Below are 54,841 nucleotides of genomic sequence, written 5' to 3'. Positions count from 1 at the left end.
CGACTTTTTCCAGCAAGGTGGCGTAGCCGGGCGCGGCCTGGGCGCTGATGAGCGTCTCGAAGCTGTGGCGCACATCCTCGGCCAGCACCGGCTTGCCGTTGTGAAAGCGCGCCTGGGCGCGGATGCGGAAGGTGGCCGAGAGGCGATCGGCCGCCACATCCACGCTCTCGGCCAGCAGGCCGTAGCCGGTGGAGGTTTCATCCAGCGCGCCAGTCAGCAAGCTCTCGAACAGCATGGCCTGCAAATAGGCCGGAGCCGAGCCGCGCAGGGTGAAGGGGTTGTATTTGTCGAAGGTGGAAGTGCGCAGATTGCTCACCAGGCGCAGCTCGCCGCCCTTGGGCGCGGCCGGATTGGCGTAGTCGAAATGGGCAAAGCCCGCCGGGTATTGGGGCTGGCCCCACAGCGCGTAGGCGTGGGAAGGCTCAGCCTGGGCGATGCCCGCGCCCAGGGCGCAAGCCAAAACTGCGGCCAGAGCGCCGCCACGCGCCAGCGCGCGCCATGCACGGTGGCGCACGGTCGGGGCATCCCTTTGGTCACGGGGGAAAGCGCGTTTGAAAAAGGCCGGCAGCCCCGCTGCCGCCAGCAGTGACTCGCCAGCGCCGCCGGGCCAGAAAAGCAGTCGATCGTCCATGTGGGCATTCTGCCCGACCGGAGGTCGGGGCGCTGCGCTGCCCCAATTCACAAATCGGCCAGCAGCTTTACCGTTTCGGGGTGGCGCTCTACCAGCTTGATCAGCACGGCCGCCTGGGCGTTGGGGCGGGCGCGGCCTTGCTCCCAGTTTTCCAGCGTGCGGGGGTTGGTGCGCAGGTAGTGGGCCAGCATCGGGCGCGACAGGCCCAGCCGCTGGCGCAGTTGCACGACGTCCTGGGCAGATACGTTCACTGCCGGCTTGGCTTGCATAGTGTGCGTGCGCAAGGTGGTCTTGCCGGCCCGTTGCTGGGCCAAAGCCTCGAAGCCTTCGCTCAATTCGGAAAATAGATTGCGTTTGTTCATCTTCTGGCCTCCAACTCGGCTTTGAGCATGTGTTTGAGCGCTTGCCGCTCTTGGGCAGAGAGATCGTCCATTTCGTCCTTGTCGAACAAGGTGAACAGCCAGAACTGGCGCTGACCATCCCACCAGTAATAAATCACTCGCAGACCGCCGCTCTTGCCTTTGCCACGGCGCGTATCGGCTTGGCGCAGTTTGCGCAGGCCGCCAGTGCCTACGATCACATCGCCCGCCTCCGGATGCTTCATCAATGCGTTCTGCAAGGCGCGAAAGCCCTCGTCATCCAGGTACTGGGCGCGATGACGACTGAATGCAGGCAATTCGATGAAGACGGCTTTCATGCCCCCGGATCATACGCAGATTGCGTAGGCAATGGCGCTCTCGCTGGCGCACCGCAGAGCATGCCGCCAAGCATGGGGATGGCCCGTGCGAGAATCGCTCCCCACAAGCAGGGCCGCCCCCGCGCGCCGTGGTGCAGCGGCAAAAAGGGGTGATCCGGCCCATCCCCGCATTGCAACGACAAGGAGTGTTTCCATGGGTTTTCTCAGCGGCAAGAAATTGCTGATTACCGGCGTGCTGTCCAACCGTTCCATCGCCTACGGCATTGCCAAGGCCTGCCACGCCCAGGGCGCCGAGCTGGCTTTCAGCTACGTGGGCGAACGCTTCAAAGACCGCATCAGCGAATTTGCCGCCGAGTTCGACTCCAAGCTCGTGTTCGATTGCGACGTCAGCGATGACGCGCAGATCGAGCAGCTTTTTGCCGATCTGGCCGCGCAATGGGGCCAATTCGATGGCTTTGTGCACAGCATCGGCTTTGCGCCGCGCGAGGCCATTGCGGGCAATTTTCTGGATGGCCTGACGCGCGAGAACTTCCGCGTCGCGCACGACATCAGCGCCTACAGCTTTCCGGCCATGGCCAAGGCCGCGCTGCCGCACCTGAACACGGGCGCTTCGCTGCTGACGCTGTCTTACCTGGGCGCCGAGCGCGCCGTGCCCAACTACAACACCATGGGCCTGGCCAAGGCCAGCCTGGAGGCGAGCGTGCGCTACCTGGCCGAAGCCGTCGGCCCGCAAGGCATTCGCACCAACGGCATCAGCGCCGGGCCGATCAAGACCTTGGCCGCCAGCGGCATCAAGGATTTCGGCAAGCTGCTGGCCAACTTCGCCGCCACCTCGCCGCTGCGCCGCAACGTCACGATCGAGGACGTAGGCAATGCCGCAGCTTTTTTGCTGTCTGACCTGGCCGCGGGCATCACCAGCGAAATCCTCTACGTCGATGGCGGCTTCAGCCACACCATTGGCATGCCTTCGCCCTCTGACGACTGAGCACCGAAGAGCCTGTTGGCCTGCCCACGGCAGGCCTGCGGCAACACTGCAAGCGCCTGGCCCAGGCGCTTTTTTTGATGGTGGATGGCGCTCGGGCTCAGGGCATGCATCATTGCGCTGGGTCACGCAACTCCCAGCGGATGGCGTCGATGGCCTGCAACACCTCGGGCGTCAGCCGCTGTTGCCAAGCCGCCAGGTTCTGCTCCAGCTGCGCCAGGCTGGTCACGCCGATGATGGTGCTGCACACCTGCCAGCGGTGGTAGACGAAGGCCAGCGCCAGTTCGGTGGGCGTGAGGCCGTGCGCGCGAGCCAGCGCGTTGTAGCGCTGCGCCGCCGCCAGCGCCTCAGGCCGCGCCCAGCGCTGCTTTTGCACCGATTCGTACAGGCTCAAACGCCCGCGCGGCGCCTGTGCATCAAGAATGCCGCTGTCGTCGTACTTGCCCGTCAGCGCGCCAAAGGCCAGCGGCGAGTACGCCAGCAGGCTCACGCCTAGGCGGTGGCAGGTCTCGTCCAGCGCGTTCTCGTAGCTGCGGTTAGTTAGCGCATAGGGGTTTTGCACGCTGACCACGCGCGCCAGGCCATGCTGCTCGGCCAGGCGCACGAACTCGTGCACGCCATAGGGGGTTTCGTTGGACAGACCGATGTAGCGCACTTTGCCGGCGCGCACCAAGCCGTCGAGCGCCTGCAGCTGCTCCAGGATGCTGGTCTGCGTGCGCTCCTGCTGCGGATCGAAGTACAGGGCGCCAAACATCGGCACGTGCCGCTCGGGCCAGTGGATCTGGTAGAGATCGATGACCTCGGTCTGCAGGCGACGCAGGCTGCTCTCGCAAGAGGCCACGATGTCTGCCGCCGTCATGCCCTGGCCGGCGCGGATCCAGGGCATGCCGCGGCTGGGCCCAGCCACCTTGCTGGCCAGCACGATGCGCTGGCGCTGGCTGCGGTTGCGCGCCAGCCAGTTGCCCAGGATGGTTTCGGTGGCGCCATAGGTGTGCTGCCGCGCGGGCACGGCATACATCTCGGCCGTGTCCCAAAAATCCACCCCGGCATCCAACGCCCGGTCGAGGATGGCATGGGCCTGGGCCTCATCGACCTGCTCGCCAAACGTCATCGTGCCCAGGCAAATCGGGGAAACGGCCAGCTCGCTCTGGCCCAGTAAGCGTTTTTCCATGATGGTGTCCTGTCTCGTTCGGGCCTATTCACACTGGCCCTGGTTGCTCTGATGTGGCATCGTCGCTTGCCATGTTAAGCGCCTGCCATTCAGCCAGATGCGGCCCGCACAAAATCTGTTCGCCCTCCTCCCTCCTTTGCACGGACAGCCAAAAGCCTTTTTTCTCTGGGGTGAAAGACAAAGATTGCTAATGCGAAAAATTCGTATTTATAATCTTCGTTCGCTTCCTCTTTTCATCCACCAGCCAGCCAAAAGGCCAAGCCATGATCGTGTGTGTCTGCCGACGAGTGTCCGACCGTGAGATTGCACGCCACGCCCACGCCGGCATGGATTTTGACGACATTCAGTTCGAGCTGGGCGTAGCCACCCAATGCGGCAATTGCGAATGCATGGCCCGCAGCCTGGTGCAACAGTGCCACGCCAGCCGCCCCATCGCAGCCATCGATCATGCGACCTGTGCCCAACAGCCCGCGTCCCATTCTGGAGGGTCTTTGGTATGGAGCTCATCGCCTCGCTCGCAGGCAGCCTGATGCTTGTTCTGGGTTCTATCTGGTGGGTACTGCACAAGTAAGCAGCCCGCCCATGGCCGCAGTGGCGGCACCACCACGTCTGTTCTTGTTTTTCTTTGTCCCGCCTGTTGCCAGGCACTGCGCCCCTGGCATTGGCCTGGCGCTGCCTGTGGCCCGCAAGTGCCCGCGCCATGACTTCGCCCCTTCTGACCCCCGCCCCTTCAACAAGCCGTTATGCCTGGGTGGCTGGCGGCGTGCTGTTGCTGCACGTGGCCGCCCTGTGGGGCGTGCAACGGGCCATGCACAACCCGCCCAAGAAGGACGATATCAAGCCCGCGGTCATGATCTCGCAGCTCATCGTGGCAGCGCCGCCAGCGCCTGAGCCCGTACCACAACCCCCGACGCCGCCCGCGCCAGTGCCGCCGCCACCGGCGCCTGAGCCGCCGCCCCCTCCTCCACCACCGCCAGCGCCCAAGCCGCCGCCGCCCAAGCCGCCGCCCCCAAAGCCCAAGCCCAAGCCGGTGGCCAAACCCAAACCGGTGACCGAGCGCACCCCTGTGGTGCCATCGCCGCCGCCAGCGCCGCCGGCCCCGCCCGCGCCCGTGCTGCCACCGCCAGCGCCGCCGGCGCCCCCGGCTGCGCCTGCTGCGCCCGTGGCCCCCAGCGCGCCGGTGATCGAGCGCCACGAGGCCCGCAATGCCGCCGCTGTGCGCAATGCCGGCATCAGCTATCCGTCACAAAGCCAGCGCCTGAGGGAAGAAGGCGTGGTGCGCGTGCGCGTGCTGGTGGGCGCCAATGGCCGCATCAAGGAGGCCGTGCTGGCCAAGAGCAGTGGCTTTGACCGGCTTGATCGCGCCGCCATCGAGGGCCTGCTGCGCAATGGCCGCTTCACGCCCACCACGCGCAACGGCGTGCCCATTGACGACTGGTACATCCTGCCGGTGAGCTTCAAGCTCCAGCGCTGAGCGCCGGGATGCGCCGCACGCCACCACTCTTTCACCACTGGTTTTAGCTTTTTCCTTCAAGGAGTATTGATTCATGGGTTCCGAATTTGGATTGGTCAGCGCCTGGAACCAGGCCGATGCCGTCGGGCGCAGTGTCGCCGTGCTGCTGCTGCTGATGTCGGTGGCCACCTGGGTGGTCATCCTGGTCAAGGGCCTGGGCCTGATGCGCTACAAGCGCATGGTCAAGGCCAGCAAAGACTTCTGGCACAGCGAGAGCCTCGATGTTGGCATCCAGAAGCTGGGCAATCAGGCCGACAACCCCTTCCTGCTGCTCACGCTCGAAGGGCGCGACGCAGTCAACCACCATCGCAACACCCAGGCCCATCTGCACGACAGCCTGGACATCAGCGATTGGGTCACGCGCAATCTGCGCTACTGCATCGAAGGCTTTACCGCACGGCTGCAAGCGGGCCTGTCCATCCTGGCCACGGTGGGCTCCATCGCCCCCTTCGTCGGCCTGTTTGGCACCGTCTGGGGCATCATCCATGCGCTTTTGGCCATCGGCACCAGCGGCCAGGCCACCATGGACACCGTGGCCGGCCCCATCGGCGAGGCCTTGGTCATGACCGCTGCCGGTCTGGCCGTGGCCATCCCGGCGGTGATCGGCTACAACGCGCTGGTGCGCGGCAACAAATCGCTCCTGCTGCACGTCAACGGCTTTGCCCACGACCTGCACGCCTTCTATGTCACCGGCGCACGCGTGGCCCACGGCAACGAATCGGCCAAGGTGCTGCAGCTCAAGCGCAGGGGGTAAACAGCCATGGCCTTCTCCAACCCCGAGCAGGATTCGGGCGACGTGCTCAGCGAAATCAACATGGTGCCGCTGATCGACATCATGCTGGTGCTGCTCATCATCTTCATCATCACCGTGCCGGTCATCAAGCACGCGGTGAACATCGAACTGCCCCAGGCCAGCACCGAGCAGGAAAAAATCGAGCCCGACACCATCAGCCTGAGCATCGACCAGGATGGCCAGCTCTTTATCGACAACAAACCCATGACGGATGAGCAGCTGCTGGCCCACTTGCGCCAGGCCGCCACCAAGGAGCCGGAGCCAGCACTGCACATCCAGGGCGACAAGAATGCCCGCTACGACCACATCATGCGCGCCATGGCCATGGCGCACGAAGCCGGGCTGAGCAAGATCGGCTTCATCACCGAGCCGGAACAGGCCGCCGCGCCTTGAGAGCGCCTGCTCAAAAGGCGCAGCAATATGCCCTTGGATGAGCGCTTTTGCGCACAGCCAAGGGCATTCGTCCATCTGCCGGCTTGCCACGCAGGCAAGCGCTCAGCGCTCAGGCGGCGGCCATTGCAGCGAGCGTTGGCTGTGAAAGCAGCGCGGCTGGCCGCTGATGGGGTCGGTAAAACGCAGCGTGCGCGCCAGCAGTTGCAGCGGGCGGCTGAAGTCGCCCGGCGGCGGGTCGTCGATGCAGGGGTAGAAAGCATCGTTGCGGATCGGCACACCCAGCGCCGCCATGTGCACGCGCAGCTGATGCTTGCGCCCGCCCAGCGGGCGCAGCCGGTACAGCGCCCAATCGCCGGCGCGCGCCACGATGTGCAGCAGCGTCTGGCTGTTGGGCTCGCCTGGCACCTCCTGCATGGTGAAGAAGCGCGCCCCGCCCGGCTCCAGCCGGCTGCGGTGGCAATAGGGCTCAGCCGTGGCAAAGCGCGCATCCCAGCGCGCCACGGCTTCGTACTCCTTGTCCATGCCCTGATCGCGAAACAGCCCGTGGTAGGCATCGCGGCTGGCCGGGTTGACCGACAGCAGCAGCAACCCGGCCGTGTCCTTGTCCAGGCGGTGCAGGGGCGCCAGCGCAGCGGCCTGCGCCGGCGCCTGCTGCGCCAGTTGCTCGCGCAAGCGCTGCAGCACCGTCTGCTGCACATGGCGCCCGGCCGGCGCCACGGTCAGGAAGTGCGGCTTGTCCACCACCAGCAGATCGGCATCGCCATGCAGCACCGAGACCTCGAACGGCACCGGCAGCTCATCGTCCACGGCGCGCTGGTAATGAATATGCCCGTTGCCAGCCAGCGGCTGCGCGGGCTGCAGGGGCTGGCCCTGCACGTCGCGCACCTGGGCCTGAGCGAAGCGGCGCAGCCACTCCTGGCGCTCAATGTGCACAAAGCGCTGGCAGAGGAACTCCAGCGCCGACTGGCCGAGCGCTGCGGCGGGCACGCCCACGCAGCACCACTGCGCGCCAGCCGCCCATGCCGCCTGCACCCGCCGGCGGCGGCGCGTGCCCGGGGTGCCGCGCACGCTCATCGCGGCGAGGCTTCGGCATCGAAGGCGACATCGACGGGCACTTGCAGGCCCAGCGCCAGCTGGTTGGTTTTGCCCGCCAGCGCCACGATGCGCAGCAGCTCGGCATGCTGGGCCGGCGTCATGCCGCGCGCCTTGGCCGCGGCCGTGTGCGAGTGCACGCAGTAGCCGCAGCCGTTGGTGATCGAGACGGCCACGTACAGCATCTCCTTGACCATGGGATCGAGCTGCGAGGGCGTGGCCATGACCTCCTTGACCTCGCGCCAAGTCTGTTCGAGCAGATCGGGGTCAAACGCCAGGTAGCGCCACATGTTGTTGATGAAGTCGGTCTTGCGCGTGGCGCGGATATCATCGAACACGGCTCGGACGCGGGCATCTTGCTCCGGGTCGATACAGGCTTGGACGGTGGGCATGGGCAAACTCCCCAATCATGCAAAAGTCAAATGAAACCAACACTGCGTGCGGGCCATCCAGCACGCACGGCAGCGGCGCTGCAGGCAGCGCGGCGCCGCGCAAGCCTACCACCACTGACGCCATAGACAGGGTCGCGCCAGTGCTGCACATCCACCAATTGCTCTGGGCCTGGCCCAGCGCAGCCGGGCCGCTGCTGGCACTGCACGACTGGCGCCTGGGCCCGGGCCTGCACCTGCTGCGCGGCGCGCCCGGCAGCGGCACCTCCACCCTGCTGCGCCTGCTGGCCGGCCAGCTGCCACTCGATGGGCGCAGCCAGATCAGCGCCCCGGCCCATGCCGGCGGGCATTGGCAGGCCCTGGTCCACCACTGGGATCCAGACCAGCAGCAGCACGATGCCCTGCCGGCGCGCGCACTGCTGCCCTTGCCTACGAACGCCCCGCCCAGCCAGCAGCGCGCTTGCGCCGAGCTGATCGAAGGCTTTGCACTCGCGCCGCATCTGGACAAGCCGCTGCACATGCTCTCGACCGGCACGCGCCGCAAAGTGCTGCTCAGCGCCGCGTTGCTCAGCCCCCGGCCCGTGCTGCTGCTCGACGAGCCCTGCGCCGCGCTGGACTGGCGCTCCATCCGCGTGCTCTGGCACGCACTGGCCGTGCGCAGCCGACTGCCCGGCCAATTGGTGCTGCTGGGCACCCATCAACCCATCGAAGAGCTGCCGCCCTGGCGCTGGGCAGGCGTACACACTTTGCAGGCAGGCCGCATCAACAGCAGCGTGCCGCCCGAGCGCGGCGGCTGAGCAATCGCGCCCTATTGGCTCCTTATTGCGCCGCCGCCAGCGCTGCGGCCCATTGCTCGGGCACATAGCCCACGCTCAGCGCCGCAGCCCCACCGCTGGCCGACGCAATGTGCACCACAGGGCGCTTGATCAGGCTGGTGTGGGCCAGCATCAGCGCCTGCGCACCCGCCGCACCGTCGGCCTGGGCCTGTGCCTGCGGATCCAGACTGCGCCAGGTCGTGCCGCGGCGGTTGAGCAAAGCCTGCCAACCCAGCTGCGCACACCAGGCGGCCAGCGTGGCCTCATCCAGCCCCTGCTTCTTGAAATCGTGCCATTGCACATCCACGCCCTGGCTGGCAAACCATTGGCGGCTTTTCTTCACGGTATCGCACTGCGCAATGCCATAGAGCTGCACGCGCGCGGCCACAGCATTCATGAGACTCTCCTGAAAGGGTGATGACAATGGGTTTGGCAGGCCTGCTCGCAGCCCTGGCATGAGACCAACGCTCACACCACCACCGGCTCGGGCTCCAGGCGGATGCCGTAGCGCTCATAGACGCTGGTCTGGATGGCCTTGGCCAGCATCATCACTTCGCCGCCGGTGACGCTTTGCGCGGCATCGCCCAGGTTGACCAGCACCAGGGCCTGCTTCTCGTACACGCCGGCGTTGCCGATGCGTTTGCCCTTCCAGCCGCAGGCGTCGATCATGGCGCCAGCGGCGAGCTTGACGCTGCCATCAGGCATGGGGTAGTGCACGATGCGCGGCTCGCGCGCGATGATGTCGCGGCATTGCTCGGGCGTGACGGTGGGGTTTTTGAAGAAGCTGCCCACGTTGCCGATTTGCTGCGGGTCGGGCAGCTTGCTGCGGCGAATGTCCACCACCCAGTCGAACACCTGCTGCGCGCTGGGCGCGGCAATGCCGCTGGCGGCCATGCGCCGCTCCAGATCCTGGTATTGCAGCTGCGGCTGCCAGGCCTTGGGCAGCCACAACCGCACATGGGTGATGACGGCGCGTCCGGCCAGGCCCATGCCCGCTGGCGGCAACTGTCCGGGCGCTGGCGGCCAAGCGTCCACGGCCTTGCCCGGCGGGTGCTTGAAGATGGAGTCGCGATAGCCAAAAGCGCATTGCGCACCGTCGAGCGTGAGGCTGGCGCCGCTCCACAGGTCAATGGCGTCCAGGCTGTGGAAGCGGTCCTTGAGCTCCACGCCGTAAGCGCCAATGTTCTGCACCGGCGCGGCGCCAACGGTGCCGGGGATCAACGCCATGTTCTCCAGCCCGGGCATGCCCTGCTCCAGGCTCCAGCGCACCAGCTCGTGCCAGCGCTCGCCAGCGCCGGCCTCGATCAGCCAGCCCTGCGCGTCCTCGTGCACCACGCGCTTGCCCAGGATTTCCATCTTCAGCACTGGGCGGCGCACATCGCCGGTGAGCACAATGTTGCTGCCCCCGCCCAGCACCAGCGGCTCCCACTCGGGCGCGACGCGCTTGGCTGGCGCCAGCCCTGCGCGGCGCTGCTCCTGCCACAGGCGGGCGAAGGCGCGCAGCTCCTCGGCCTGACGGATGCGCACCAGGCCCAGGGCCTTGGCCGCAATGCCAAAGGTGTTGTAGGGTCTAAGAGGGACGTTTTTTTCGACTAACATCGCGCGGTATTGTCCCACCGCTGCGGACGCTCTTTTTTTGGATTTGCCTGCCCTATGCCTTCTTTTGACACCGTTCTCGAAGCCGATTTCGTCGAAGTGCGCAACGCCGTGGACAACGCCAGCAAGGAAATTGCCACGCGCTTCGATTTCAAGGGCACCAGCGCCAGCATCGAGCTCAAGGACAAGGAAATCACGCTGCTGGGCGATTCAGAATTTCAGCTGCAGCAAGTCGAGGACATTCTTCGCAACAAGCTGACCAAGCGCAACGTGGACGTGCGCTTTCTTGATCTGGACAAGCCGCAGAAGATCGGCGGCGACAAGCTCAAGCAACTGGTGCGCGTGCGCAATGGCATCGACAGCGCGCTGGCCAAGCAGATCCAGAAACACATCAAGGACAGCAAGCTCAAGCTGCAAGCCGCCATCCAGGGCGACAGCGTGCGCGTCTCCGGCGCCAAGCGCGACGACCTGCAGGCGGCCATGGCCCTGATCCGCAAGGAAGTGGCCGACGTGCCGCTGTCGTTCAACAACTTCCGCGACTGATCCCCACTCGCGCCAAGCCATGCCCTCCGCAGTGAGCAAGCGCCCCCGCCAACAAAGCCGCAGGCCACAGCCCGCAGCCCTGCTGGGCGGGCTGTGCGCGCTGCTGCTGGCAAGCGCGGCAGCCGCGCAGGACGTGCGGCTGGTGGGCACCATCGGCAGCCGCGCCATCGTCAGCGTCGATGGCAGCCAGCCGCGCACCTTGGCCAAAGGCCAGAGCCTGGGCGGGGTACAGCTGCTCGAGGTGCAGGGCAACAGCGCCACGTTCCAGATCGGCAGCAGCCGCCAGACCCTGCTCGTGGGCCAGGCGCCCACGCACGTCACGCCCGGCAAGACGGCCCTCACGCTCAGCCCCAGTCCGAACGGCCACTACATGAGCGAGGGCAAGATCAACGGCCATGCGGTGCAGTTCATCGTCGACACAGGCGCCTCCACCATCGCCCTGGACGCCAACACCGCCCGCCGCCTGGGCATCGACTACGAGCGCAGCGGCCAGCCCATCCAGATCGCCACGGCCAACGGCAAGGCGCAGGGCTGGTCCGTGCGCCTGCCCACGGTCAGCATCGGCACTCTCACCCAGCGCAACGTGCCGGCCACCGTGGTACAGCAGCCCATGCCCTTCGTGCTGCTGGGCAACTCCTTTCTCAACCACTACCAGATGACGCGCGACGCGCGCTCGCTGGTGCTCAAAAGCAAGTAAGCAAGTCAGCACTCACCCAAGAACAAAGCCCCGCCCGGGAGTCATTCCCAAGCGGGGCTTTTTGCCTTGCCGCGCTTCTCGTCAAAATCTCAGCGCTGGCTGTGGCGCGTGCGCTTGTGCTTTTTGCGCTCGGCCTTGCGGGCATTGCGCAGTGCGGCGGCGCTGGTCGCAGGCGCGCCGGGCTCGGCCGGTGCAGCCGTGGCCTGGGCGGCCTGCTTGCCCTGGCCAATGCGCGGCTCGGTGCCTTTCATCAGGCGGGAGATGTTGCCGCCGTGGCGGTACAGCAGCACCAAGGTCATGGCGATCAGCGCCAGCTGGGCGCTGGGCGCATAGGGCCAGAGCTGGCTGGCGCCCAGCACGTAAATCACCGGTGCGGCGATGGCGGCCACAATCGACGACAGCGACGAAATGCGCGAGCCCGCCAGCACCAGCAGCCAGACCAGCAGCACGGCCAGCCCCAGCCAGGGGCTCAGCCCCAGCAGCACGCCCAGGGCCGTGGCCACGCCCTTGCCACCGCGAAAGCGCAAAAACAGCGGCCAGACATGCCCGGCAAACGCCGCCAGGCCCACAAAGGCCTGCGCCCCTTCCCACAGCCCGTAGCGCGGCCCGTACCAGCCCACCAGGGCCACGGGCAGCCAGCCCTTGGCGGCGTCCAGCAGCAGCGTCAGGGCCGCCGCCAGCTTGCTGCCCGAGCGCAGCACATTGGTGGCCCCCGGGTTGCCGCTGCCAAAGGTGCGCGGGTCCTGCAGGCCCATGGCGCGGCTGACCAATACCGCAAAGGGCAACGAGCCCAGCAAATAAGCGCCCAACAGCGCCAGTGCAATCACCATCCAATCCATTGGTTCATTCCTGTCCGTGTTCACCCAAGCGCGCCGCCGGCGCGGTGTGCGCTGCGAGCGCAAGGCTTGTATCCAAGCGTTACGTCAGGCGCATTATCACTGCTGCGCCGGGCTGCCGGCGGCCAGGCTGGGGGCCGGCGCGGCAAGAGCCATCCATAATGCGCGCTGCTTTTTTTGCTGCCATCGTGCCATCGCCCCATGAACGCCACTGCCCCAGCCCTGTCCATCGTCGTCCTTGCCGCCGGCAAGGGCACGCGCATGAAAAGCCGCACGCCCAAGGTGTTGCAACCATTGGGCGGCCGGCCCATGCTGGCCCATGTTCTGCAAGCGGCCGGGCAACTGCAGCCGCAGCAGCTGGTGCTGGTCAGCGGCCACGGGGCCGAGCAGGTCGATGCCTTTGCCCGCGCCAGCGCCGGCCATTTGCTGGACGGCGCCGAGCTGCGCACAGCCCTGCAGCAGCCACAGAACGGCACCGGCCACGCCGTGCAGCAGGCCGCGCCAGCGCTGGCCGACGAGCACATGGTGCTGGTGCTGCTGGGCGATGTGCCGCTGGTCGAGCCAGGCGCGCTGCGCGCCGTGCTGCAGCTGTGCGCCAACGAGCACGTGGCGCTGCTGACCGTGGCCCTGGACGACCCCAGCGGCTATGGGCGCATCCTGCGCAGTCCGCAAGGCCATGTGCAGGGCATCGTCGAGCACAAGGACGCCAGCGCCGCGCAGCGCGCCATCTGCGAGGTCAACAGCGGCATCATGGCCTTCCCGGCGCGACGGCTCAAACAATGGCTGCAGAAGCTGACCTGCGACAACGCCCAGGGCGAGTACTACCTGACCGACGTGATCGCCATGGCCGTGGCCGATGGCGTGGCCGTGCATGCGCACTGCCTGCCACAGCAACAGGCCTGGCAGGTCGCCGGCGTGAACAGCCCGCAGCAGCTGGCGGCGCTGGAGCGCCAATACCAGCGCCTGCAGGCGCAGCAGCTGATGCAGGCCGGCGTGCGCCTGCTGGACCCGGAGCGCTTCGAGCTGCGCGCCGCGCCCGGCAGCGCCCTGCCCGGCCAGCTCGACTGCGCAGCGGATGTGGAGATCGACGTGGGCTGCATCTTCACCGGTCAGGTTGCCTTGGGCGAGGGCACTCGCATTGGCGCTTACTGCCACATTGGCCAGGCGCAGATCGGTGCGGGCTGCATCGTGCAGCCCTACAGCCACATTGACGGCGAAGCCGCCGGCGTGCAGATTGGCGATGCGGCGCGCATCGGCCCGTTTGCGCGCCTGCGCCCCGGCGCGCAGCTGGGCCAAGAGGTGCACATCGGCAATTTCGTCGAGGTCAAGAACAGCACCCTGGCCGATGGCGCCAAGGCCAACCACCTGGCCTACCTGGGCGATGCCAGCGTGGGCGCCAACGTCAACTATGGCGCTGGCGCCATCACCGCCAATTACGACGGCGCCAACAAGCACCGCACCGTGATCGAGGCGGGCGCGCACATCGGCAGCAACAGCGTACTGGTTGCGCCGGTGACCATCGGCGCGGGCAGCACCATCGGCGCGGGCAGCACCATCACGCGCGACACCCCTGCGCAAAGCCTGAGCGTCACGCGCGCCAAGACCAGTACCGTGTCCGGCTGGCAGCGCCCGGCCAAGCAACCCAAGGGCTGAGCCGGCCCAGGCGCGTGCGGCATCGCTGGGCCGCTGAATTCGCGCGGAACATCCCTCCAGGCACGGCCACAAGGGGCGCATAGAATGCGCCTTTTGTGTTTTCCCCAGAGCCACTGAAGGAGCCGAGCCATGAGCCAACCCGCGCCGCTTGCCGAACCGCACGTCATGAACACCTATGGGCGCGTGAACATCGCGCTGGCGCACGGCAAGGGCCTGCGCGTGTGGGACACGCAGGGCCGCGAATACTTCGACGCGCTCAGCGGCATCGCCGTGAACACGCTGGGCCATGCCCACCCCAAGCTGGTGCCTGCGCTGCAAGAGCAGGTCGCCCAGCTCATCCACTGCTCCAACTACTACTACGTGCCCGGCCAGGAGTTGGTGGCGCAAAAGCTGGTGCAGCACAGCGGGCTGAGCAATGTGTTCTTCTGCAACTCCGGGCTGGAGGCCAACGAGGCCGCGCTCAAGCTGGCGCGCAAGCTCGGCAACGATCGCGGCTACAAGCACCCCAAGGTCGTAGTCTGCGAGCACGCCTTCCACGGTCGCTCGCTGGCCACGCTCTCGGCCACGGGCAACCCCAAGATCCATGCCGGCTTCTTCCCGCTGGTGGAAGGCTTCATCCGCGCGCCCTTCAACGATATCGAAGGGTTGAAAAAGGCCGTGGAGGGCGAGCCTGAAGTCACCGCCGTGTTCTTTGAAGTCATCCAGGGCGAGGGCGGCATCCACCCCGCGCGCATCGAGTACCTGCAGCAAGTGCGCGCGCTGTGCGACGAGCGCGGCTGGCTGATGATGCTTGACGAAGTGCAGTGCGGCATGGGCCGCACCGGCAAATGGTTCGCACACCAATGGGCCGGCATCCAGCCCGATGTCATGGCCCTGGCCAAGGGCCTGGGCTCGGGCGTGCCCGTGGGCGCCGTGGTCGCCGGCCCCAAGGCCGCCGGGCTGTTCCAGCCAGGCAACCACGGCACCACCTTCGGCGGCAACCCGCTGGCCATGCGCGCCGCGCTGGAGACGCTGCGCATCGTCGAGCAAGACCAACTGCTGGCCAACGCCCAGCGCGTGGGCGAGCACCTGCTGCAGCGCCTGCGCGCCACCCTGGGCGCGCTCGAACAAGTCGTGGACGTACGCGGCCAGGGCCTGATGATCGGCGTGGAGCTTGACCGCCCCTGCGCGGCGCTGATCCAGCAGGCTGCTGACGCCGGTCTGCTCATCAGCGTCACGGCCGAGCGCGTCATCCGCCTGCTGCCGGCGCTCATCATCACCGAGGCCGAGGCCGACGAGCTCGTGCAGCGCCTGCTGCCAGTCGTGCAGAACTTCCTGGCCCAGCCGCGCTGAGCCCCTCTGCCCACGCGCTCTGCCGCACGGCCGCCAGCGCCCAAGCCGGGCATCTGGGCGGCCGCCCCACCGTTTCACCAGGCCTATCCCATGAGCACCATCAAGCACTACCTGCAATTCAGCGACCTCAGCGCCGACGAATACGCCTACCTGCTCGAGCGCGCGGCCACGCTCAAGCAGATGTTCAAACGCTATGAAAAACACCAGAGCCTGACCGACCGCACGTTGGCCATGATCTTCGAGAAGGCCAGCACGCGCACGCGCGTGAGCTTCGAGACCGGCATGTACCAGCTCGGCGGCTACGTCGTGCACCTGACCACCGGCGACAGCCAGCTGGGCCGCGCCGAGCCCATCGAAGACAGCGCCCGCGTCATCAGCCGCATGGTCGATCTGGTCATGATCCGCACCTTCGAGCAGGCCAAGCTCGAATGCTTTGCCCAGCACTCGCGCGTGCCCGTCATCAACGGCTTGACCAACGAATTCCACCCCTGCCAGATCCTGGCCGACATCTTCACCTACATCGAGCACCGCGGCCCCATCCAGGGCAAGACCGTGGCCTGGGTGGGCGATGGCAACAACATGGCCAACACCTGGCTGCAGGCCGCGCAGCTGCTGGACTTCAAGCTGCACGTCAGCGCCCCCTCGGGCTACGAGCTCGACGAGCGCCTAGCCCTGGGCACCCAGGCCGATCCGGCCCACCTGCAAACCTTTGACGACCCGCTGCAGGCCTGCCAGGGCGCGCACCTGGTGACCACCGACGTCTGGACCAGCATGGGCTACGAGGAAGAAAACGCCCAGCGCAAGCAAGCCTTTGCCAACTGGAAGGTGGACGCGCGCATGATGGCCGCCGCCCAGCCCGATGCGCTGTTCATGCACTGCCTGCCCGCGCACCGTGGCGAAGAAGTGGACGCCGAAGTCATCGACGGCCCGCAATCGGTCGTCTGGGACGAGGCGGAAAACCGCATGCACGTGCAAAAGGCTTTGATGGAATACCTGCTGCTGGGCCGGCAGTGAGCGACGCCCATCGGGGCTTGCGCAGCGGCGCGCAGACCCCGATCAGCCCCGGCATCGCGCTGCCCAAAATCCAGGCAGCCTAGCCCCGTCCATAGGGCGATCCCAAAACCGCCGACACCTTGTCCACAAACTTATCCCCGGCCAATGGGGATGACTTCAAGGCAACTTCTGCGCCCATCGCAGCGCCTGCGCATTTACCCGACGCTTTGCTAGCTGCCAGCAGCGCAGATCGCAGGCCGCGCGGTATCCCATCGCGCTACCGTGACCCCGGCAGTGCCACGCAGCCGGTATGCTGCGCGATCATGGATGCCTGAGCCCGCCGCCGTTTGCTGTGCATGCACGGCGGCTTTGCCCGGCGATGCCATCGCCCATCACCCCAGTGCTGCGCATGACGACCACTGCCTCGCTCTTCTCACTCGCGCCCCTCGATCCGCACGCTGCCGCGCGCCCGCCCAGCGCGCGCAGTTGGCGGGCGTTTCTCACGCGGCTGTGCCTGCTCAGCGGCGCGCTGCTGCTGGGCACGGGCCTGGTGTTCTTCTTTGCCTTCAACTGGCAGGCGCTGGGCCGCTTCGGCCAGTTTGCCCTGGCCGTATCGGCCCTGCTTCTGGCCGGTGGCGGCACGCTGGCCACGCGCCCGGGCGGCCTGGCCTGGCGCACGGGTTGCCTGCTGGTGTGCATTGCCATCGGCGCGCTGCTGGCCCTGATCGGGCAGAAGTACCAGACCGGCGCCGACATGTGGCAGCTGTTTGCCAGCTGGGCCGCGCTGATGCTGCCTGTGGTGCTGCTGGCGCGCTCGGGCGCCTGCTGGCTGCTGTGGCTGGCAGTGTTGGACCTGGCGCTGCTGCGCTGGCTGGACATCGAGCCCACAGCCGGGCCGCTGCGGCTGCTGTTCAATCACTGGAGCAGCCAACACGCCCACATCTACGCCCTGGCGCTGCTCAATGGCCTGGCGCTGCTGGCCGTCAGCCTGCGCCCGCGCTGGTTCACCGCGCAGCGCCGCCGCTGGTTCGAGCTGGCATTGGCCGCGGCCGCGCTGGCCCCGCTGACGGCCATCGGCCTGATCGTGCCCCTGCAGCAGCAGCACGTGCTGCTGTTCCTGCTCGGCGCCGGCCTGGCTTGGTACTGGTGTGCCCTGCTGCGCCCCGATGACGCGGCGCTGGCCATGGTTTACATCGCCATGCTGGTGGTGGCCGGCTATTGGTCCTTTGCAGTGCGCTTCATGCCTAGCGACATGCAGATGCTGCTGGTCGCCCTGGCGCTGCTGGCCGCCTCCAGCCTGGCCGCGCGCCATGTGCTGCGCGTCTGGCGCGCTGCGCGGCCAGCGCGCCAACCCCAGCCCCCCCAACCGGCGCGCGCTGCCAGCCCGGCAGCGCCCCAGGCCCACGCCATGCCCTGGTGGCTCAAGGCCGCGCTGAGCTTCAGCGCCTGGCTGTGCGGCCTGCTGCTGGCCGCAGGCGGCCTGGGCCTGCTGTCTGATGAACTCCTCGAGCTGCCCACCGCACTGCTGGCCCTGCTTCCCTTTGCCCTGGGCCTGTGGCTGATGCGCGCCAGGGCGGACGAGTCGCTGTTCATGCAGCAACTGGGCTTTGCCCTGTCGGTGCTGGCCCAGCTGTGGCTGAGCCTGGCGCTGCTCTTGTCCAACTCCGCGCTGCGCCCCTGGGCGGACACGCAGGACTGGCTGCCCATCGCCATCCTGGCGCTGTTGGCCAGCCTGCCGCCCAGCCTGCCGCAACACCGCGTGCTGTGCCTGGCCAGCGCGCTGGGCGCCTGCCTGGTCGGCACGCTGCTGCACAAGCTGTCGCCCAGCGTCTTCACCACCGTGCTGTTCTGCGCCGCCCTGGCCGGCTGGATCTTCGCCGCCGGGCCGCATGGCCTGGCCGCGGCTGCCAGGCCATCGACCCCACCGGGCACACCCGCTGCTCTGGCCGGCTGGGCCCACGCCGCGCTGCAGGCCATGACGCTCATGGCGCTGGGCATGGCCACCCTGGGCACCAGCGCATTCGGCTACTTCTTCCCGTCCCAGCAGGGCCTGGCAGCGGCCATGCCCTGGCTGACGGCGCTGGCCTGGCTGCTGGTGCTGGTCTGGCTGGCCGCCGCCCAGCCGGGCCAAGGCCAGTCCCTGCTGCAACGCGCGCAATGGTGGTGGCTGGCGGCGCTGGGGCTGGCCGCGCTGGCCTGGACCGTCCCCAACCTGTTGCTGTGCCTGGCGCTGGCGGCCGTGCTGTTCCAACGCCGCCAGCCAGTCTGGCTGTTGCTGGCCCTGCTGTGCGCCGCCGTGGCGCTGGGCCTGGCCTATTACGAGATGCAGGTCAGCCTGCTGCACAAATCACTCACGCTGATGGGCTCCGGCCTGGCCCTGCTGCTGGCCATGGCCGCCTACCACCGCCAGCGCCTGCTGCCAGGCCGCGCACCAGCCACCGGCCACCACCAGCCTTGAAGGAGCCCTGCCATGTCCGATATGCCCAATGTGCCCGATCAATCCGAAACACTGCCCGACGCTTCTTCCCATACCGCCACGCAGGCCGCAAGCCATGCGCGCGCGCTGCGCGCCGCACTGGCCCTGAGCATTGCGCTGGTGCTGGGCCTGGCCGCATGGAGCGTGCTGGGCTTCGAGACCTTGCTGCGCCAGGGCCGCACCGTCTATCTGGAGCTGGCCCCGGTGGATCCGCGCTCGCTGATGCAGGGCGACTACATGGCGCTGAGCTACCAATTGGAAAGGGAGATCGCCCCCACCCAAGTGCTGCAAAGCACCCAGCCTGATTGGCCCACGCCGCCGCGCTATGCCTACCTGAGCCTGGACGAGCAGCAGCGCGCCACCGCCGTGCACAGCCTGGGCATGCAGCCCACGCCGCCTGCGGGCACCATCGCGCTGCGCCTGCGCCCTGGCGAGATGAGCCACATCCCGCGCCTGGGGCCCAACGCCTTCTTCTTCCAGGAAGGCACGGCTCAGCACTACGACTTCGCCCGCTGGGGCGAGATGCGCGTCGATGCCCAAGGCCGCGCCCTGCTGGTGGGCCTGCGCGATGAGCAACTGCGCCTGCTGGGCGAGAACCGCTTGTAACCGCAGGCCCGCCCCCCCATGCTGCGCCTGCCCTTGTTGCTCCTGCGCCTGCTGTGCCTTGCCCTGGCCCTGGCGGCCGCCCTGGCCTGGTGGCAGCGCGGCCAGTTGGCCCTGCTGGCCACGGCCCGCATCGACCCGCTGCCGCAGGTGCAGCAGCTCATGGCCGAGCAGCGCTGGGCCGACGCTGCGCAGTACCTGGACTTCTTCATGGCCTACGACTACGTGCGCGCCCAGCCGCAGGCCCAGCAATTGCAGCAGCACATTGCCCAGCAGCGCAGCTCCTGGCTGTATCAGCTGGGCAAGCTCGGCGAAGGCGTCTGGCAAGGCCACAGTGATGAGGACATCGGCCAGATCGCCGGCATCGCCAGCGACTTTCTCGTCATAGGCGACCTGCGCGATCTGGGCATCCAAGGCTGGCGCATGGCCCATGACGAAGCCACCGACCCGGTGCTCATTGCCCTGTCCACCCTGGGCGTGGCCGCCAGCGCCGCGCAAGTGGGCAGCGCCCTGGCCAGCGGCGCCACCGCCGGGGCCACAGCCCCCATCACGGCAGGGGCCACCTCGGCCAAGGCCAGCATCGCCACGCTCAAGACCTTGCGCCGCCTGGGCCGCCTGCCCGACTGGCTGGGCCAGAGCGCCATCGCCAGCGCGCGCCAATTCAAGCGCCAGCGCTCGCTGCACAGCCTGCAGCCCATGCAGCCCATGCAGGCCATCCTGCAAGACGTGCACACCCTGGCCGGAGTCCCCGGCGGGCCCCGGCTGCTGGCACTCAGCGAAGACGCCGCCGCCCTGGCGCGCAGCGCCCGCTTTGCCAAGGCCCAAGGCCCACACACCGCCGCGCTGCTGCAGCTGAGCCAGGGCCAGGCCGGCACGCTGGCGCAGCACATGCGGCTGACGGAGCGGCACGGCGCCAGCGCCCTGCGCCTGGCTGCCACCTATGGCCAGCGCGGCCTGCAAGTGCTCGAACGCAGTGGCGCGGCGCGCTTTGCCAAATTCCACGCCCGCGCCGCCAAAGTGACCTACAAGGGCGATGCCCTGCGCCTGCTGCTGCGCTGGCTGGTCGATCTGCCGGCCTGGGCACTGGCCGCCTGCATCGCCCTGGGGTTGTTGGCCCTGCCCTGGCCCAGGCGGCGCAAACCACAACGGCAGCGCGCAACCGCCGGGTGAAGAAAACGGAAAACAGGCCGGATTTGAAAAGACCGTAGCCACTTTGGCCTCATCAGAGCCTGCCCAAGGTCTCGGCGCGAGCGGGCAAGAAGCGGCTTGGGATGGACTGCAAGGCGCAAAACGCAGGCGGGCCCAGTGGCCCGGCGAGGCTTTGCAACGCGGCAGACCGCCCAAGTCCGCTTCATGACTCACCGCGCAGGGGCTTTGAACAGGCTCAGAGCCTGCCCAAGGTCTCGGCGCGAGCGGGCAAGAAGCGGCTTGGGATGGGCTGCAAGGCGCAAAACGCAGGCGGGCTCAGTGGCCCGGCGAGGCTTTGCAACGCGGCAGACCGCCCAAGTCCGCTTCATGACTCACCGCGCAGGGGCTTTGAACAGGCTCAGAGCCTGCCCAAGGTCTCGGCGCGAGCGGGCAAGAAGCGGCTTGGGATGGGCTGCAAGGCGCAAAACGCAGGCGGGCCCAGTGGCCCGGCGAGGCTTTGCAACGCGGCAGACCGCCCAAGTCCGCTTCATGACTCACCGCGCAGGGGCTTTGAACAGGCTCAGAGCCTGCCCAAGGTCTCGGCGCGAGCGGGCAAGAAGCGGCTTGGGATGGGCTGCAAGGCGCAAAACGCAGGCGGGCTCAGTGGCCCGGCGAGGCTTTGCAACGCGGCAGACCGCCCAAGTCCGCTTCATGGCCCGCCGCGCAGAGACCTTGGGCAGGCTCTCAGGTCCGCGGCAGCGTCACCCCGTGCTGGCCCTGGTACTTGCCGCCGCGGTCCTTGTAGCTGACCTCGGGCGGCTCATCGCCCTCGAAGAACAGCACCTGCGCGCAGCCCTCGCCCGCGTAGATCTTGGCCGGCAGCGGCGTGGTGTTGGAAAACTCCAGCGTCACATAGCCCTCCCATTCGGGCTCGAACGGCGTGACGTTGACGATGATGCCGCAGCGCGCATAGGTGCTCTTGCCCAGGCAGATGGTCAGCACATTGCGCGGGATGCGGAAGTACTCCACCGTGCGCGCCAGCGCAAAACTGTTGGGCGGGATGATGCAGTAATCGCCCTCGAAATCGACAAAGCTTTTTTCATCGAAACGCTTGGGATCCACCACCGTGCTGTGGATGTTGGTGAACACCTTGAATTCGCGCGCACAGCGAATGTCGTAGCCATAGCTGCTGGTGCCGTAGCTGATGATCTTGCGCCCATCGAGCACGCGCACCTGGCCCGGTTCGAACGGCTCGATCATGCCGTGCTGCTGGGCCATCTGGCGGATCCATTTGTCGCTTTTGATGCTCATGCTGGGCTCGTCCTGCTGCGTTTTTCGGGGATGCCCGGCACGCTCCGCGCGCTGCCGCGTGGCCGGGCCGGTCGATTGTAGGGGCCATTTGCGGTGACAATGGCCGCCCGCGCCCTGCGCTGGGCGCGCCTTTTCACCCCCTGCGACGCCATGGCCCAGTATTTCGAAGTCCACCCCGAGAACCCGCAGCCGCGCCTGCTCAAGCAGGCCGCCAGCTTGCTGCAGCAAGGCCAGGTGCTGGCCATCCCCACCGATTCCAGCTACGCCCTGGTCTGCCCGCTGGACGACAAGGCCGCCATCGAGCGCCTGCGCCGCATCCGCGCCGTTGACGACAAGCACCTGCTGACCCTGCTGTGCAAGGATTTGTCCGAGCTGGCCAGCTACGCGCGCGTGGACAACCGCCAGTTCCGCCTGCTCAAGCAGGCCACGCCCGGGCCCTACACCTTCGTGCTCGAAGCCAGCAAGGAAGTGCCCCGGCGCATCAGCCACCCGCAGCGCAAGACCATCGGCCTGCGCGTGCCCGACTCGCCCGTCGTGCAGGGGCTGCTGGACATCCTGGGCGCGCCGCTGCTGGCCAGCACGCTGATCCTGCCCGACGAGCCAGACCCCTTGAGCGACCCCGAGGAAATCCGCGAGCGCCTGCAAAAAGACCTGGGCGCCGTGATCGACGCCGGCACCGTGGCCGTCAAGCCCACCACCGTGCTGGATCTGACCAGCATGGAAGGCGGCGGCAGCGCCACCGTGCTGCGCCAGGGCCAGGGCGATCTGGCGCGGCTGGGCCTGGCGTAAAAAAACCTGTTCAACAAACCAAGCGCGCCATCGCCAGCCACTGGCCACTGGCAAGCCCAACCCCGCAAGGCCCTGCGGGGTTTTTTCATGGCTCGCCATGCCCACGTCTGGCTGCAGCTCCCGCCTTTTCCAGGCAAGCGCTGCGCCGGCATGACGAAAGTTTGAGCACAGCTGCCCGTGCGCACCGAGCACCGCCCAAGTGCCAAGCAAAGCAATCTCCCGAGCAGAGCCCATTGCTGCTGGTACCTGTGGCGCACAGCACCGGGGTCGCAGGCAGCAGGGTCGTTTTCTTTGGGCACTTTTTTCGACACGCACGGAGCCACCAGGGCAGCCCAAGCCCGCTGCTCAAAATCCAGGCAGGCTACCCCGCTCCCTAGGGCAATCCCGAAGCCGCCGACACCTTATCCACAGCTTTGTCCCCGGCCATTGGGGATGAATGCTCCAAGCTACCGTTTCCCAACAGGGCGCGCAGCCGCTGCAGCACGGCCTGGCGCGCCGGGCCGGCCGGGCCGGCGGCGCTGCGCAGCACGAAGCGGCCGCTGGGCGCAGGCGGCAGGCCGCTGCCCGGCCCCAGCTCGCGCAGGCCGCTGGCATGGGCCAGCACCTGGCGCGATTGCAGCGAGACGCCCAGCCCGGCCTGCACGGCCGCCAGCACGCCGGCCATGTTGGGGCTGGTGTAGGCCACGCGCCAACGGCGGCCTTGCTGCTCCAGCTGGGCCAGCGCATGGGCGCGATACACGCAGCCGTGGGGGAACAGCACCAGCGGCAACACGCTCTGGCGCTCCAGCGCCGTGCCGCTGGCAGCCACCCATTGCAGCGCGTCGGGCCAGGTGTCGTGCGCGTCGTCCGGCCCGGCCTCATCGATGCCGACCACGCGCCGGTACAGCGCAATGTCCAGCTCGCCATCGGCCAGCCCGGCCTGCAGCTGCACCGAGAGCTGCGAGCGCACCTCCAGCCGCGCCTGCGGGTGGTGCTGGGCCACCTCGGCCAGCAGATAGGGCAGCAGCTGCACGGCGTAGTCCTCGGGCAGGCCGATGCGCACCAGTTCGGGCAGGTCTTCGGCAAACAGGTTGCAGACCTCGTCGTGCAGCGCCAGCATGCGCCGCGCATAGCCCAGCAGGCGCTCGCCATCGGGCGTCAGGCTGGTGGCGCGCGCATGGCGCAGCAGCAACGGCCGGCCGGCCTGGGCCTCCAGCTTCTTGATTTGCTGGCTGACGGTGGACTGGCTGCGGCACACGCGCCCGCCGGCGCGGGCAAAGCCGCCGCTGTCCACTACCTGCACGAAGGTGCGCAGCAAGGGGATGTCAAATTGCGTCATGGCAGAGGACGATACATTGAAAAAACCGATTCATGGCATCGATATTTCTCGTTTTTCGATTCATGCCGGCCTTTTTAGACTGGCGGCCATGCCATACGACGTCCACCCCGCCTCTGCTGCTCCAACGCCTGCCGCCGCCGCCACGCCCTCCACCAGCCCAGCGCTGGCCGGCGCTGCCGGGCGCAGCACGCTCTGGCTGGCGTTGCCGTTCACGCTGGTCTGGGCCAGCGCCTTTCCGGCCGCCAAGTTCGTCTTCCCCGACAGCCCGCCGCTGCTGTTTCTCAGCCTGCGCTTTGTCTGTGCCGGCCTGCTGCTGACGGCCTGGGCCGCCTGGCGCGGCGAGTTCCGCCAGCGCCGCCCGGGCCTGCGCGACTGGGCCACGCTGCTGGCGCTGGCGCTGCTGGGCCATGCGCTGTACCTGGGCGTGAGCTGGACGGGCATGCGCCAGCTCTCCTCCGGGCTGGCGACCATCATCATCAGCGCCAGCCCGATTGCCGTGGCTCTGCTGGCGGCTGCGCTGCTGGGCGAACCGCTGACGCGCCGCAAGCTGCTGGGCCTGGCGCTGGGCCTGGGCGGCGTGGCCTTCATCGTGCGCCACCGTCTGCACGGCGGGGCCGATACGGCCCAGGGGCTGCTGCTGGTGCTGTTGGCGCTGGCCTCGCTGTCGCTGGGCACGGTGCTGTACAAGCGCCTGCCGCTGCGCATCGGCCTGGTGGCCAATGCCGGGCTGCAAATGCTGCTGGCCGGCCTGCTGCTGGCGCCGGTGGCGCTGGCGCTGGAGAACCCGGCCGAGCTGCGCCTGACGCCCACGCTGCTGGGCGCCTTTGCCTGGCTGCTGGGCGTGGTCTCGCTGATGGGCTATCTGATGTGGTTCACGCTGCTGGGCCGCCACAGCGCCAGCGCGGCCAGCGCCTGGTTTTTCCTGACGCCACCGCTGGGCCTGCTGATGGGCTGGGCGGTGCTGGGCGAGCCGTTGTCGCTGCCCGATTTGCTGGGCATCGTGCCGGTGGCCATCGGCATTGCGCTGGTCACGCGCGCGCCAGCGCGCTGAGCGCTCTCAACGCCGCAGCTGCGAGGGGCTGGTGCCAAACTCGCGCCTGAAGGCGGTGGCGAAGTTGCCCGCGTGGCGGTAGCCGGCCAGCGCCGCGGCCTGGGCCACATCCAGCTCGGCGCGCTGCAGCGCCTGCCAGGCCAGGCGCAGGCGGCGCCGGCGCTGGTATTCGAACACGCCCTGGCCGTGCACGAGCTGGAAATGGCGCTGCAGTGTGGCCACGCTCATGTGGTGGTGCTGGGCGATGGCCTGCAGGCTCCAGTGGTCGGCCGCGCCGCTGTCGAGCAGCTCGCGCACCTGCTGCATTTGCCGCCTGCGCGCGGCACTGATGCGCGGCGGCTGGCTCGCCTGGGCCAGCGCCAGCGGGGCCGCCGCAGTGGCCGTAGTTGCCGCAGCCTTTGCGCTGCCGGGCTGGGCCAGCTCGTACAAGGCCTGCAGCACGTGGCTGCACAGCATCTGGAAGGCCCCTTGCAGGTACAGCGCCTGCAGCTCGGGGCTCAAGCGGGGCGCTTGCAGCAGGCCGCGCAGCAGCTGGTCCACCTGCGGCGGCGCGCGCCATTGCGCCTGCCGCAGGTGGCAGCGCGAGAACTCATGCACGGCCTGCAGCACGGGCGAGTGCTGCTGCTCGGCGGCGGCCAGCTCCTCCAGCCATTGCGGCGTCAGGCACAGGCTGACGGTGGCCTCGCGCCCGGCCGGCGAGGCGCGGCGCGTGAACTGCTCGGGCCGCTGCAGCGCCACGGCATGGGCCTGGGCCGGCTGGCCCGACCGTTGCGCCGCGCGCATGAGCAGGCGCTGTGGCCCATAGCTGACATCGGCCTGGCCTTGCACGACCCAGGCCACGCGCAGGCCCGGCTTGAGCTGCAGCTGCACCTGCTGCGCATGGGCGTCCTCGCACACATCCACCAAGTGCAGCGTGGCTCCTTTGGCCATGGCATGGGTTTGCACGCGCCCGCGCAGCGCAAAGGCCTGGTGCTGCACGCCGCTGCGCAGCCGGTAGTGGCTGCCCGCGAGCCGGCTTTGCGCGTCCAGCTCGGACAGCGCGATCAAGGGCAGATCAGGGTGAGGGGCATTCATGGCAGTTGCCGCTTGCGCAAAGGTTTTTGCATTTCTCTCAAAGCTGGCCAGCGGGGCGCGATTCCTACAATAAGAATGAGAAATGCTATCAAATTCAACCGCCTGGCAATGATCGAGGAATTCCTTGGCCACTGCCAGGCGGTGTTCATGCGCCCATTCCTGTTATGAAGCACGCCATTTTCACGCCTCGCCCACTGCACCTTGCTGTGCAGCGCCCTGTGTATCGCCCTGTGTACCGCACCATTGCCACGCGCTGGCCCTCTGCCTTGAGGCCGCTGGCCCTGGCCTGCGCGCTGGGCTGCCTGGCCGGCGCGGCCCAGGCCCAGCCAGCAACGGCTCGCAATGCTGCGGCCGATGAGCAGCGCAGCCCAGCCGCTGCCGCCAAGGCCGCGCCCGCCGCCATCGAGGAGCTGGCGCCCGTGACGGTCACTTCCACCAGCGAGGAATGGCAGTCGCCGCCGGGCTACGTGGCGCGCCGCAGCGCCACGGCCACCAAGACCGACACCCGCCTGGCGGATACGCCCGCCTCCATCTCCACCATCACGCGCGCGCAGATGGACGACCAGGCCGCCGCCAGCGTGGCCCAGGCGCTGCGCTACACGCCCGGCGTGCTGTCCGAGGCGCGCGTCTCGCCGCGCTACGACAGCGTGTTCCTGCGCGGCTTTGGCGGCTTTGGGCAGACGGCCAATTACGTGGGCTACCTGGACGGGCTGCGCCTGCCGCGCGGCCTGTCGTACCTGATTGCCGGCATCGACCCCTGGGCGCTGGAGCGCATCGACGTGGTGCGCGGCCCCAACTCGGTGCTGTACGGCCAGGTCAACCCTGGCGGGCTGGTCAACCAGATCAGCCGCCGCCCCGTGTTCGAGCCGGTGCGCGATGTGCGCCTGCGCCTGGGCAGCCACAGCCTGCGCGAGCTGGCCGCCGACCTGGGCGGCAGCGCCGATGCGCAGGGCCGCTGGGCCTGGCGCATCACCGCACTGGCGCGCGATGCCAGCAGCGCCAGCGGTTTGCCCGAGCGGCGCTACCTGCTGGCCCCGGCGCTGAGCTGGCGCCCGGCGGCCAGCACCCAGCTGAGCCTGCAGGCCTGGATCCAGCGCGACCCCAAGAGCGGCAACTACAACGGCCTGCCAGGCGTGGGCACCCTGCTGCCACACCCGCTGGGGCGCATCCCCTACGACTTCCAGACCGCCGAGCCCAGCTACGAGCGCTTCGACCGCGACCAGAACGCGCTGACCTGGCGCCTGGAGCACAGCTTCAGCGAGCACTTCAGCCTGCAGCATCAAGGGCGCTGGCTGTCGGCCGACTCGCGCTTTCGCAACGTCTCGGCCGCACTGGCCGACCCGGCGCGCAGCATCCTGATGCGCCAGGCCAGCGCCGCCGATGAAACGCTGCGCGGCATCAACACCGACACCCAGCTGCGCTGGCGGCTGCGCAGCGGCGACGTGCATCACACGCTGCTGGCCGGCCTGGACTGGCAGCGCAGCACGGCCCAGCGCCAGCTGGGCATTGGCCGCCCCGGCATGCCGCTGGACTTCCTGGCCCCGCGCTACGGCCTGACCATCGAGACGCCAGCCTTCAGCAGCGACTCCGAGCGCCGCCAAAGCCAGACTGGCCTGTACCTGCAGGATCAGCTGGAATGGGGCCCTTGGCTGGCCCAGCTGGGCGTGCGCCACGACCGCGCCAGCCACCGCGACCGCATCGAACAACTGGCCGCCGGGCGCACCACCCGCCACCGCCAGAGCGACCGCAAGAGCAGCGTCAACGCCAGCCTGATGTACCGCATGGCCTCGGGCCTGTCGCCCTATGCCAGCTACGCGACCTCATTCGAGCCCACCACCGCCATCAACCTGCATGGCGACCCGTTCAAGCCGGGCACGGCGCGGCAGATCGAGCTGGGCGCCAAGTACCAGCCCGCCGGCCAGCCCTGGCTGCTCAGCGCCGCGGCTTTCGAGCTCACGCGCCGCAACGTGCTGACCAAGGACCCAACGCCCGGCGCGCCGTCGAACAAGCAAATCCAGACCGGCGAAGTGAAAGTGCGCGGCCTGGAATTTGAAGGCCGCGCCGAGCTGGGCCGCAGCCTCAGCGCCATCGGCGCGCTGACCTGGCTGGATCCGGAGGTCACGCGCAGCCACATCCCCGGCGAGCAAGGCCGCCAGCCCGTGGGCGTGCCGCGCACCAGCGCCTCGGCCTGGCTGGACTGGCGCCTGCTGCAAGGGCAGCTGGGCCTGTCGCTGGGCGCGCGCCACATTGGCAGCACCTGGGCCACGGTGGACAACAGCCTGCGCGTGCCCGGCCAGACTTTGCTCGATGCCGGCCTGCGCTATGAGCTCAGCCACCTCAGCGCCCAGCTGCAGGGCATGCAATTGGCGCTGAACGTCAGCAACCTGACGGACAAGCGCTACCTGGCCAGCTGCGCCCCTGGCGGGCGCGGCCTGGGCTGCTTTGCCGGCCCCGGTCGCCAGTGGACGGCCAGCCTGCGCTACCAGTGGTGAGCGCCATGCCCCGCCGCCAAAACCAAGACCACGGCCCCGGCCACGGCGCAGCCGCAGAGCCCCCCTTGACGCCGCCGCCGACGCCGCCCGTGCCCGAGCCGCTCACCCCGGGCGCTGCCCAGTTGCCCCCGCAGGCGCGCCAGCGCCGCCAGCTGCTGCTGGCCATGGCCGGCGGCAGTGCATTGCCCCTGCAGGCCATGGCACAGCAGCCGCCAAGGATGGCGCAGGCAAGGCCCGGCGCTGCGGCCCAGGGCAGCGCCGGGCCTGCAGGGCTGTCACCGGCCGAGCCCGCCGCCTTGCCCCAGGCTCGCCAGCATTACCTGACATCGCAGGCCACCGCCCGGCGCTACCGCATCCAGGTCAGCCGCGTTGGCCCCAGGCCGCCCGGCGGCTACCCAGTGCTTTACGTGCTCGACGGCGACGCCATGTTCCCCGTGGCCGCCATGGCGGCGCTGGGCATGGCCATGCGCGCCGATGAAAACGGCATCTCACCCATGCTGCTGGTGGGCGTGGGTTACGAAGGCGGCGGCCTGCTCGACGAGCAGGCCCGCGCCGAGGACTACACCCCACCCGCGCCAGACCTGAGCAACACCGGCGACCGGCGCGCCCAGCGCCAGGGCGGGGCCGAGCGCTTTTTGCAGTTCCTCAGCCAGGAGCTGCAGCCGGCCGTGGCCCAGGCCTACCCCGTCGATGCCGGCCGCCAGGCCCTGCTGGGCCATTCCTATGGCGGCCTGTTCGCGCTGTATGCGCTGCTGCAAGACAGCCCCGGCTGGCAGACCTACATCGCCTCCAGCCCTTCGATCTGGTGGAACCAAGGCCACATCCACCAGCTGCGCGCGCAATTTGCCGCGCGCCAGGCCCAGCGCACAGCGCACGCGCCGCGCTGGTTGCAACTGAGCATTGGCGAATACGAACAAACCCCTTCGCCGCTGATCGACGCCCAATCACCCCGCGCGCGCATGATGCAGCAGCGCGGCCAGGTCGATCAGGCCCGGCAGTTCGTCCAGGCCCTGCAGCGCGATGCGGTGCCGCAACTGACCATCGGTTTTCAGCATTACCCGCAGGCCACGCACGCCACGGCGGCGCTGCACGCCCTCATCGACGGCCTGCGCTTTGCCAGCGCCAGCTGGCGCGCTGCTGCGTAAAAACCTCTGTTCAGGATTCGGATGCGTGCGCAGGCTGCGCGCTGGCAGGCGCTGCCTGTGGCGCTTGCTGCTCGGCGCGCAAACGCTCGAACTTCTGCCACAGGGTTTCGCGCGATTCGACGTGCTCGGGATTGACGGGGATGCAGGCCACGGGACAGATCTCCACGCATTGCGGGGTGTCGAAATGGCCCACGCACTCCGTGCAGCGCAGCGGGTCGATGACGTAATAGTCCTCGCCCATCGAGATCGCATCGTTGGGGCATTCGGGCTCGCAGACGTCGCAGTTGATGCACTCGTCGGTAATCATCAGGGCCATGGCAGGCTCTCGGGGGGGCTGGGTGATGGGGCGCGTTGTGGGGGGTGTGGCTCAGTCGCCGCTGGCAGTCTGGGCGGCGGCCTCTTGCTGCTGCGGGCTGCAAACAAAGCCGTAGCGCTGCTGCAGCTGCGCAAAGCTGGTGGCCTGGGGCTGCCAGTCGGGCCGCTGCTCGATGCAGTCGCTCAGCGCCAGCATGTCCATGCTGTGCACCAGGCCCAGGCCCAGCTGCGTGGCGATGAAGACGCGGCCGTGCTCGTCCTGCCAGCTTTCGCCCCACTGCACCGGCTGGCCGGTGTGGGTGTGCAGCTGCGGCTGGCCGTCGGCGCCGCAGGCCACGCGCAGCACCCAGGGCGCGGCTTCGAGCTCCACGAACACGCGCTGCGGCCCGTTCTGGAAATACCAGCGCCCCTGCTCATCGGCGGCGTAATTGCGGCCGATGAACTCGGCCAGGCCCGCATGCGCCAGCGGCTGCCCCTTGGACTGGGGAAACGGCCCGCGCTCCTGGGTTTGCGCATCGCGCATGTACCACTGGCCGCGCGCATCCAGACCCAGCCAACCGCTGCAGGCCGGCACATTGGGCCATTTGGCCATGGCTTTTTTCACGATCTCGTCCATGGCCGCCATTCTGCACAGTCTGGCGGACGCCCCGGGCAAAGCCCTGCAAAACCCTGGCGCTCAACGTGGGCCTGCGCCACCGCACACTGCCTACAATGCCCGTTTTTTTGCCAGCCCATCCCATGCCCAATACCACCGGCAGCTGCTGGACCGAGCGCAAGCGCCAGACCGACGAGGGCTACGCCAGCGGCCCTGGCCCCTTGAACAGCGGCAGCCCCGATGCCCAATACCAGCGCGATCGGGCGCGCATCATCCACTGCGCGGCCTTTAGGCGGCTGCAATCGAAAACCCAGGTGCTCAGCCTGGGCGAGAGCGATTTCTACCGCACACGGCTGACGCATTCGCTGGAGGTCGCGCAACTGGGATCGGGCATTTGCGCGCACCTGCAGCAAACCCAGCCGCAATGGGCCCAGCTGCTGCCAACGCCCATGCTGATCGAGGCCATTTGCCTGGCCCACGACCTGGGCCACCCGCCCTTTGGCCACGGCGGCGAGAGCGCCATCAACGCCGTGATGCGCGCGCACGGTGGCTTCGAAGGCAATGGCCAGACGCTGCGCATCGCCATGCGCCTGGGCGAATACTCCGAATCCCACGGGCTGGACCTGACACGCCGCACGCTGCTGGGCGTGCTCAAGTACCCGGCCCTGCACCGCGACGTGGCGCGCTACCCCGATGCGCACGCTGAGCACAGCGCAAGCACGCCGCCGCGCCCGGCCTGGCAGGCCAGCAAGCCGCCCAAATGCATCCACGACGACGAGGCGCAGCAGCTGGACTGGGTGCTGGCGCCGCTCAGCCAGGCCGACCGCCAGCGCTTCACGGCCATTGACTGGCCCGCCAGCGGCCATGGCCACGGCAGGACGCGGCACAAGGCGCTGGACACCTCCATCATGGAGCTGGCCGACGACATCGCCTACGGCGTGCACGATCTGGAGGACGCTGTTGCGCTGCGCCTGCTCACCCAGGCCCAGTGGCAGGACGAGGTGGTGCAGCGCGCCCGCGAGCTGCCCTGGCGCGATGCCCAGGAGCAGGCCGAGTTCGACGCGCTGCTGGGCTTTGCCACGGCACAGCTGTTTCGCGGCGGCGACAAACCGCGCAAGCACGCCATCAGCCGCCTGGTGGGCTTTCTGGTGGCGCGCACCCACATCCGCGCGCAGCGCCTGTTCGAGCAGCCGCTGCTGGACCTGCAGGCCGAGCTCAGCCCCGGCGCCTTCGGGCTGCTGCGGCTGCTCAAGGACTTCGTGATGCAGTACGTCATCCTGCGCCCGCAAATGCAGGAGCTGGAGTTCAAGGGCCAGCAAATCGTCGTGCAACTGCTGCAAGTACTGCTGGACAACCCGCAGCGCCTGCTGCCGCTGGAGCAGCAGCAATTGCTGGCCGCCGGCGCACCGCTGCAGCGCACCGTGTGCGACTTCGTCGCCAGCATGAGCGACCATGAGGCCACGCGCCGCTACAGCCGCCTGTTTGCGCCCAACGCCGGCTCCTTCCTGGCGCTGTGAGCGCCGCGCCGCAGGCAAAAAAAACCCCGCTGGGACACAGCGGGGTGTAAACGATCTTGGATAGTTCTCGCAGATTCTCAAACCACTCTTGATCTGGGCCCATCCGAAGGCATATCACCCAGATCAGCCCGGGCATGGGTCGCACCGCAGGCAAATGCCCAGCCAGCCCAATGCACCGAGGCGCGATTTTATGCCAAGTTGCCTCCTACCACAATTACAGGCTCTTCAATACTTTGCTGCGTCGTTTTTTCTTTGGAAACCGCCCAAAATCCCCGAGCAAGCGGGCAAGAGGCCATTTGGGGTGGAATGCGACAAGCAAAAACGCATTCAGCCTTGTGTCCAGGCGAGCCATTTCTGGCGATAACGCAGCCCGCCCAACCCCCCATTGCCCGCCAGGCGGTGGTTTTGCAAAGCCTGTGCAATCAGGCCCCTGGGCGCCAACGGAGCGCAGGCTGCAGCCGTAGCCTTTGCCATATCCACACACAGCGAAAAAACACCTCGTGCCCTGCCCTCATCAATGAACGATTCACACCGCCTCGCCCTGCAAGACACTGAAGTGTTCCTCCGCGCAGACAAAACCCTGTGGTGGCCCCAGGCGCAGAGTTTGTTTGTGGCCGATGTCCATCTGGGCAAAGCGGCAGCGTTTCGCGCCAGCGGCCTGGCCGTGCCCGAGGGCACGACGCAGGACAACCTGCAGCGCCTCAGCCAGGCCATTGCCGGCACGCGCGCGCAGCGCGTGGTGGTGCTGGGCGATTTTCTGCACGCGCGCCAGGCCCAGCATCCGCTGGTGTGGCAGGCGCTGGCCGACTGGCGGCAGCGCCATCGCCAGCTGCACGTGGCGCTGGTGCGCGGCAATCACGATCGCCATGCGGGCGATCCGCCAGCGGCATTGGGTTTTACGCTGCACGAGGAGCCCTGGCCGCTGGGCAGCCTCAGCGCCTGCCACCATCCAGACGTCCGCCCTGAAACCCGCCCTGCAACCTGCCCCGCCTCCCAATCAGGCGCAACCTCAGGCACAGCCCCTGGCGCCACCGTGCTGGCCGGGCATGTCCACCCCGTGGTCCAGCTCGGGGGCGCGGGTCGCGATGGCTTGCGCCTGCCCTGCTTTGTGCACCAGCCCGGCTGCCTGGTGCTGCCGGCCTTCGGGGCGTTCACCGGCGGCCAGCCGGTTGCGCCAGCCATGGGGGTGGATTGCTACGCCGTCGGGGCCGGGCGCGTCTGGCGCCTGCCCCCTGCCGGCCGCACGCCTTGACCGACAGCGAACAGCCATGCCACAGCCGCTTTCTGCCACACCCGCCGCCTGCCACGCGCAGGATTTGGTCATCGCCACGGCCCAGGGGCTGTATTGCCCGGCGGGCGACTTTCACATCGACCCCTGGCGGCCGGTGGCGCGCGCCGTCATCACGCACGCGCATGCCGATCACGCCCGCCGTGGCCACGGCGCTTACCTGGCGCAAACCGACAGCGCTGGCGTGCTGCGCGCCCGGCTGGGCGCGGACATCGCCTTGCAAACGCTGGGCTACGGCCAGCCGCTGGTGTGCAACGGCGTGCGCATTTCCCTGCATCCGGCCGGGCATGTGCTGGGCTCGGCGCAGGTGCGGCTGGAGCATGGCGGGCGCGTTTGGGTGGCCTCGGGCGACTACAAGCTGCAGGCCGACCCCACCTGCACCGCGTTCGAGCCCGTGCCTTGCGACGTTTTCATCACCGAATCGACTTTCGGCCTGCCCATTTACCGCTGGCCCGAGCCGCAGGCGCTGTTTGCCGACGTCAACGCCTGGTGGCGCGCCAATGCCGAAGCGGGCCGCCCCAGCGTGATCTACGCCTACGCCTTTGGCAAGGCCCAGCGCTTGCTGGCCAGCGTGGACGCATCGGTAGGCCCGCTGGTGTGCCATGGCGCTGTCGAATCGCTCAATCAGGCCTACCGGGCCAGCGGCGTGGCGCTGCCCCCCACCTGCCGCGTCACGGATGCCAGCCTCAGCCCGGCGCAGCTGCGCCGCGCCCTGGTGATTGCTCCGCCCTCGGCCGCTGGCACGCCCTGGCTGCGGCGGCTGGGCGAGCATGCCGACGCCTTCGCCTCCGGCTGGATGCAGGTGCGCGGCGCGCGCCGGCGGCGCGGCGTGGACCGCGGCTTCGTGCTCAGCGACCACGCCGACTGGCCCGGCCTGCAACGCGCCATCGCCGCCACGGGCGCGCAGCGCATCATCGTCACGCACGGCCATATCGCCACCATGGTGCGCTGGCTCAATGGGCAAGGGCTGCACGCCCAGGCCTTTGCCACCGATTACGGGCACGATGACGACGAGCCTGCCAGCCCCTCCGAAGCGGCCACAACCCCGGCCTGACGAATCCACCGCCCCAGCACAACAGATGCACTGACGCACACGCCCATGCAAGCCTTTGCCCGGCTCTACCACGCGCTGGACGCCAGCACCTCCAGCCACGCCAAGCAGGCGGCGCTGCTGGCCTACCTGCGCGCCGCCCCGGCTGCCGATGCCGCCTGGGCCATCTACTTTCTGGCTGGCGGCAAGCCGCGCCAGCTCGTGCCCACCCGCCTGCTGCGCCAATGGGCGCAAGAGGCCGCAGGCCTGCCCGAATGGCTGTTCAATGAAAGCTATGAAGCCGTCGGCGATCTGGCCGAAACCATCAGCCTGCTGCTGCCCGCCCCCGGCCAGGCCGAGGCGTGCGGCCTGGCCGACTGGATGGAGCAGGAGATGCTGCCCTTGCGCGGCCTGCCCCCGCACTTGCAGAAAGAGCGCCTGCTGGCGCAGTGGCAGCGCCTGGCCCCTGAAGACCGGCTGCCCTGCCTGAAGCTGATGACCGGCGCCTTGCGCGTGGGCGTGAGCAAGCTGCAAGTCACGCAGGCGCTGGCCGCCCTGGCCGGGGTGGATGCCAAGCTCGTCGCGCAGCGGCTCATGGGCTATACCGCCGTGGGCGCCCGGCCTGGCGCGCCCGATTACCTGGCGCTGATCGCCCCCGCCGATGCCGATGCCGATGGCCTGCAAGGCCCGCATCGCGGGCAGCCCTACCCCTTCTTTCTGGCGCACCCGCTCGCCGCGCCGCTGGCGCAGTTCGATGCGCTGCTCGGCCCGCCGGCCCACTGGCTGGTGGAGTGGAAGTGGGATGGCATCCGCGCCCAGCTCGTGCGGCGGGGCCAGCAGGCCTGGCTCTGGTCGCGGGGCGAAGAGCTGGTCACCGAGCGCTTTCCCGAGCTGCACGCCATGGCGCTGACACTGCCCAAAGGCACGGTGATCGACGGCGAGATCGTGGTCGTTGCCCCGCACACGCCGCCTGCCGGCGATGCCTGCCGCGATGACGTCCGCAATGAGGCTCCCCATCACTCAGCCGATCACGCGGCCGAGGCAGCGCTGGCGCGTCACATCCAGGCTTTTGCACAGCTGCAAAAACGCCTGGGGCGCAAAACCGTCGGGCCCAAAATCCTGCGCGAACTGCCCGCCGCCTTGCTGGCCTATGACCTGCTGGAGCTGGGCGGCCAGGATCTGCGCGCCCAGCCGCAGCGCCAGCGCCGCGCCCAGTTGCAGGCGCTGCTGGCGGCCCACCCGCACCCGGCGCTGCTGCTCAGCCCAGAGGTGCAAAGCGCCTCATGGGCCGAGCTGGCCCGCCAGCGCGAGCGCGCACGCGCTCTGGGCACCGAAGGCTTCATGCTCAAGCACCGCCAGGCGGCCTACGGCACGGGCCGCACCAAAAGCAGCGGCATCTGGTGGAAGTGGAAAGTCGATCCCATGAGCGTGGACGCCGTGCTCATCTACGCCCAGCGCGGCCATGGCCGGCGCGCCAGCCTGTACACCGACTACACCTTTGCCGTCTGGAGCGGGCCGCCACAAGAGCCCGGGCGCACGCTGGTGCCCTTTGCCAAAGCCTATTCGGGCCTGACCGATGCCGAGATTGCCCAGGTCGATGCCATCGTGCGCAAAACCACGCGCGAGAGCTTTGGCCCCGTGCGCAGCGTCGAGCCCAGCCTGGTCTTTGAAATCGGCTTTGAAGGCATTGCCCCCAGCCCCAGGCACAAAAGCGGCCTGGCCGTGCGCTTTCCCCGCATGCTGCGCTGGCGCCAGGACAAACCCATCGCCGAGGCCGACACCCTGGCCAGCCTGCACGCCCTGATGCCCGCCAAACACAACACCGCCCCATGATCGCCGCCATATAACCGCCGCCCCATGAACGCACCACGCCAACGCGCCACCGCCCAGCCGCCGGCGCCACCCCCATTGCCGCAAGCCACGGCCTGGATTGAAGGCCAGGGCTGGCAAGTGCTGGACTTTCAGCGCACCGTCTGGCAGGCCATGGCCGAGGGGCGCAGCGGCCTGCTGCACGCCAGCACAGGCGCGGGCAAAACCCTGGCCGTCTGGCTGGGCGCCTTGCAGCGGCTGGCGCTGCCGCCGGGCGGCACGGCCAGCCAGCCGCCTGCCGCCCCGCGCCGCGCACCGCCCTTGACCGTGCTCTGGCTCACGCCCATGCGGGCGCTGGCGGCCGATACCTTGCGCGCCCTCGAACGTCCCATGCAGGACTTGGCGCCGCACTGGCGCAGCGGCCTGCGCACCGCCGACACCTCCAGCAGCGAACGCGCCCGCCAGCAGCGCCGCCTGCCCACGCTGCTGATCACCACGCCCGAAAGCCTGTCGCTGCTGCTGGCGCGCGCCGATGCGCGCGAGGCGCTGCAAACGGTCGCGCTGGTCGTGGTCGATGAATGGCACGAGCTGCTGGGCAACAAGCGCGGCGTGCAAGTGCAGCTGGCCCTGGCGCGCCTGGCCGGCTGGAATCCGGCGCTCATGGTCTGGGGCCTGTCGGCCACGCTGGCCAACCTGCCCCATGCGCTGGACTGCCTGCTGCCCCGCCCCCTGGCCGGCCAGACGCCGCCCAAGGGCCAGGCCGCCAGCGCCAAAGCCCATCCCACTCCCGCACCTGCACCCTTGCTGGTGCGCGGCCTCATCCCCAAGACCATCCAGGTCGATACGCTGCTGCCCGAGCGGCTGGAGCGCTTTGCCTGGGCCGGTCACATGGGGCTGCAAATGCTGCCGCAAGTGGCCCGGCTCATCGAGGGCCAAAGCGGCACGACGCTGATCTTCACCAACACCCGCGCGCAAGCCGAGCGCTGGTACCACGCGCTGCTGCAGGCACAGCCGGATCTGGCCGGCGCCCTGGCCCTGCACCATGGCTCGCTGGACAAATCCGTGCGCGAATGGGTCGAGCTCGGGCTCAAGCAAGGCCGCCTCAAAGCCGTGATCGCCACCAGCAGCCTGGACCTGGGCGTGGACTTCCTGCCGGTGGAGCGCGTGCTGCAAATCGGCAGCGGCAAAGGCATCGCCCGCCTGGTGCAGCGCGCCGGGCGCTCTGGCCACGCGCCAGGGCGCAGCGCCCGCATCACGCTCGTGCCCACCCACAGCCTGGAGCTGCTCGAAGCCGCTGCCGCCCGGGCCGCCATCGCCGCCGGCCACATGGAAGCGCGCCACAGCCCGCAAGCGCCGCTGGACGTGCTGGTGCAACACCTGGTCACCGTGGCCCTGGGCGGGGGCTTTGCCCCCGAGGCGCTGCGCGCCGAAGTGCAGCGCACCGCCGCCTATGCCCAGCTCAGTGATGCGCAGTGGCAATGGTGTCTGGACTTCGTGCGCCGTGGCGGCCCCTCGCTGCAGGCCTACCCCGACTTTCAGCGCGTGACGCCCGATGCGCAAGGCCTCTGGCGCATGCCCGACGCGCGCCTGGCGCGCCGCCACCGGCACAACATCGGCACCATCGTCAGCGATGCCGCCATGACGGTGCAATTCGTGCGCGGCGCGCGGCTTGGCTCTGTGGAAGAAAGCTTCATCGCGCGCCTCAAACCTGGCGACGTGTTCCTTTTCGCGGGCCGCCTGCTGGAGCTGGTGCGCGTGCACGAGATGACCGCCCAGGTGCGCAAGGCCAAGACGGGCGCTGCCGCGCTGCCGCGCTGGTCCGGCGGGCGCATGCCGCTGTCGGGCGCCTTGGCCGAGGCCATGCTGGACAAACTGGCCGCCTTTGCCGCCGGCCACATCACCGACCCGGAAATGCAGTGCATCGCGCCCTTGCTGCAATTGCAGCAGCGCTGGTCCGGCCTGCCGCAGCCGGGCCTGCTGCTGGCCGAAACCCTGCACACCCGCGAAGGCTGGCACCTGTTTCTCTACCCCTTTGTCGGGCGGCTGGTGCACATGGGCCTGGCCGCGCTGCTGGCCTGGCGGGCGGCGCAAAACCAGGCAGGCACCTTCTCGCTGGCGTGCAATGACTATGGGCTGGAGCTGCTCTCGGCCAAGCCCATCGACTGGGCCAGCCAGCTGCCAGCCCTGCTGGCCCCGCCCGCAGGCGCGGCGCTGGCCACGCAAGTGCTGGGCAGCATCAACGCCAGCGAGCTGGCCCGGCGGCGCTTCAGGGACATCGCGCGCATCGCAGGCCTGATCTTCCAAAGCCACCCGGGCGAGCGCCGCTCCAGCCGCCAGCTGCAAGCCAGCGCCTCGCTTTACTACGAAGTGTTCCGCCAGCACGACCCGGCCAACCGGCTGCTGCAACAGGCACAGGACGAATTGCTGCAAGAAGAGCTCCACCTCGACCGGCTGGCCCAGGCCCTGCAAAGCATGCACGCATCCCGGCTCTGCCTGCATGCGCTGGCCCAGCCCACGCCCCTGGCCTTTCCGCTGATGGTCGAGCGCCTGCGCGAGCGGCTGAGCAACGAGCCCCTGGCCGATCGCATCGCCCGCATGGTCGCCCGCCTGGAGCAAGCCGCAGGCGCGCCTGATGCACCTGGCGCACCTGGCGCGCCAACACCCGCCTCACCCAGCGCGCAGGAGGTGCGAAGCGCCCTGCTCATGGGCGAAAGCCAAGACGCGCCCGGCCATGCGCCCCGGCCCCGCCAGCGCCGCAGCAAGGCGAGACAAGCGCCAAAAGGCAACGACAGCGCCCCGCAAGACTGAGCGCCAGCTTGCGCCTGCCAAAAACTGGCGCATTGCGTATGGCGGCGCTTTGCCTCGGCAAACCGCTTTTTGCCCGCTCGCGCCAGGAGCGGGGTGGGCAATGACAGGCGCGCCCTAAACCGCCAATGGCAAGGGGCCGGCGCTGGCAATGCGGGCCTGCAGAATGCGCTCGAAGTGCGCTGGGTCGTGCGGCTTGAGCAGGCTGGCCTGGCGCGGCAGATGGAAATCCCACAGGCGCGAGATCCAAAAGCGCAGCGCTGCGGCGCGCAGCATGTCCGGCAGCAGTTGTTGCTCCACCGGCTGCAGCGGGCGCACGGCCTGGTAGGCCTGCAGCAGCGCCTGCAGCAGCGCCGGCTCGAAAGCGCCCGTGGCCCGGTCGATGCACCAGTCGTTGAGGGCCACGCCCAGGTCGAAGGCCCAGGTGTCGATGCCGGCGAAATAGAAATCGAACACCCCGCTCAGGCGCTCGCCGACGAACAGCACGTTGTCGCGGAACAGGTCGGCATGCACGGCGCTGCGCGGCAGCTGGGCGTACTGCGGCGATTGCGCCAGCGCATTCTGGTGCGCCAGCTCGGCCTGCAACAGCGCCGCCTGGGCGCTGCTCAGGTGCGGCAGGATGTGCGGCACCGTGGCGTTCCACCACGGCAGGCCGCGCAGATTGGGTTGCTGCAGCGGGAAGTCGGCGCTGGCCAGGTGCATGCGCGCCAGCACCTGGCCCAGCTGCGCGCAGTGCGCGGCCTGGGGCTGCAGTTGGCTTTGGCCGTCGAGTTTTTCGACCACGGCTGCGGGCTTGCCGTTGAGCGTGAACAGCAGCTCGCCGCCCGCATCGGTCTGCGGCGCGGGCACGGCAATGCCCTTGCCGGCCAGGTGCTGCGTCAGGCGCAGGTAAAAGGGCAGTTGCTCATGCGTCAGGCGCTCGAACAGCGTCAGCACGTATTCGCCCTGCTGCGTGGTGACGAAGTAGTTGGTGTTTTCGATGCCCCCTTCGATGCCGCGCAGGGCCAGCAGGCGCCCCAGGTTCAGCTGATCCAGCAGGGTTTGCGCCTGCTCAGGGGTGACTTCGGTATAGACAGCCATGGGAAAAGCAATGTGCTCAAGGCCGCGCGCAGGCACAGGCTTGCGCCGCAGGGGCATGGGGCCGCGCGGGGGCTTATGGGGTTTTCGGAATGCAGTTTCAGAACTCGCCAAGCTTCCAGCGGCGCGGGCCGTTGGTGCCGTCGCTGGAGTGGCGGCCCGACTGGTGGCTCTGGTAGCGCTGGCTGTTGCCGGGCTGCACCTCGTAGCTGGGCAGCTGGCCGGCTGGGGTGACGGTGATTTCCTGCGTCTGGCCACGCACGCGCAGCTCGTCCACGCGCGAGCCCGCATCCTGGTGCGAAATGCGCACGGCCGCGCGCGCGCCGGCGGCCTGGGCCGCCGCGCCAGCGGCGGGCGCGTTGACTGTCTCTGTTGCGCCGGCTGCCTCGGCCCCTGGCGCAGGGCTGGCCGATGGCGCAGCGCCTGCGCCCCCCGAAACCACGCGCTCATACACCACGGGCGCGTCGGCATCTGTGGCCTGGGCCTGCTGGGCTGCGGCCCAGCTGCCGCTGGCAGCCAGCACGGCGCCCAGCGCAGCGCGGCGCAAGGCAAGGCAAAGACGGGGGGAAGAAGCAGCGGTCATGGCAGGCATTCAGTGGTGCGGAGGCTGTGACATACGCATGGTGCGCGCCAGCCCTGGCGAAACAGCAATGGCGGCGATTGTAGGGCCTGTTGCGCGCCCAGCCACCCCCGACCCCAGACGGGAAAGCCTGCACAATACCGGCCCATGACTGCTGAGAACACCCTGGTGCTGGTCGATGGCTCCAGCTACCTGTACCGCGCTTACCATGCCATGCCCGATCTGCGCGCCGATCCGGGCAACCCGGCCAGCCCGGCCACCGGTGCGCTGCGCGGCATGATCAACATGTTGCAGGCGCTGCGCAAAGAGGTGCCGGCGCGCTATGCGGCCTGCGTATTCGACGCCAGCGGCGCGACCTTCCGCGATGCGCTCTACCCGGACTACAAGGCCAATCGCGCCCCCATGCCCGATGATTTGCGCGCGCAGATCGCCCCCATCCATGAGGCTGTGCAGGCGCTGGGCTGGCCGCTGCTGGCCATCGAAGGGGTGGAGGCCGACGACGTCATCGCCACGCTGGCCACACAGGCGGCCGCGCAGGGCCTGCAGGTGCTGATCTCCAGCGGCGACAAGGATCTGGCGCAGCTGGTGAACGAACGCATCACCATCTACGACACCATGAGCGGCAAACGCCGCGATGCCGCTGGCGTGCTGGCCGAGTTCGGCGTGCCGCCCGAGCGCATGATCGACTTCCAGACCCTGGTGGGCGATGCGGTGGACAACGTGCCAGGCGTGGCCAAGGTCGGCCCCAAGACGGCCGCCAAATGGCTGGGCGAATACGGCAGCCTGGAGCAGCTGCTGGCGCAGGCCGGGCAGATCAAGGGCGTGGCCGGGCAGAACCTGCGCGCGGCGCTCGATTGGCTGCCCACGGCGCGGCAGCTGGTGACGATGAAGCGCGACGTGGCCGGCCTGCCCGCGCCGCAGGCGCTGGACATGCGCGCGCCCGACCTGGCGGCGCTGGCGGCGCTGTACCAGCAATACGGCTTCAAGTCGCTGCTGCGCGGCCTGCAGGCCCCAGCGGGCGGGGGCAGCAGCGCCAGTGCGGACGCGGCAACGCCCGGCGCGGCGCAGGCGCAGGCGCCTGAACAACCTGCACCCGCCGGCTACAACGGCCCGCTGCACTACCAGATCATTCAGGACTGGGCCAGCTTCGATGCCGCGCTGGCGCGCTGGCAGGCCGCCGAGCTGGTGGCCATCGACACCGAGACCACCTCGCTGGATCAGATGTGCGCGCAAATCGTCGGCATCAGCCTGAGCACCGCGCCGGGCGAGGCGGCCTACATCCCGCTGGCGCATGACTATCCAGGCGTGGGCCCGCAGCTGCCGCGCGATGAGGTACTGCAGCGCCTCAAACCCTGGCTGGAAAGCGCCGAGCATGCCAAGCTGGGCCAGCACATCAAGTACGACCGACACGTGTTTGCCAACCACGGCATTGAAGTGCGCGGCTACCGCCACGACACCATGCTGCAAAGCTATGTGCTTGAAGCGCACCAGCCCCATGGGCTGGAGAGCCTGGCGCAGCGCCACCTGGGGCGCAGCGGCACCAGCTACGAAACCCTTTGCGGCAAGGGCGCGGCGCAAATCCCGTTCAGCCAGGTGGCCATCGAGCAGGCCGGCCACTACGCCTGCGAGGATGCGGATTTTTGCTTTGACCTGCACCGCGCGCTCTGGCCGCGCCTGCAGGCCGATGAGGACCTGCAAGGCATTTACGCGCTGGAGATTGCCACCAGCGAGGTGCTGTTCCAGATGGAGCGCGCCGGCGTGCTGGTCGATGCGCAGCTGCTGGCGCGGCAAAGTCAGGATCTGGGCCAGCGCATTCTGGAGCTGGAGCAGCAGGCCTACCAGCTGGCCGGCCAGCCCTTCAACCTGGGCAGCCCCAAGCAGCTGGCGGAGATCTTCTTCGACAAGCTGGGCATGCCCGTCATCAAGAAAACCGCCACCGGCGCGCGCAGCACCAACGAGGAGGTGCTGGAGACCCTGGCGGCCGACTACCCGCTGCCCGCGCGCATCCTGGAGCACCGCGGCCTGGCCAAGCTCAAGAGCACCTACACCGACAAGCTGCCGCAGCTGGTGCTGCCGGCCACCGGGCGCATCCACACGCACTATGCGCAGGCCGTGGCCGTGACCGGGCGGCTCTCCAGCCTGGAGCCCAATCTGCAGAACATCCCCGTGCGCACTGCCGAGGGGCGGCGCATCCGCGAGGCCTTCATTGCCGCGCCCGGCATGAAGATTGCCAGCGCCGACTACAGCCAGATCGAGCTGCGCATCATGGCCCACCTCAGCGGCGACGAGGCGCTGCTGCGCGCCTTTGCGCGCGGCGAAGACATCCACCGCGCCACCGCCGCCGAGGTGTTCGACCTGCCGCTCGATCAGGTCAGCGCCGAGCAGCGCCGCTACGCCAAGGTCATCAATTTCGGGCTGATCTACGGCATGGGGCGCTTTGGCCTGGCGCGCAACCTGGGCATTGGCCAGCAGGCCGCAGGCAACTACATCGAGCGCTACTTCGAGCGCTACCCCGGCGTGCGCCGCTACATGGAGCAGACCAAGGCCCAGGCCAAGGAGCAGGGCTACGTGCAAACCGTGTTCGGCCGCCGCCTGTATCTGCCCGAGATCAACTCCCCCAACGGCCCGCGCCGCGCCGCTGCAGAGCGCGCCGCCATCAACGCCCCCATGCAGGGCACGGCTGCCGATCTCATCAAAAAATCCATGGTGGCCGTGCAAGCCCTGCTGGAAAGCCAGCCGCACGCCACGCGCATGCTGATGCAGGTGCACGACGAGTTGGTGTTCGAAGTGCCCGAGGCCGAGGTGGACTGGCTGCGCCAGACCATTCCCGCCGTCATGGCCAGCGTGGCCGACCTGAAGGTGCCGCTGCTGGCCGAGATCGGCGTGGGCGACAACTGGGAGCAGGCGCATTGAACGCCTGCTGCCCCCCTTTTCTTCATTCCCATTGCGTCATGCCCCTTGATACCCACTCCCTGCCCTTCGATGCCGTGCTGTTCGATTGCGACGGCGTGCTGGTCGACAGCGAAGGCATCACCAACCAAGTGCTGTGCCAGATGCTCAACGAAGCGGGCTGGGCGCTGGACTATGCGCAGTGCTTTGCGCTGTTTCACGGCCGGGCCGTGCGCGACCAGCGCGAGCGCATCGAGGCCGAGACCGGCCAGCCCCTGACCGAGGCCTGGATGGCCGACTTCTACGCGCGCCGCAACGCACGCCTGAGCGCCGAGCTGCAGCCCGAACCCGGCGCGCCGCAGGCCGTGCAGGCCCTGCACCGGCAATTTGCCGGGCGCATCGCCTGCGCCTCCGGCGGCGATCGCCACAAGCTCGACCTGCAATTGCAGAAAGTCGGCCTGTGGCGCTACTTCGAGGGGCGCATCTTCAGCGGCCAGGACCTGCCGCGCAACAAGCCCTTCCCCGACGTGTACCTGCAGGCCGCCGCAGCCGTGGGCGTGGCGCCTGAGCGCTGCCTGGTCGTTGAGGATTCCGTGCCCGGCAGCCGCGCCGGCCTGGCCGCCGGCGCCACCGTCATCGGCTACGACAAGAGCGGCCATTACACGCCAGCCATGCGCCAAGCCGGCGTGCAGCACTTCATCACCCACATGAGCGAGCTGCCCCAGGCCATCGCCGCACTGGCCCGCGCACTGGCCTGAGCGCCTGTTCACGCCCTGGCGCGCCTGCGCCTGCAGGCCATTGTCCATCCCCCTTCAACGCACTACACCGCCATGCACACCCATACCGATGCCCCCGCCGCTGCAGCGGCAGCCACAGCAGCCACAACAGCCACTGCCGTGGAAGCCGCCCTGCAGGCGCGCTATTCCGCGCGCGCCTTCACCCGCCAGGAGCCCGACCCCGAGCTGCTGCGGCGCCTGCTGGTGCAGGCCGGCCGGGCCGCTTCCGGCGGCAACCTGCAGCCTTGGCAGGTGCTGGCCCTGCGCGGCGCGGCGCTGGCCGAGCTCATCGCCACGGCGCGCCAAGGCCAGGCCGATGAGGACGAGCGCCAGCTCTCCTACCCGCCCAGCCTGTGGGAGCCCTACCGCAGCCGCCGCTACAAAAACGGCGAGGACTTGTACGCCAGCCTGGGCATAGGCCGCGACGACAAGCCCGCGCGCCTGACGCAGCTGGCCAGGAACTTCGAATTCTTCGGCGCGCCCGTAGGCATCCTGGTCTGCATCGACCAGCGCATGGGCCATGCGCAGTGGATTGACCTGGGCATCTACCTGCAATCGCTGATGCTGCAGGCCACGGCCCACGGCCTGGCCACCTGCGCCCAAGGCTTTTGGCGCCGCTACCAAGGCGCGCTCAAGCCGCTGCTGAGCCTGCCGGAGCACTACATGATCGCCTTCGGCATCGCCCTGGGCTACGCCGACGACAGCGCCCCCATCAACCAATGGCGCGCAGACCGCGCCGACCCGCAGCAGTGGCTGCAGATGCGCGGCTTTTGAAGCCGCGCCCATTTGGAGAGCAGTGGCTTTCTACGCTACCGACGCAACGCGCCGGGGCAGGCTGCAAGCCTGGCCGTAGGGCTCAAATGGCCAGCGGATCCACGTCCACCAGCCAGCGCAGCAGGCCTTTGGGGGCTTGGCTGCGGGCCTGGTGCAACAGTGCCTGCAAAGCAGCCAGATAGGCCTGCAATGCCTTGCGCGATGGACTTTCGAGCAGCATTTGCGCGCGCTCGGTATTGGCCACGCGCTGCACGCTCAGCGGCAGCGGCGGGTAGAGCGTGACCCATTCCTGCCCGGGCAGCCCCGCAGCGCGGGCCTGCTGGGCCACGTGGCGCAGAAAGGCCTGGGCGGCGTCCTGCGTTCGGGCATCGGCGCGCAGCAGCGCCTGGTAGACGAAAGGCGGCATGCCGGCCTGCTGGCGCTCGCGCAGTTGCTGCGCGGCGAAGCCGGGGTAGTCCTGCCGCGCCAGGGCGGCGTACAGCGGGTGGCCAGGCTCGTGGGTCTGCAGCCACAGCTCGGGCTGCGAGGCGCCGGCCTGCATGTACTGGGCATCGCGCCCGGCGCGACCGGCCGCCTGCATGAGCAGCGCAAACAGGCGCTCGGGCGCGCGAAAGTCGCTGGAATAGAGCGCGCCATCGGGCTGCACCACGGCCACCAGGCCGATGCGCCGAAAGTCGTGGCCCTTGGCAATCATCTGCGTGCCCACCAGCACGTCCACATCGCCGCGATGCACCTGGGCCAGGCTTTGCTGCAGCGCCCCCTTGTGGCGCGTGGAGTCGGCATCGATGCGCAGCACTTGCGGAATGCGCCCATCGCTGAGCACCAATTCGCCCAGCTCTTTTTGCAGCAGCTCCTGCAACTGCTCGGTGCCGCGCCCCAGCGGCGCCAGATCGATGCTGCCGCAGCGCGGGCAGTGGCGCGGCGCGGGGCAGGCCCAGCCGCAGTGGTGGCAGCGCAGGCTGCGCTCGGCCTTGTGCAGCACCTGGTGCGCCGAGCAGTGCGGGCAATCGCTTTTCCAGCCGCAGGCGCCGCAGCGCAGCACCGGGGCATAACCGCGCCGGTTGAGCAGCACCATGCATTGCTCGCCGGCTTCGAGCCGCTCGCGCATGGCCTGCAGCAGCGGCGGCGCCAGTGCGGCTTCGCGCGGCTGCTCGCGCATATCCACCACGCGCAGCGCGGCCAGTGCGCCACCGCCAATGCGCTCGGGCATGCTCAGGCGCTGGTAGCGGCCGCCAGCATCGCCTGCGCTGGCGGCGCGGCTGTTGTGCCAGCTCTCCAGCGAGGGGGTGGCCGAACCCAGCACCACGGGCACGCCCAGTTGCCGCCCGCGCCACACGGCCAGATCGCGCGCGTGGTAGCGCGCGCCTTCCTGCTGCTTGTAGCTGGGGTCGTGCTCTTCGTCGACGACGATCAGCGCCAGCTGGGCAAAGCTGGCCAGCACAGCCAGGCGCGTGCCAAGTACCAGGCGCTGGTGGCCATGGTGCACGGCCAGCCAGTGGTTCAGGCGCTGCACGGGCGTCAGGCCCGAGTGCATGACGGCCACGCAATCGGCCCCCAGCCAAGGGCCAAAACGCGCCTGCAGCAGCGCCTGCCATTGGGGCACGAGGTTGATCTCCGGCACCATGAACAGCACCTGCGCCTGCGGCTGCTCACGCAGCAGCTGCTCGGCCAGTTGCAGATAAACCTCGGTCTTGCCGCTGCCGGTCACGCCATGCAGCACGCTGGTGCCTGCGCCATGCTGGCGCAGGGCTTGCAGCGCGCCCTGCTGCTGAGGCGTCAGCGCCGGGGCGGGCAAGGCCGGCATGGGGGCGGCGGCAGGGGCCGGCGCTCGCGCGGCCAGCTTGGCCAGGCGCTTGTGCCATTGCGCGGCGCGCTGCTCCTGCAAGGCTGCGGGCAACGCCAGCAGGGCCATTTCGCCCAGGCTGCGCTGGTAGTAGCGCGCAGCAAACTCAATCAAGTGGCACCAGCTTGGGGCCAGCGGCGGCTGCCCATCGAGCACCTCAAGCACTTCGCGCAATGCCTGGCCGTCGGGCAGCGGCGCGACCTGTGTGGACGGTGTTTGGGCTTGGCCCTGTGCGACCGGCTCTGGCCATACGATGCCCAGCACTTCGCGCTGGCCCAAAGGCACGCGCACCAACGTGCCCGGCGGCAGCGCGTTGGCACTGCGGTAGCTGAGCAAATGCCCAATGCCGCTGTGAAACGGCGCATCCACCGCGACCTGAATGGAATGCACATCGGCCTCCGGCACGGCGGCCCCGCTCTGTCCCGCCGTCATAGGGCACGTTTGCGGCGCACTGCCGCATGAAGGAGGCCTGCCCTCACCATGTGGATAAGTCTGTGCATAGCATGCTCGCAAGCCCGTTGCCATGGCATCAATGGCTTTGCCTCAGCACCTTCAAGCATGTTGACAAGCAAAGAAATTTCAATGAATTCATGGGGTTGCCACCAACTCAAGCACACAGCAGGAATCCTCTGCCTTGGGGGGAGCCGCTGTGGGTAAAGTCAAAGGCCAATCCCCCTGCAGCGCCTGTGATGTCCGGTTGCGATGCCCTTGCCCCAACCCAAAACACGCGCAACAGCTTGATCGCGCAGCGATTTCAGGGATAACCCCCAATTTCTGTGGACAAGTTTGTGGAGAAGCTGCAGGCATCTGCCTTCAAGGCCTGTGAAATCAAGCCCTTGCTTAGCTTGCCTGCGATTTAAGCAAAGCTTTCACCCAATAAAAATCAATGGGTTATGGATGGTTTTTAAAAACATCGGCTTACCAGGCTGCACTCAGTGCACGCATGGCTTGCGGTGTGCACAAAGCCCTGGGCCTGTCTGCCAGTCCAGTCCGTCCAACGCAACGATGGCCCCCCGCTTCAGCGCGGCGTGGATGCCAACTGGCGCATGCGGCGCGAATGGGTGTGCACGGCTTCGACCAGGCAATGCACATGCTCGGGCGGGGTGAACTGGCTGATGCCATGCCCCAGGTTGAAGACGTGCGTGGGCCCGCTGCTGGCCCTGTCTGTGTGGGGTGGTCCAAAATCCTCCAGCACACGCTGAGCCTCCCGTTCGATCACCGCAGGTGGCGCAAACAGCACATTGGGATCCAAATTGCCCTGCAACGCCTTGCCCGGCTGTCCGGCCTGCCCGCCAACCAAGGCGCGAGCCTGGGCCAGATTGGCAGTCCAGTCCAGGCCCAGCACCTCGCAATCGAGCCCGGCCATGGCGTCCAGCCACAAGGCCCCGCCCTTGGTGAACACAATGCGCGGCACATCACTGCCATCGGGGCCGAGGCGCTGCAATTGCGCCAGCACGCGCGCTGTATGGGCCAGACTGAAGCTGCGGAAATGGCTGTCCGCCAACACCCCGCCCCAGCTGTCAAACAACATCACCGCCTGAGCGCCCGCCTGGATTTGAGCGTTCAAATAGGCAGCCACGGCATCGGCATTGATCTGCAGCAGCCGCTGCAGCAGATCCGGGCGGGCATACATCAGGGTTTTGATCTTGCGGTAGTCAGAGCTGCTGCCACCCTCGACCATGTAGCAAGCCAGCGTCCAGGGGCTGCCGGAAAAGCCGATCAACGGCACCCGTCCGGCCAGCGCACGGCGGATTGAGGTTACGGCATCGAACACATAGCGCAGCCGATCCATGTCGGGCACGCGCAGCGCGGCAATACTGGCCTCATCGGCGGCACAGCGCTCAAAGCGCGGGCCTTCTCCTTCGATGAAATGCAGCCCCAGGCCCATGGCATCGGGCACGGTAAGAATGTCGGAGAACAGGATCGCCGCATCCAGCGCATAGCGCTGCAGCGGCTGCAGCGTCACCTCTGTGGCGTAGTCCACATTCGTGGCCAACCCCATGAAGCTGCCTGCCTTGGCGCGCGTGGCCTTGTACTCGGGCAAATAGCGCCCGGCCTGGCGCATCATCCACAGGGGGGTGTAGTCGGTAGCCTGACGGCGGCAGGCACGCAGAAAAGTGTCGTTTTGAAGCGGCGCGAAAGTCATGGCCGAGATTGTCGCGCAGATCGGGCCCTGCTCAGGCGCTGCGCCTGTGCTTCGTGCAGGCAAGATGGAAACGGCAGAGCCAAACCACAAAAACAAAGCCCTGCAATCGCTTGCAGGGCTTTGTTGGCGGGTTGGGTTGGACGCCAGTGCCATTCAATGCATCGGCATCAACCTATGGCATCACACCAGCGCGGCTTTTTGTACCAAGCGGGTGGCCACCCAGGTCTTGGTCTTGGAGATCGGACGGCTTTCGGTGATCTCGATGGTGTCGCCCAGCTTGTACTCGCCCGCTTCGTCGTGGGCATGGTACTTGCTCGAACGGATCACGATCTTGCCGTAGATCGGGTGCTTGACGCGGCGCTCCACCAGCACGGTCACGGTCTTGGCGCGCTTGTCGCTGACCACCTTGCCAACCAAGGTGCGCTTGAGGGATTTCTTTTCTTCCGTCATATCGGCTCCTTAGCTGGCTTTCGCCTGGGCTTGCTTCTGGTTCAGGATGGTCTTGGCGCGGGCAATGTCGCGGCGAGTGGTGCGCAGTGCCGACGTGTTGTTCAGCTGCTGGGTCGCCACCTGCATGCGCAGGCCGAAATGGGCCTTTTGCAGCGATTTGACTTCCTCTTTCAGGCCGGCGACGTCTTTCTCGCGCAGTGCCTGGGCCTTGCTTTGCTTTTCAGTCGATTTCTTAGCCATGTGGGTATCTCCTGAATCAAGCGCCCAGTTGGCGGGTCACGAAGGTCGTGCGCAGCGGCAGCTTGGCCGCAGCCAGACGGAAAGCCTCACGCGCCAGCTCTTCAGGCACGCCAGTGATCTCGTAAATCACCTTGCCCGGCTGGATCTCGGCCACGTAGTAGTCCGGGTTGCCCTTGCCGTTACCCATACGCACTTCAGCGGGCTTGGTGGAAATGGGCTTGTCCGGGAACACGCGGATCCAGATGCGACCGCCGCGCTTGACGTGGCGGGTGATGGCGCGACGCGCCGATTCGATCTGACGGGCCGTCAGGCGGCCGCGATCGGTGGACTTCAGACCGAATTCACCAAACGCTACCGTGTTGCCACGGGTTGCGATCCCGGTGTTGCGGCCTTTTTGCTCTTTGCGGTACTTGCGGCGAGCAGGTTGCAGCATGCTTATTCTCCTTTACCGTCCGCAGCTGTGGCGGGCGCGCTTTCAGCAGCGCGCTTAACGGCGGCAGATGCATTGGCACCGAGTGCCTCTGCGGGTTTGTCACTACCATCGACCGGCGCGGCATTGCTGCCGGCACCGCGACGACCGCCGCGGCCACCGGCCGGGCGACGGCCACGCGGACGACGCTCCTCGTCAGCGCGGGGCTCAGGGGCTGCGGGCAGGTCATTGCGGCCCAGCGTATCGCCCTTGTAAACCCAGACCTTGACACCGATGATGCCGTAGGTCGTGGAGGCTTCCGAGGTTGCATAGTCGATGTCGGCGCGCAGCGTGTGCAGCGGCACGCGGCCTTCGCGGTACCACTCGGTACGGGCGATTTCGATGCCGTTCAGACGGCCCGAAGACATGATCTTGATGCCCTGGGCGCCCAGGCGCATGGCGTTCTGCATGGCGCGCTTCATGGCGCGGCGGAACATGATGCGCTTTTCCAACTGCTGGGTGATGCTGTCGGCAATCAGCTGGGCATCGATCTCAGGCTTGCGCACTTCCTCGATGTTCACAGCCACCGGCACGCCCAACATGCGGGTGAGCTCCTTCTTCAGGTTCTCAATGTCCTCACCTTTCTTGCCGATCACCACACCCGGACGTGCCGAGTAAATGGTGATACGGGCGTTTTTGGCAGGACGCTCGATCAGCACGCGCGAGACCTGCGCGTTCTTGAGCTTCTTCTTGAGGTAATCGCGCACCTCGATGTCTTCGGCCAGCATGCCAGCGAAATCGCGGTTGTTGGCGTACCAACGGCTGGACCAATCGCGGCTTACCGCCAGGCGGAAACCGGTTGGGTTGATTTTCTGTCCCATAGTCGTCCTCTGGCTTAGTAGCCCACCGTCACGTAGACGTGGCAGGTCGGTTTGCTGATGCGGTTACCACGGCCCTTGGCGCGTGCAGCGAAGCGCTTGAGGGTCATGCCCTGCTCGACGTAGATGGTTTTGACGCGCAGCTCGTCGATGTCGGCGCCGTCGTTGTGCTCGGCGTTGGCAATGGCCGATTCCAGCACTTTCTTGATGATGCCGGCAGCCTTCTTCGGCGAGAACTGCAGAATGTTCAAAGCCTGCTCCACTTTCTTGCCACGGATCAGGTCGGCCACGAGGCGGCCCTTGTCGGCAGACAGGCGCACGCCACGGAGTACAGCACGTGTTTCAGACATGATTGGACTCCTTACTTCTTGGCTTTCTTGTCAGCAGGGTGGCCCTTGAAGGTGCGGGTGAGCGCGAACTCCCCCAGCTTGTGGCCAACCATCTGATCGGTAACATACACAGGCACATGCTGCTTGCCGTTGTGCACAGCGATCGTCAGACCGATGAACTCCGGCAACACCATGGAGCGGCGCGACCAGGTCTTGACCGGCCGCTTGTCCTTGCCAGCAACGGCTTTCTCAACCTTGGCCAGCAGGTGGTGATCCACGAAAGGACCTTTCTTGAGTGAACGTGTCATGGCGCCCTGCCCTTATTTCTTACGACGCGACACAATGAAAGTCTGTGTCCGCTTGTTATTACGGGTCCTGTAGCCCTTGGTCAGGTTACCCCATGGATCCACAGGATGACGGCCTTCGCCCGTGCGGCCTTCACCACCACCATGCGGGTGGTCGATCGGGTTCATCACCACACCACGCACGGTCGGGCGAATGCCCATCCAGCGCTTGACGCCGGCCTTGCCAAAACGGCGCAGGCTATGCTCTTCATTGGCGACTTCGCCAATCGTGGCGCGGCACTCGATGTGGACCTTGCGCACTTCACCAGAGCGCAAACGCACCTGGGCATAAACGCCTTCACGGGCCAACAACGTAGCCGAAGTACCGGCCGAGCGGGCGATTTGCGCGCCAGCGCCAGGCTGCAGCTCAATGCAGTGGATGGTCGAGCCCACCGGGATGTTGCGGATGGGCAGCGTATTGCCGGCCTTGATCGGAGCCTCAGCGCCAGAGACGATGCTGGCGCCAACTTCCAGACCACGCGGGGCAATGATGTAACGACGCTCGCCATCGGCGTACAGCACCAGGGCCAGGTGGGCCGAGCGGTTCGGGTCGTACTCGATGCGCTCGATCTTGGCTGGGATACCGTCCTTGTCGTTGCGGCGGAAATCCACCACACGGTAGTGGTGCTTGTGACCGCCGCCTTTGTGGCGCGTCGTGATGTGACCGTTGTTGTTGCGGCCGGACTTCTGGTGCTGCGACTCCAGCAGTGGAGCGTAGCCCTTGCCCTTGTGCAGATGCGCGCGGGAAATCTTCACCGCACCGCGCTGACCGGGCGTCTGGGGTTTGAGTTTGATGATAGCCATGGTTTACGCAGCCTCCCCGGACAGGTTCAGCGCTTGACCTTCCTTGAGACGCACATAGGCCTTGCGCACATGATCGCGGCGGCCAATGGTGCGCCCAAAGCGCTTGGTCTTGCCTTTGACGTTGACGACGGAGACGCCCTCGACCTCAACCTTGAACAGCAGCTCAACGGCTGCCTTGATCTCGGCCTTGGTGGCATCACGCAGGACCTTGAAGGTCACAGCGTTGGAGCTTTCGGCCGCGAATGTGGCCTTCTCCGAAACGATGGGAGCAACCAGCACCTGATACAGGCGGCCTTCGCTGAACTGGCGCTCTTTGGGGGTCGGATTGATGCGGCTCATGCGAACATCTCCTTGAGCTTGTCAACCGCACCCTTGGTCACCAGCACCTTCTTGAAATGCACCAGCGAGAGAGGATCGACGTAACGGGGCTCGATGACATACACGTTGGCCAGGTTGCGCGATGCCAGATAGAGGTTCTCATCAACCTCATCGGCGATCAGCAGCGCAGAATCGACCTTCATGTTTTTGAGTTTGGAAGCGAACGCCTTGGTCTTGGGGCTGTCGAGCTTGATGTCCTCGACAACGGACAGGCGACCATCGGCCACCAGCTTCGAGAAGATCGAAGCGATGCCAGCACGGTATTGCTTCTTGTTGACCTTGTGCGAGAAGTTCTCTTCGGGCAGGTTGGGGAACACGCGACCGCCCCCACGCCACAGCGGCGAGGACGTCATGCCGGCGCGCGCATTGCCGGTACCCTTCTGGCGGAACGGTTTCTTGGTCGAGTGACGAACCTGCTGACGGTCCTTCTGCGCACGCGTACCCTGACGGGCATTGGCCTGATAGGCCACGACAATCTGGTGGATCAGCGCTTCGTTGTAGTCACGGCCGAACAGCGCCTCGGGCACATCGCAGGTCGAGGCCTGGCCTTGATCGTTGAGGAGCTCTACTTGCATCACTTCGCTCCCTTCACAGCAGGACGAACCGTCACAAAACCACCTTTGGCACCGGGAATGGCACCTTTGATGAGCAGCAGCTGGCGCGCTTCGTCGACACGCACGATGTCCAGGTTCTGCGTGGTCACCGTTTCATCGCCCATATGGCCAGTCATGCGCTTGCCGGGGAAGATGCGACCAGGGTCCTGAGCCATACCGATCGAGCCGGGCACGTTGTGCGAGCGGCTGTTACCGTGCGAGGCGCGCTGCGAGCCGAAGTTGTGGCGCTTGATGGTGCCGGCATAGCCTTTACCGATGGAGGTGCCCTGCACATCCACCTTTTGACCTGCAGCAAACAGGTTTGCGACCGGCACATTAGCGCCAGCGGCGTATTGGCCAGCGGTTTCTTCGGTGACACGGAATTCGCGCACGATCTCACCCGCCTCAACCCCTGCCTTGGCCAGATGGCCAGCCTCAGGCTTGGTAACACGCGACGCTTTGCGCGACCCGAAAGTCAGCTGCAGAGCGGTGTACCCGTCGTTCTCTTGGGTCTTGACCTGGGTCACGCGGTTGCCCGACACATCCACCACCGTCACAGGGATGGACTCCCCGTCATCGGTGAAAAGGCGCATCATGCCCACCTTGCGGCCCAGCAACCCCAGGGAGTTACTCAGACTCATTGTTTTGCTCCAGAACTCTCACCGCAGCCACTGCAATTGGCGGCATGCGTTTGCCAGCCATCACATCCAGTCATGACGCCAGCGTGAGAGAAGGTTGTTGAAAAAATCTCCGCCCCAGACAAACCACAAAAATGGCGCGCCAATAGGCGAAGCCAGCGATTATAGCCAGCCAAAAAACAAACAGCAAGCTCCCCCTGTGCCAGATGCTGAAGTCACACTCAAAACTGTCTGTCTGCCCTGCGCAGCAGGCTGCATTGCTGGCCATACTATGAAAAAAGCCTGTGCCGCAAAAACGACACAGGCTTTTAATGACGCAGAGCGCGCGTTACTGCAGCTTGATTTCCACGTCCACGCCAGCAGGCAGGTCCAGTTTCATCAGTGCATCGACGGTCTTGTCGGTCGGATCAACGATGTCCATCAAACGCTGGTGCGTGCGAATTTCCAGCTGGTCGCGACTGCTCTTGTTGACGTGCGGCGAACGCAGGATGTCGAAACGCTTGAAGCGCGTGGGCAAGGGCACTGGGCCCTTGACGATGGCGCCGGTGCGCTTGGCGGTATCAACGATTTCGGCTGCCGACTGGTCGATCAGCTTGTAATCGAAGGCCTTGAGGCGGATACGGATCTTTTGCTTGCTCACGGTGTGACTTCCTTCTCACCTGAGAGTTAGGCAATGATCTTGGCCACCACGCCGGCGCCGACGGTACGACCGCCTTCGCGGATCGCAAAACGCAGGCCCTCTTCCATGGCGATCGGGGCAATCAGCTTGACGGTGATGCTGACGTTGTCGCCAGGCATGACCATTTCCTTGCCTTCGGGCA

General features: G+C 67.6%; 57 protein-coding genes (1 of these 57 cut by a window edge). 26 read left to right on the top strand and 31 right to left on the bottom strand.

Annotated elements, in window-relative coordinates; genetic code table 11:
• The 3 genes from CK620_RS12300 to CK620_RS12290 form a co-directional block, all read right to left on the bottom strand.
• On the bottom strand, window positions 1-514 hold the 5' portion of the coding sequence (locus tag CK620_RS12300) for an extracellular solute-binding protein (protein WP_420894227.1). It extends 1,337 nt beyond the left edge of the window; the window shows 514 of its 1,851 coding nt (coding positions 1-514); it begins with the start codon at window positions 512-514; the stop codon falls past the left edge of the window.
• Window positions 515-678: 164 nt separating this feature from the next.
• Window positions 679-993 (bottom strand): helix-turn-helix domain-containing protein, encoded by a 315-nt coding sequence (locus CK620_RS12295; RefSeq protein ID WP_095543072.1) that lies wholly within the window; start codon window positions 991-993, stop codon window positions 679-681.
• Window positions 990-1,328: a type II toxin-antitoxin system RelE/ParE family toxin gene (locus tag CK620_RS12290; protein WP_095550544.1), complete on the bottom strand. Its 339-nt coding sequence runs from the start codon at window positions 1,326-1,328 to the stop codon at window positions 990-992. Before CK620_RS12290 ends, CK620_RS12295 begins: the two co-directional genes overlap by 4 nt.
• Window positions 1,329-1,521: 193 nt before the next feature.
• On the opposite strand from CK620_RS12290, the gene fabI reads away from it, so the two are divergent.
• On the top strand, window positions 1,522-2,313 hold the full coding sequence (gene fabI / locus CK620_RS12285; protein ID WP_095550543.1) for an enoyl-ACP reductase FabI: 792 nt from the start codon (window positions 1,522-1,524) through the stop codon (window positions 2,311-2,313).
• 109 nt (window positions 2,314-2,422) lie between these two features.
• Here fabI and CK620_RS12280 read toward each other — a convergent pair whose 3' ends face one another.
• The gene (locus CK620_RS12280; RefSeq protein WP_095550542.1) at window positions 2,423-3,481 is read right to left on the bottom strand and encodes an aldo/keto reductase; all 1,059 of its coding nucleotides are present in this window, start codon (window positions 3,479-3,481) and stop codon (window positions 2,423-2,425) included.
• 263 nt (window positions 3,482-3,744) lie between these two features.
• Between CK620_RS12280 and CK620_RS12275 the strand changes: the two genes are divergently transcribed.
• From CK620_RS12275 to CK620_RS12260, 4 genes are all read left to right on the top strand, one after another.
• Entirely contained in the window at window positions 3,745-4,011 is a 267-nt protein-coding gene (locus tag CK620_RS12275) for a (2Fe-2S)-binding protein (RefSeq protein WP_095543069.1), read from the top strand.
• Between the two features lie 170 nt (window positions 4,012-4,181).
• Entirely contained in the window at window positions 4,182-4,955 is a 774-nt protein-coding gene (locus CK620_RS12270; RefSeq protein WP_095550588.1) for an energy transducer TonB, read from the top strand.
• A gap of 73 nt (window positions 4,956-5,028) precedes the next feature.
• Entirely contained in the window at window positions 5,029-5,748 is a 720-nt protein-coding gene (locus tag CK620_RS12265) for a MotA/TolQ/ExbB proton channel family protein (protein ID WP_095550541.1), read from the top strand.
• Between the two features lie 6 nt (window positions 5,749-5,754).
• Window positions 5,755-6,180 (top strand): ExbD/TolR family protein, encoded by a 426-nt coding sequence (locus tag CK620_RS12260; RefSeq protein WP_095543559.1) that lies wholly within the window; start codon window positions 5,755-5,757, stop codon window positions 6,178-6,180.
• A 102-nt stretch (window positions 6,181-6,282) separates the two neighbouring features.
• On the opposite strand, the gene CK620_RS12255 is transcribed toward CK620_RS12260, so the two are convergent.
• Together CK620_RS12255 and CK620_RS12250 are read right to left on the bottom strand one after the other, a co-directional pair.
• A complete protein-coding gene (locus tag CK620_RS12255; RefSeq protein WP_095550540.1) occupies window positions 6,283-7,254 on the bottom strand; it encodes a pseudouridine synthase in 972 nt (323 codons plus the stop codon).
• The gene (locus tag CK620_RS12250; protein ID WP_095550539.1) at window positions 7,251-7,664 is read right to left on the bottom strand and encodes a carboxymuconolactone decarboxylase family protein; all 414 of its coding nucleotides are present in this window, start codon (window positions 7,662-7,664) and stop codon (window positions 7,251-7,253) included. The genes CK620_RS12255 and CK620_RS12250 overlap by 4 nt, the downstream gene beginning before the upstream one ends.
• 140 nt (window positions 7,665-7,804) lie before the next feature.
• Between CK620_RS12250 and CK620_RS12245 the strand changes: the two genes are divergently transcribed.
• Window positions 7,805-8,458 (top strand): ABC transporter ATP-binding protein, encoded by a 654-nt coding sequence (locus tag CK620_RS12245; protein ID WP_179290652.1) that lies wholly within the window; start codon window positions 7,805-7,807, stop codon window positions 8,456-8,458.
• Between the two features lie 22 nt (window positions 8,459-8,480).
• Here CK620_RS12245 and CK620_RS12240 read toward each other — a convergent pair whose 3' ends face one another.
• Both CK620_RS12240 and murB read right to left on the bottom strand, forming a co-directional pair.
• Window positions 8,481-8,873, bottom strand: coding sequence for an ArsC/Spx/MgsR family protein (locus tag CK620_RS12240; protein WP_095550537.1), 393 nt, complete (start codon window positions 8,871-8,873; stop codon window positions 8,481-8,483).
• Window positions 8,874-8,944: 71 nt separating this feature from the next.
• On the bottom strand, window positions 8,945-10,075 hold the full coding sequence (gene murB, locus CK620_RS12235; protein ID WP_095550536.1) for a UDP-N-acetylmuramate dehydrogenase: 1,131 nt from the start codon (window positions 10,073-10,075) through the stop codon (window positions 8,945-8,947).
• Window positions 10,076-10,129: 54 nt separating this feature from the next.
• Between murB and CK620_RS12230 the strand changes: the two genes are divergently transcribed.
• Both CK620_RS12230 and CK620_RS12225 read left to right on the top strand, forming a co-directional pair.
• The gene (locus CK620_RS12230; protein WP_095540453.1) at window positions 10,130-10,615 is read left to right on the top strand and encodes a YajQ family cyclic di-GMP-binding protein; all 486 of its coding nucleotides are present in this window, start codon (window positions 10,130-10,132) and stop codon (window positions 10,613-10,615) included.
• Between the two features lie 31 nt (window positions 10,616-10,646).
• A complete protein-coding gene (locus tag CK620_RS12225) occupies window positions 10,647-11,312 on the top strand; it encodes a retropepsin-like aspartic protease family protein (RefSeq protein WP_179290651.1) in 666 nt (221 codons plus the stop codon).
• A gap of 89 nt (window positions 11,313-11,401) precedes the next feature.
• Here CK620_RS12225 and plsY read toward each other — a convergent pair whose 3' ends face one another.
• Window positions 11,402-12,151, bottom strand: coding sequence for a glycerol-3-phosphate 1-O-acyltransferase PlsY (plsY, locus tag CK620_RS12220; RefSeq protein ID WP_095550534.1), 750 nt, complete (start codon window positions 12,149-12,151; stop codon window positions 11,402-11,404).
• Between the two features lie 198 nt (window positions 12,152-12,349).
• Here plsY and glmU point away from each other — a divergent pair, with 198 nt between their 5' ends.
• The 6 genes from glmU to CK620_RS14425 all read left to right on the top strand — a co-directional run bounded on the left by glmU (window position 12,350) and on the right by CK620_RS14425 (window position 20,375).
• A complete protein-coding gene (glmU, locus tag CK620_RS12215; RefSeq protein ID WP_095550533.1) occupies window positions 12,350-13,801 on the top strand; it encodes a bifunctional UDP-N-acetylglucosamine diphosphorylase/glucosamine-1-phosphate N-acetyltransferase GlmU in 1,452 nt (483 codons plus the stop codon).
• A 129-nt stretch (window positions 13,802-13,930) separates the two neighbouring features.
• On the top strand, window positions 13,931-15,133 hold the full coding sequence (locus CK620_RS12210; protein ID WP_095550532.1) for an aspartate aminotransferase family protein: 1,203 nt from the start codon (window positions 13,931-13,933) through the stop codon (window positions 15,131-15,133).
• Window positions 15,134-15,223: 90 nt separating this feature from the next.
• On the top strand, window positions 15,224-16,147 hold the full coding sequence (gene argF / locus CK620_RS12205) for an ornithine carbamoyltransferase (RefSeq protein ID WP_095540448.1): 924 nt from the start codon (window positions 15,224-15,226) through the stop codon (window positions 16,145-16,147).
• 388 nt (window positions 16,148-16,535) lie between these two features.
• The gene (locus CK620_RS12200) at window positions 16,536-18,584 is read left to right on the top strand and encodes a DUF2157 domain-containing protein (RefSeq protein WP_179290650.1); all 2,049 of its coding nucleotides are present in this window, start codon (window positions 16,536-16,538) and stop codon (window positions 18,582-18,584) included.
• Between the two features lie 12 nt (window positions 18,585-18,596).
• Complete coding sequence (locus tag CK620_RS12195; RefSeq protein ID WP_238946128.1) at window positions 18,597-19,208, top strand: GDYXXLXY domain-containing protein; 612 nt, start codon at window positions 18,597-18,599, stop codon at window positions 19,206-19,208.
• Window positions 19,209-19,226: 18 nt separating this feature from the next.
• The gene (locus CK620_RS14425) at window positions 19,227-20,375 is read left to right on the top strand and encodes a hypothetical protein (RefSeq protein WP_095550529.1); all 1,149 of its coding nucleotides are present in this window, start codon (window positions 19,227-19,229) and stop codon (window positions 20,373-20,375) included.
• Between the two features lie 702 nt (window positions 20,376-21,077).
• Here CK620_RS14425 and dcd read toward each other — a convergent pair.
• On the bottom strand, window positions 21,078-21,644 hold the full coding sequence (dcd, locus tag CK620_RS12185; RefSeq protein ID WP_095540497.1) for a dCTP deaminase: 567 nt from the start codon (window positions 21,642-21,644) through the stop codon (window positions 21,078-21,080).
• A gap of 150 nt (window positions 21,645-21,794) precedes the next feature.
• Between dcd and CK620_RS12180 the strand changes: the two genes are divergently transcribed.
• Complete coding sequence (locus CK620_RS12180) at window positions 21,795-22,433, top strand: L-threonylcarbamoyladenylate synthase (protein ID WP_095550587.1); 639 nt, start codon at window positions 21,795-21,797, stop codon at window positions 22,431-22,433.
• A gap of 373 nt (window positions 22,434-22,806) precedes the next feature.
• On the opposite strand, the gene CK620_RS12175 is transcribed toward CK620_RS12180, so the two are convergent.
• On the bottom strand, window positions 22,807-23,751 hold the full coding sequence (locus CK620_RS12175; protein WP_095550528.1) for a LysR substrate-binding domain-containing protein: 945 nt from the start codon (window positions 23,749-23,751) through the stop codon (window positions 22,807-22,809).
• Window positions 23,752-23,839: 88 nt separating this feature from the next.
• Here CK620_RS12175 and CK620_RS12170 point away from each other — a divergent pair, with 88 nt between their 5' ends.
• Window positions 23,840-24,802, top strand: coding sequence for a DMT family transporter (locus CK620_RS12170; RefSeq protein WP_095550527.1), 963 nt, complete (start codon window positions 23,840-23,842; stop codon window positions 24,800-24,802).
• Window positions 24,803-24,808: 6 nt separating this feature from the next.
• Here CK620_RS12170 and CK620_RS12165 read toward each other — a convergent pair whose 3' ends face one another.
• The gene (locus tag CK620_RS12165) at window positions 24,809-25,876 is read right to left on the bottom strand and encodes a helix-turn-helix transcriptional regulator (protein ID WP_095550526.1); all 1,068 of its coding nucleotides are present in this window, start codon (window positions 25,874-25,876) and stop codon (window positions 24,809-24,811) included.
• Complete coding sequence (locus CK620_RS14135; RefSeq protein ID WP_179290649.1) at window positions 25,873-26,025, bottom strand: hypothetical protein; 153 nt, start codon at window positions 26,023-26,025, stop codon at window positions 25,873-25,875. The genes CK620_RS12165 and CK620_RS14135 overlap by 4 nt, the downstream gene beginning before the upstream one ends.
• 15 nt (window positions 26,026-26,040) lie before the next feature.
• Here CK620_RS14135 and CK620_RS12160 point away from each other — a divergent pair, with 15 nt between their 5' ends.
• A complete protein-coding gene (locus CK620_RS12160; protein WP_095550525.1) occupies window positions 26,041-28,368 on the top strand; it encodes a TonB-dependent siderophore receptor in 2,328 nt (775 codons plus the stop codon).
• Between the two features lie 5 nt (window positions 28,369-28,373).
• Window positions 28,374-29,513, top strand: a complete 1,140-nt coding sequence (locus tag CK620_RS12155; RefSeq protein WP_143326096.1) for an alpha/beta hydrolase — start codon at window positions 28,374-28,376, stop codon at window positions 29,511-29,513.
• A gap of 10 nt (window positions 29,514-29,523) precedes the next feature.
• On the opposite strand, the gene CK620_RS12150 is transcribed toward CK620_RS12155, so the two are convergent.
• On the bottom strand, window positions 29,524-29,829 hold the full coding sequence (locus CK620_RS12150) for a YfhL family 4Fe-4S dicluster ferredoxin (protein WP_095550523.1): 306 nt from the start codon (window positions 29,827-29,829) through the stop codon (window positions 29,524-29,526).
• A gap of 51 nt (window positions 29,830-29,880) precedes the next feature.
• The gene (locus tag CK620_RS12145; protein ID WP_095550586.1) at window positions 29,881-30,444 is read right to left on the bottom strand and encodes a DUF2946 family protein; all 564 of its coding nucleotides are present in this window, start codon (window positions 30,442-30,444) and stop codon (window positions 29,881-29,883) included.
• A 122-nt stretch (window positions 30,445-30,566) separates the two neighbouring features.
• On the opposite strand from CK620_RS12145, the gene CK620_RS12140 reads away from it, so the two are divergent.
• The 5 genes from CK620_RS12140 (at window position 30,567) to CK620_RS12120 (ending at window position 38,875) form a co-directional block, all read left to right on the top strand.
• A complete protein-coding gene (locus CK620_RS12140; RefSeq protein ID WP_095550522.1) occupies window positions 30,567-31,940 on the top strand; it encodes an anti-phage deoxyguanosine triphosphatase in 1,374 nt (457 codons plus the stop codon).
• A gap of 517 nt (window positions 31,941-32,457) precedes the next feature.
• A complete protein-coding gene (gene pdeM, locus CK620_RS12135; RefSeq protein WP_095550521.1) occupies window positions 32,458-33,192 on the top strand; it encodes a ligase-associated DNA damage response endonuclease PdeM in 735 nt (244 codons plus the stop codon).
• 16 nt (window positions 33,193-33,208) lie between these two features.
• Entirely contained in the window at window positions 33,209-34,282 is a 1,074-nt protein-coding gene (locus CK620_RS12130; RefSeq protein ID WP_095550520.1) for a ligase-associated DNA damage response exonuclease, read from the top strand.
• Window positions 34,283-34,327: 45 nt separating this feature from the next.
• The gene (locus CK620_RS12125) at window positions 34,328-36,091 is read left to right on the top strand and encodes an ATP-dependent DNA ligase (RefSeq protein ID WP_095550519.1); all 1,764 of its coding nucleotides are present in this window, start codon (window positions 34,328-34,330) and stop codon (window positions 36,089-36,091) included.
• A gap of 24 nt (window positions 36,092-36,115) precedes the next feature.
• Window positions 36,116-38,875: a ligase-associated DNA damage response DEXH box helicase gene (locus tag CK620_RS12120; protein ID WP_095550518.1), complete on the top strand. Its 2,760-nt coding sequence runs from the start codon at window positions 36,116-36,118 to the stop codon at window positions 38,873-38,875.
• 114 nt (window positions 38,876-38,989) lie between these two features.
• Here CK620_RS12120 and CK620_RS12115 read toward each other — a convergent pair whose 3' ends face one another.
• Entirely contained in the window at window positions 38,990-39,952 is a 963-nt protein-coding gene (locus CK620_RS12115) for a homoserine kinase (RefSeq protein WP_095550585.1), read from the bottom strand.
• Window positions 39,953-40,049: 97 nt separating this feature from the next.
• Window positions 40,050-40,532 (bottom strand): hypothetical protein, encoded by a 483-nt coding sequence (locus CK620_RS12110; RefSeq protein WP_143326094.1) that lies wholly within the window; start codon window positions 40,530-40,532, stop codon window positions 40,050-40,052.
• Window positions 40,533-40,676: 144 nt separating this feature from the next.
• Here CK620_RS12110 and polA point away from each other — a divergent pair, with 144 nt between their 5' ends.
• The 3 genes from polA (at window position 40,677) to CK620_RS12095 (ending at window position 44,968) form a co-directional block, all read left to right on the top strand.
• Window positions 40,677-43,442 carry a DNA polymerase I gene (gene polA, locus CK620_RS12105; RefSeq protein ID WP_095550516.1) on the top strand — a complete coding sequence of 922 codons (2,766 nt, stop codon included), beginning with the start codon at window positions 40,677-40,679 and terminating at the stop codon, window positions 43,440-43,442.
• A gap of 38 nt (window positions 43,443-43,480) precedes the next feature.
• Entirely contained in the window at window positions 43,481-44,176 is a 696-nt protein-coding gene (locus CK620_RS12100; protein ID WP_095550515.1) for an HAD family hydrolase, read from the top strand.
• A 72-nt stretch (window positions 44,177-44,248) separates the two neighbouring features.
• Complete coding sequence (locus CK620_RS12095) at window positions 44,249-44,968, top strand: nitroreductase (protein WP_095550514.1); 720 nt, start codon at window positions 44,249-44,251, stop codon at window positions 44,966-44,968.
• A gap of 82 nt (window positions 44,969-45,050) precedes the next feature.
• On the opposite strand, the gene priA is transcribed toward CK620_RS12095, so the two are convergent.
• The 14 genes from priA to CK620_RS12025 form a co-directional block, all read right to left on the bottom strand.
• Window positions 45,051-47,243 carry a replication restart helicase PriA gene (gene priA / locus CK620_RS12090; protein ID WP_095550513.1) on the bottom strand — a complete coding sequence of 731 codons (2,193 nt, stop codon included), beginning with the start codon at window positions 47,241-47,243 and terminating at the stop codon, window positions 45,051-45,053.
• Between the two features lie 586 nt (window positions 47,244-47,829).
• On the bottom strand, window positions 47,830-48,957 hold the full coding sequence (gene hemE, locus CK620_RS12085) for a uroporphyrinogen decarboxylase (RefSeq protein WP_095550512.1): 1,128 nt from the start codon (window positions 48,955-48,957) through the stop codon (window positions 47,830-47,832).
• Window positions 48,958-49,137: 180 nt separating this feature from the next.
• Complete coding sequence (gene rpsQ / locus CK620_RS12080; protein WP_095540430.1) at window positions 49,138-49,407, bottom strand: 30S ribosomal protein S17; 270 nt, start codon at window positions 49,405-49,407, stop codon at window positions 49,138-49,140.
• A gap of 9 nt (window positions 49,408-49,416) precedes the next feature.
• On the bottom strand, window positions 49,417-49,647 hold the full coding sequence (gene rpmC, locus CK620_RS12075; protein ID WP_095540429.1) for a 50S ribosomal protein L29: 231 nt from the start codon (window positions 49,645-49,647) through the stop codon (window positions 49,417-49,419).
• Window positions 49,648-49,663: 16 nt separating this feature from the next.
• Entirely contained in the window at window positions 49,664-50,080 is a 417-nt protein-coding gene (gene rplP / locus CK620_RS12070; RefSeq protein ID WP_095540428.1) for a 50S ribosomal protein L16, read from the bottom strand.
• A gap of 2 nt (window positions 50,081-50,082) precedes the next feature.
• Window positions 50,083-50,937 (bottom strand): 30S ribosomal protein S3, encoded by an 855-nt coding sequence (gene rpsC, locus CK620_RS12065; RefSeq protein ID WP_095543549.1) that lies wholly within the window; start codon window positions 50,935-50,937, stop codon window positions 50,083-50,085.
• A gap of 14 nt (window positions 50,938-50,951) precedes the next feature.
• Window positions 50,952-51,284: a 50S ribosomal protein L22 gene (gene rplV / locus CK620_RS12060; protein ID WP_095550511.1), complete on the bottom strand. Its 333-nt coding sequence runs from the start codon at window positions 51,282-51,284 to the stop codon at window positions 50,952-50,954.
• 11 nt (window positions 51,285-51,295) lie between these two features.
• On the bottom strand, window positions 51,296-51,571 hold the full coding sequence (rpsS, locus tag CK620_RS12055; RefSeq protein WP_095540425.1) for a 30S ribosomal protein S19: 276 nt from the start codon (window positions 51,569-51,571) through the stop codon (window positions 51,296-51,298).
• A 12-nt stretch (window positions 51,572-51,583) separates the two neighbouring features.
• The gene (gene rplB / locus CK620_RS12050) at window positions 51,584-52,411 is read right to left on the bottom strand and encodes a 50S ribosomal protein L2 (RefSeq protein WP_095543548.1); all 828 of its coding nucleotides are present in this window, start codon (window positions 52,409-52,411) and stop codon (window positions 51,584-51,586) included.
• 3 nt (window positions 52,412-52,414) lie between these two features.
• Window positions 52,415-52,750, bottom strand: coding sequence for a 50S ribosomal protein L23 (rplW, locus tag CK620_RS12045; protein WP_095540423.1), 336 nt, complete (start codon window positions 52,748-52,750; stop codon window positions 52,415-52,417).
• Window positions 52,747-53,364 carry a 50S ribosomal protein L4 gene (gene rplD, locus CK620_RS12040; protein WP_095543547.1) on the bottom strand — a complete coding sequence of 206 codons (618 nt, stop codon included), beginning with the start codon at window positions 53,362-53,364 and terminating at the stop codon, window positions 52,747-52,749. The genes rplW and rplD overlap by 4 nt, the downstream gene beginning before the upstream one ends.
• On the bottom strand, window positions 53,364-54,023 hold the full coding sequence (gene rplC / locus CK620_RS12035; protein ID WP_095543546.1) for a 50S ribosomal protein L3: 660 nt from the start codon (window positions 54,021-54,023) through the stop codon (window positions 53,364-53,366). The genes rplD and rplC overlap by 1 nt, the downstream gene beginning before the upstream one ends.
• Before the next feature lie 325 nt (window positions 54,024-54,348).
• Entirely contained in the window at window positions 54,349-54,660 is a 312-nt protein-coding gene (gene rpsJ / locus CK620_RS12030) for a 30S ribosomal protein S10 (protein WP_095540420.1), read from the bottom strand.
• A gap of 26 nt (window positions 54,661-54,686) precedes the next feature.
• On the bottom strand, window positions 54,687-54,841 hold a 155-nt coding region (locus tag CK620_RS12025; protein WP_473964913.1), incomplete at its 5' end, for an EF-Tu C-terminal domain-related protein.

Origin of the sequence: Vandammella animalimorsus (assembly GCF_002285285.1) — a bacterium.
In the GTDB taxonomy this organism is placed as follows: domain Bacteria; phylum Pseudomonadota; class Gammaproteobacteria; order Burkholderiales; family Burkholderiaceae_C; genus Lampropedia; species Lampropedia animalimorsus.
The sequence above is the reverse complement of the archived record's forward strand: the minus strand, read 5'-3'. Positions and strand labels throughout refer to the sequence as shown.

Coding starts and splice junctions, on each gene's coding strand:
- CK620_RS12110 (WP_143326094.1), bottom strand. CDS start 40,532: ATGACCGCTGCTTCTTCCCCCCGTCTTTGCCTTGCCTTGCGCCGCGCT.
- murB (WP_095550536.1), bottom strand. CDS start 10,075: ATGTTAGTCGAAAAAAACGTCCCTCTTAGACCCTACAACACCTTTGGC.
- CK620_RS12250 (WP_095550539.1), bottom strand. CDS start 7,664: ATGCCCACCGTCCAAGCCTGTATCGACCCGGAGCAAGATGCCCGCGTC.
- rplC (WP_095543546.1), bottom strand. CDS start 54,023: ATGAGTCTGAGTAACTCCCTGGGGTTGCTGGGCCGCAAGGTGGGCATG.
- rplD (WP_095543547.1), bottom strand. CDS start 53,364: ATGCAAGTAGAGCTCCTCAACGATCAAGGCCAGGCCTCGACCTGCGAT.
- CK620_RS12170 (WP_095550527.1), top strand. CDS start 23,840: ATGCCATACGACGTCCACCCCGCCTCTGCTGCTCCAACGCCTGCCGCC.
- CK620_RS12210 (WP_095550532.1), top strand. CDS start 13,931: ATGAGCCAACCCGCGCCGCTTGCCGAACCGCACGTCATGAACACCTAT.
- rplV (WP_095550511.1), bottom strand. CDS start 51,284: ATGTCTGAAACACGTGCTGTACTCCGTGGCGTGCGCCTGTCTGCCGAC.
- CK620_RS12175 (WP_095550528.1), bottom strand. CDS start 23,751: ATGACGCAATTTGACATCCCCTTGCTGCGCACCTTCGTGCAGGTAGTG.
- dcd (WP_095540497.1), bottom strand. CDS start 21,644: ATGAGCATCAAAAGCGACAAATGGATCCGCCAGATGGCCCAGCAGCAC.
- fabI (WP_095550543.1), top strand. CDS start 1,522: ATGGGTTTTCTCAGCGGCAAGAAATTGCTGATTACCGGCGTGCTGTCC.
- CK620_RS12275 (WP_095543069.1), top strand. CDS start 3,745: ATGATCGTGTGTGTCTGCCGACGAGTGTCCGACCGTGAGATTGCACGC.
- glmU (WP_095550533.1), top strand. CDS start 12,350: ATGAACGCCACTGCCCCAGCCCTGTCCATCGTCGTCCTTGCCGCCGGC.
- CK620_RS12240 (WP_095550537.1), bottom strand. CDS start 8,873: ATGAATGCTGTGGCCGCGCGCGTGCAGCTCTATGGCATTGCGCAGTGC.
- CK620_RS12120 (WP_095550518.1), top strand. CDS start 36,116: ATGAACGCACCACGCCAACGCGCCACCGCCCAGCCGCCGGCGCCACCC.
- CK620_RS12160 (WP_095550525.1), top strand. CDS start 26,041: ATGAAGCACGCCATTTTCACGCCTCGCCCACTGCACCTTGCTGTGCAG.
- rplP (WP_095540428.1), bottom strand. CDS start 50,080: ATGCTGCAACCTGCTCGCCGCAAGTACCGCAAAGAGCAAAAAGGCCGC.
- hemE (WP_095550512.1), bottom strand. CDS start 48,957: ATGACTTTCGCGCCGCTTCAAAACGACACTTTTCTGCGTGCCTGCCGC.
- CK620_RS12125 (WP_095550519.1), top strand. CDS start 34,328: ATGCAAGCCTTTGCCCGGCTCTACCACGCGCTGGACGCCAGCACCTCC.
- CK620_RS12255 (WP_095550540.1), bottom strand. CDS start 7,254: ATGAGCGTGCGCGGCACCCCGGGCACGCGCCGCCGCCGGCGGGTGCAG.
- rplW (WP_095540423.1), bottom strand. CDS start 52,750: ATGAGCCGCATCAATCCGACCCCCAAAGAGCGCCAGTTCAGCGAAGGC.
- CK620_RS12095 (WP_095550514.1), top strand. CDS start 44,249: ATGCACACCCATACCGATGCCCCCGCCGCTGCAGCGGCAGCCACAGCA.
- CK620_RS12200 (WP_179290650.1), top strand. CDS start 16,536: ATGACGACCACTGCCTCGCTCTTCTCACTCGCGCCCCTCGATCCGCAC.
- CK620_RS12155 (WP_143326096.1), top strand. CDS start 28,374: ATGCCCCGCCGCCAAAACCAAGACCACGGCCCCGGCCACGGCGCAGCC.
- plsY (WP_095550534.1), bottom strand. CDS start 12,151: ATGGATTGGATGGTGATTGCACTGGCGCTGTTGGGCGCTTATTTGCTG.
- CK620_RS12150 (WP_095550523.1), bottom strand. CDS start 29,829: ATGGCCCTGATGATTACCGACGAGTGCATCAACTGCGACGTCTGCGAG.
- CK620_RS12290 (WP_095550544.1), bottom strand. CDS start 1,328: ATGAAAGCCGTCTTCATCGAATTGCCTGCATTCAGTCGTCATCGCGCC.
- CK620_RS12195 (WP_238946128.1), top strand. CDS start 18,597: ATGTCCGATATGCCCAATGTGCCCGATCAATCCGAAACACTGCCCGAC.
- CK620_RS12230 (WP_095540453.1), top strand. CDS start 10,130: ATGCCTTCTTTTGACACCGTTCTCGAAGCCGATTTCGTCGAAGTGCGC.
- rpsS (WP_095540425.1), bottom strand. CDS start 51,571: ATGACACGTTCACTCAAGAAAGGTCCTTTCGTGGATCACCACCTGCTG.
- rplB (WP_095543548.1), bottom strand. CDS start 52,411: ATGGCTATCATCAAACTCAAACCCCAGACGCCCGGTCAGCGCGGTGCG.
- CK620_RS12115 (WP_095550585.1), bottom strand. CDS start 39,952: ATGGCTGTCTATACCGAAGTCACCCCTGAGCAGGCGCAAACCCTGCTG.
- CK620_RS12260 (WP_095543559.1), top strand. CDS start 5,755: ATGGCCTTCTCCAACCCCGAGCAGGATTCGGGCGACGTGCTCAGCGAA.
- CK620_RS12295 (WP_095543072.1), bottom strand. CDS start 993: ATGAACAAACGCAATCTATTTTCCGAATTGAGCGAAGGCTTCGAGGCT.
- CK620_RS14135 (WP_179290649.1), bottom strand. CDS start 26,025: ATGAACACCGCCTGGCAGTGGCCAAGGAATTCCTCGATCATTGCCAGG.
- rpmC (WP_095540429.1), bottom strand. CDS start 49,647: ATGGCTAAGAAATCGACTGAAAAGCAAAGCAAGGCCCAGGCACTGCGC.
- CK620_RS12130 (WP_095550520.1), top strand. CDS start 33,209: ATGCCACAGCCGCTTTCTGCCACACCCGCCGCCTGCCACGCGCAGGAT.
- CK620_RS12180 (WP_095550587.1), top strand. CDS start 21,795: ATGGCCCAGTATTTCGAAGTCCACCCCGAGAACCCGCAGCCGCGCCTG.
- CK620_RS12280 (WP_095550542.1), bottom strand. CDS start 3,481: ATGGAAAAACGCTTACTGGGCCAGAGCGAGCTGGCCGTTTCCCCGATT.
- CK620_RS12145 (WP_095550586.1), bottom strand. CDS start 30,444: ATGGACGAGATCGTGAAAAAAGCCATGGCCAAATGGCCCAATGTGCCG.
- priA (WP_095550513.1), bottom strand. CDS start 47,243: ATGACGGCGGGACAGAGCGGGGCCGCCGTGCCGGAGGCCGATGTGCAT.
- rpsQ (WP_095540430.1), bottom strand. CDS start 49,407: ATGACGGAAGAAAAGAAATCCCTCAAGCGCACCTTGGTTGGCAAGGTG.
- pdeM (WP_095550521.1), top strand. CDS start 32,458: ATGAACGATTCACACCGCCTCGCCCTGCAAGACACTGAAGTGTTCCTC.
- polA (WP_095550516.1), top strand. CDS start 40,677: ATGACTGCTGAGAACACCCTGGTGCTGGTCGATGGCTCCAGCTACCTG.
- rpsC (WP_095543549.1), bottom strand. CDS start 50,937: ATGGGACAGAAAATCAACCCAACCGGTTTCCGCCTGGCGGTAAGCCGC.
- argF (WP_095540448.1), top strand. CDS start 15,224: ATGAGCACCATCAAGCACTACCTGCAATTCAGCGACCTCAGCGCCGAC.
- CK620_RS12100 (WP_095550515.1), top strand. CDS start 43,481: ATGCCCCTTGATACCCACTCCCTGCCCTTCGATGCCGTGCTGTTCGAT.
- CK620_RS12270 (WP_095550588.1), top strand. CDS start 4,182: ATGACTTCGCCCCTTCTGACCCCCGCCCCTTCAACAAGCCGTTATGCC.
- CK620_RS12140 (WP_095550522.1), top strand. CDS start 30,567: ATGCCCAATACCACCGGCAGCTGCTGGACCGAGCGCAAGCGCCAGACC.
- CK620_RS12265 (WP_095550541.1), top strand. CDS start 5,029: ATGGGTTCCGAATTTGGATTGGTCAGCGCCTGGAACCAGGCCGATGCC.
- CK620_RS12165 (WP_095550526.1), bottom strand. CDS start 25,876: ATGAATGCCCCTCACCCTGATCTGCCCTTGATCGCGCTGTCCGAGCTG.
- CK620_RS14425 (WP_095550529.1), top strand. CDS start 19,227: ATGCTGCGCCTGCCCTTGTTGCTCCTGCGCCTGCTGTGCCTTGCCCTG.